The sequence below is a fragment of the Allobosea sp. Root483D1 genome (assembly GCF_001429505.1).
Taxonomy (GTDB): Bacteria; Pseudomonadota; Alphaproteobacteria; order Rhizobiales; family Beijerinckiaceae; genus Allobosea.
In genome coordinates, this window is record NZ_LMJW01000020.1 from 259,644 (window position 1) to 315,574 (window position 55,931).

Genomic DNA, 55,931 nt, shown 5'->3' on the forward strand with positions numbered 1-55,931 from the left:
GGTCATGATCACCACCGAAGACCGAACCGCGCTGTCCTATCTTGTCAAACCCGTGATGGACCATGCCCACCGTGTTTTCCGCGAAAGATGACGGTGTCTGTAAAGCTTTGCGCGGTGGGCTCAACGGATCGCAGCAACACACTCGGCGAAGGTCTCTGCTGGGGTTCGATAGAGCAAGGTTTTTCTTGGCCGTTCGTTGAGCTGTCGGGCGATGGCACTGAGCTGGGCCTGGCTTTTCAGGGACAGGTCGGTCCCGTGAGGCAGGTACTGTCGCAGCAGCCGATTGGTGTTTTCGTTGGAACCGCGTCGCCAGGCGACCTGGGATCGCAGGAGTAGACCTCGACGTTCGAGGCGAGAGCCAGGCGCTTGCCATCGGCGAGCTGACCTTCAACGACCGCGACCACTGCAACTTGGGAGTCTGCCACAGGCACCTTTCAGGCCTCCGGGCCAGTTACCGAGATCGGATTCTCACGCAATTTGGTCGGTCCCTTCCGGCGCCTTGAGGGAGCCTCGCGCCGTGAGCGCCATTCCAGAATCTGCCGAAGACCAGACATGCGTGACGGAGGACTTTTTCAGCGTTCTTTGACCGCGTGTGCGTCGGCATTCATGCAGTGGGTCGGTCATGGCAGCTGGATTCGGGCGCTGGCTGGCGGACGGAGCTGGTTCCAACATAAGCAGCTCGCTTGGGCGAAGTTCAGCTGGAGGTGGCGCCAGCTTGAAGTCCTATTCTCTCCAGGGTCGGTGGCGGCGCGTCTGGATCGGCAACGCGAAGGCGAGCGCCGACTAGGCTGGCGGAGGGGATCCGAGAACAGCTCTCGTGAGCGAGGAGATGAGCGAGCCGGTCATTGGCAGGATTGTGCGAACCGGCCGTAGATCAGATCGATCAGCCTGCCGACGCCAGCCGCGGGGAAACACACGGTCATTGCGAGATGCCGCGTCCTCCCGATGGCGAAAAGCAGACCCTCGGCAATATCTACGACCTTGGCAGTAGACCGGCCTGTGCTAGCCTAGATTTAGAGCGGAATGAAAATCCGCCATCGGCTCCGCCGTTGAAACCTTCGGCGCGGCCGTCCACGCAGGGAGGTGAATGCAATGCGGAAGGCATTAATGGCCGCCGTCGCGGCGTGCGCTTTGATTGCGGCCGGAGGCACCGGCCAAGCTCAGGAAAAACTCAAGATCGGCGTATTGGCGACGCTCTCGGGCGCGCTGACCTCGGGTGGTGAGGACGGCGTACGCGGTGCTCAGGTCGCCCTGAAGCAGCGCGGCGGCAAGATCGCCGGCCGCGAGGTCGAGTTCATTATCGCAGCGACCGATGCCAGCCCGGACTCGGCGCTGCGGGCCGCGCGCAAGCTGGTCGAGCAGGACAAGGTCCAGCTCATCCTCGGGCCGCTCTCCGGTTCCGAGGGCATCGCGATGCGCGATTACTCGAAGACCGTGCCCAACGTCACCGTGGTCGATGCATCCTCGGGCGCGCTCGAGACGACCTATGTCAACCCATCGCCGAATTACTTCCGTTTCAACAGCAACGGCGCGATGTGGATGGCCGGCCTCGGCGAGTATGTCTTCAAGGACAAGGGCTACAAGAAGCTCGCTGTCATCGGCGAGGACTACTCCTTCCCCTATACGCAGGTCTTCGGCTTCGCGCTCGGCTACTGCAAGGCCGGCGGCCAGATCGTCCAGCGTCAATGGGTGCCGCTCGGCACCAAGGATTTCGGCTCGGTCATCGCCAATATCCCTGATGACGTCGACGCGGTCTTCCTGGCGCTCGGTGGCGGCGATTCCGTGAACTTCCTCAACCAGTACGGCCAGACCGGCGGCAAGGCCAAGTTCGTCGGCGGCTCGATCATGGTGGACCAGACCGTGCTGTCGTCGCGCGGCAACGCCAAGCGCCTGCTCGTCGGCACGCCCTCCTCGGGCGGCGTCGCCGATGCCTGGGACGATCCGAAATGGAAGGCCTGGGTCAAGGCCTATCAGGATGCGTTCCCGGCGGATAAGCGCTTCGCCAGCCCGTCGCTCTTCGCGACCAATTACCACAACGCTTTCAATGGATTGGCGACAGGTTTGGAAAAGGTCAACGCCGACCTCTCCGACGGCGGCGCCAAGCTCCGGGCTGAGCTCGCCAAGGTCGAACTCGATGCTCCGAACGGGCCGATCAAGCTCGACGACAACCGGCAGGCGATCGCGACGACCTTCATCACCGAGGTCGTCGAGGCGCCGAACGGCGACCTCACCAACAAGTTCGTCAAGACGGTGCCGAACGTCTCGCAGACGCTCGGCCTCTCCGCCGAGGCGTTCAAGGCCGTCGGGCTTCCGTCCCGGACCAATCCGGAATGCAAGCCCTAGTCGCTTCCACCGACTGACTCCCCGGAAAGGCCGCGACCCGATCGCGTCCTTTCCGGCCTGCCGTCCCGCTCTGGTCAACGACGTCGCGCGATCCATGTGCGCCGTCGGGCGAAGGCTCACCTGATGAGGCAGCCTTGAGCCCACCGGGCATTGCTACGCGAGGAGCCATGAGTCGCGCAGTCGCGGTCTGCCACGGTCCATTCGGACGGGTGTCGATCTACGATCTCGACCGCCCACTGGTGGTGCATGCCCACCGGGAAGCTCATCTGATCTTCTTCCTCGACGGCTCGCGCGGGCTCGTGACCGTCAACGATTGTACCGTTCGGGTCGATCCGTTCATGGGCGTTGCGATCAATCCCTGGGAACCACATAATTTCCAACCGGAGCAGCCGGGGGCCTTCGGGCTCTTCCTTGTCGTCTATCTCAAGCCGGAATGGCTGGCGGCGCAGGCCATGCCGTCGGCCGGCTCGCTGGTCTTCCCCTCCTGCGAACTGGTCGTGACCCGCGAACTCGCCGCCTGGCGCGATCAGGCCGTCGAAATGCTGCTGTCGCAGCATCGCGAGCTCAACCTTGCCCCGGTGCTGATGGCACTGGCGCAGGCGTCCAGCGAACCGATCGGGCCCGAGCTCGCCTCGTCACTGCTGCATCTTTCCGCTGAGGGCGCGATCGACCGGCGCGTGCTGCGCGCCTGCCGGCTGCTGGAGCAGCGTCCTTCCTGCGAAGGTGCGCTCGCCCGGGTTGCGCGCGAGGCCGGCCTGTCGCGCGCCCATTTCTTCAAGCTCTTCCGGGAACAGGTCGGGGTCACGCCGGCTGTCTTCTCCAATACGGTCCGGCTCGACGCGGCGCTTGACCGGATCGTTCTCTCGAGCGATCCGGTGACCAGCATCAGCCACCGCCTCGGCTTCTCCGGCCAGAGCGTGTTCACGCGCTTCTTTACCGCCCATATGGGCATGGCGCCCCGCGACTATCGCCGGGTGCTGCGCACCGTCGGCCTGCCGCAATCGCAGGCGAACCATGTCTGATTTCATCGGTCGCCGCCCGATCTGGTCGCTGGTGATCCTGATCGCGGTCGCTCTCCTCGCCTTTCTGATCTTCGCGGTCTGGACGCCGTGGATGGAGCTGACCTTCGGCCGGAAGCGCGTCTTCCTGAGCGCGCTCTTCAACGGCATCACGCTCGGCGGGCTGTATTTCCTCGTCGCCAGCGGCTTCACCCTGATCTTCGGCCTGATGCGCAACGTCAACCTGGCGCATGGCTCGCTCTATCTGTTCGGCGGCTATGTCGGCTACAGCATCGGCAACCTGACGGGCTCCTGGTTCGCCGCGCTGATCGGCGCCTTCGTGATCGTCGCCCTGGCCGGGATGCTGATGCAGGTGCTGCTCTTCCGCTGGATGGAGGGACAGGATCTGCGCCAGACGCTGGTCACGATCGGGCTCTCGATCATCGTCGCCGACCTGCTGCTCTGGGGTTATGGCGGCGACACCTTCCAGGTGACGACGCCGGACTGGCTGTCCGGGCCGATCCAGCTGCCTTTCGTCGTCGCGCTGCGCAGCAATGGCGAGGCGGTGATGATGATGTACCCGCTGGTCCGCATCGCCATCCTGGTCGGCGCTATCATCCTCGGCATCGCGATGTGGCTCGTGCTCAACCGCACGCGCATCGGCATGCTGGTGCGCGCCGGCGTCGACGACCGCGACATGCTCTCGGCCACCGGCGTGCGCGTGCAGCTCGTCTTCATCATGGTCTTCGCCTTCGGGGCCGGGCTCGCCGGCCTTGCCGGCGTCGTCGGCGGCACCTTCCAGTCGCTGCAGCCCGGCGAGGACACCAAGATCCTTTTGTCCTCGCTCGTCGTCGTCATCGTCGGCGGCATGGGCTCGATCCAGGGCGCGGCGATGGGCGCGCTCATCGTCGGCCTCGCCGAGCAGTTCGGCTCGGTCTACATGCCGACCTATGCGGTGATGCTGACCTTCGTCATCATGGTCGTGGTGCTGGCGATCCGGCCGCAGGGCCTGGCGGCGGTGAGGCGCTGAGATGGCGCTCGCAGAACCCCGCCTCGTCAGCGCGACGCCGCGCCCGCGCGAGGGGCTCAGTGAGGTGCTGGCGCGCCAGGGCGCCTCGTTCTGGATCGTCTCCGCGCTGCTGCTGGTGATGCCGCTGCTCGCGAGCCCCTTCTGGCTCGTCCAGATCCTCGCCTACGCGATGATCCTCGGCATGATTGCGCTCAGCCTGATGTTCCTCGCCGGCTATGGCGGCATCGTCAGCCTGGTGCAGATGACGGTCGCGGCCTTCGCCGCCTATCTCGTCGCCATCTTCGGCGACAGCGCCATCACCCAGATCAGCCTGAAATGGCCGTGGTGGACGGCGGTGCCGGTCGCGATCCTGCTGGCTACGCTGTTCGGGACGCTGAGCGGCATGCTTTCGGTCCGGACCGAGGGCATCTACACGATCATGATCACGCTCGCGATCGGGTCGGCCTTCTATTACCTGACCCTGCAGAACTACACGATCTTCAACGGATTCAGCGGTTTCAACGGAGTTCTTCCGCCGGTCTTCCTCGGGGTCGACTGGGGCAGCACGGTGCCGTTCTACTATCTCGTGCTCGGCTGCGCCGCCCTGGCCTATGCGGTGGTCGTCTATGTCTCGCGCGCGCCCTTCGGCCTCGCTTTGCAGGGCACGCGCGACAACCCCAGGCGCATGGCGGCACTCGGCTTCGACGTCGTCGCCCATCGCATCGCCGCCTACGCTTTCGCGGCGGTGATCGCCGCCTTCGCCGGGGTGTTGCTGGTCTGGTACCAGCGCCAGGTCTCGCCCGGGACGGGCGGGGTCGGGCCGGTGGTCGACATGCTGATCATCGCCGTGGTCGGCGGATTGAGCCGCCCGATCGGTCCCTTCATCGGCGCGCTGGTCTATGTGCTGCTGCGGACTTTCGCGCTCGATCTCCTCGACTGGGTCGGGTTCGAGGGCAAGCGCTATCAACTGCTGATCGGCCTCGGCTTCCTCGTCATCGTGCTGTTCTCGCCGGATGGGCTGGTCGGCATCTGGCAGCGCTTGCGCGACCGCTATCGTCGCAGCCGCGAGGCGCAGGCGGCGCAGATGCGGGCCGGTGGAGGCACGCCATGAGCGCCGTGCCGAGCCTGGAACGCCTGAGCACCGCCGGTTCGGCCAATGCGCTGGAGCTGCGCGGCGTCTCGCGCCTGTTTGGGGCACTGGCGGCGCTGTCCGACATCACCCTGTCGGTCCGTCCCGGCGAGCGACGCGCCGTACTGGGCTCGAACGGAGCGGGCAAGACCACGCTGTTCAACTGCGTCACCGGCGATTTTTCGCCGAGCTCCGGCGTCATCCGCTTCTTCGGCGAGGATGTGACGGCCTTCCCGCCGCATGAGCGCATCCGCCGCGGCCTCAGGCGCACCTATCAGATCTCGTCGCTCTTCGCCGGGCTGACGGTGATCGACAATGTCTACCTCGCCTGTCGCGGGGTCTCGCGGAACCGCTTCTCGCTGCGCCGGCCGGGCCGCGACGATACGCTGCAGCATGCGGCCGAGAGCCTGGTCGACGCCGTTCACCTGACGGCCGTCAAGGACAGGCTCGTCGGCGAGCTCGCCTATGGCCAGCAGCGCCAGCTCGAGATCGCGCTCGCCCTCTCGGGCGCACCGCGCTTCATCCTGTTCGATGAACCGGCGGCGGGCCTGTCGCCAGCCGAGCGGCAGGACCTCGTCCGGATCCTGACCTCGCTGCCGGCCCATATCGGCTACATCATCATCGAGCACGACATGGACGTGGCGCTGCGCGTCGTCGAGAGCGTGACGATGATGCACAACGGCCGCATCTTCAAAGAGGGACGGCCGGACGAGATCGAGTCCGATCCCGAGGTACAGGAACTCTATCTCGGGGGCGGTCATGGCTGAGCGCCTGAAAGCCCCGCCTGCCGCCGGCGTTCCGATCCTGCAGATCGCGGGGCTCAACGTCTTCTATGGCCGCTCGCACGCCGTCCAGGGCGTCGATCTCACGCTGCAGCACGGCGTGCTCTCGGTCATCGGTCGCAACGGCATGGGCAAGACGACCATGTGCAAGGCGATCATGGGGCTGGTGCCGATCAGCTCCGGCTCGATCCGCTTCTTCGGCGAGGAGATCGCCGGCCGTTCCCCGGCGGAGGTGGCGCGGCTCGGCATCGGCTATGTGCCGCAGGGCCGGAGACTCTGGCGCTCGCTGACGGTCGACGAGCATTTGCGGCTGATGCAGCGCGGCAAGCGCGGCGCCTGGACGCCGGAGCGCATCTACGAAGTCTTTCCGCGCCTGGCCGAGCGCCGCAATAATGGCGGCGGCCAGCTCTCCGGTGGCGAGCAGCAGATGCTGGCGATCAGCCGGGCGCTGCTGCTCAACCCGCGCCTCCTCATCATGGACGAGCCGACCGAGGGGCTCGCGCCGGTCATCGTCGCTCATGTCGAGGAGATGCTGGTCCGGCTGGCCGATCAGGGCGACGTCGCGATCCTGGTGATCGAACAGAACATCGGCGTCGCCACCCAGATGTCCGATCCGGTGGCGATCATGGTCAACGGCCGGATCAACCGCATCATCGCCTCGGCGACGCTGGCTGGCGACCGCGAATTGCAACAGCGCCTGCTCGGCGTCGGCCGCCATGGCCATGACGAGACCGATGCGGTGCCGGAGGCAGCACGTCCCGGCCCGGCCGGACAGGCCGCCTCCGCCACCTCAAGCGGGCCGATCCGCGTCTATGTCTCGAACCCGGTCATCCCGAACCGCTGGTCGCAAGCCGTGCCGGCCGCACGGATCGAGGCCCAGGCCCGCACCATTTCGCGCCCGATGCTGGCGACGCGCGATGGCCAGGCGGTCCGGCCGCTCGCGGCCGCGGCAATCAGCGAGCCTTATGTCGTCGTCGCCGGTACGCTCGACACCAAGGGCGAGGAGCTGCGCTTCATCCGCGACCTGATCCGGGCCGAGGGCTTGCGTACCCGCCTCGTCGACCTCTCGACCTCAGGCCGCAGCGCCGGCGGCGACGTCACCCCGCAGGAGGTCGCCCTCGCTCACCCGAAAGGTTCGGCCGGCATCGCCTCGGGCGATCGCGGCACCGCGGTCGCGGCGATGACCGAAGCGTTCAAGGCCTGGCTGCCGCGCCAGCAGGGCCTCCTCGGCATCATCTCGGCCGGCGGCTCGGGCGCGACCGCGATGGTGACGCCGGCGATGCAGGAACTGCCGGTCGGCCTGCCCAAGCTGATGATCTCGACCATGGCGTCCGGCGATGTCCGCGCCTATGTCGGAGCCGCCGACATCACGATGATGCACGCCGTCACCGATGTGCAAGGCGTCAACCGCGTCTCGCGGCTCGTGCTCGGCAATGGCGCGCATGCCATCGCCGCCATGGCCAAGGCCCGCCTCGCCGAGCTGAAGCCCGAGGCGCCGCGCCGCCGCGAGGCCGAGAAGCCGCTGGTCGGGCTCACCATGTTCGGTGTGACCACCCCTTGCGTGCAGCAGGTCTCCAGGCTTCTCGCCGATGAATGGGAGCCGCTGGTCTTCCATGCCACCGGCACCGGCGGGCGTGCCATGGAGAAGCTGGTCGATTCCGGCCTCGTCGGCGCGGTAATCGACGTCACGACCACCGAGATCTGCGACCTGCTGATGGGCGGCTTGCTGCCGGCGACGGAGGACCGTTTCGGCGCGGTCATCCGCACTCGCATTCCCTATGTCGGCTCTGTCGGCGCGCTCGACATGGTCAACTTCTTCGCGCCCGAGACGGTCCCGGAACGCTATCGCGGCCGGCTGCTATATCCGCACAACCCGCAGATCACGCTGATGCGGACCACGGCGGAAGATAATGCGCGCATGGGCCGCTGGATCGGCGAGCGGCTGAACCAGATGGAAGGGCCGGTCCGCTTCCTGCTCCCCGAGCTGGGCGTCTCCGCTTTGGATGCGCCCGGCCAGGCCTTCCACGACCCGGCAGCCGATGCGGCGCTGTTCCAGGCGCTGGAGCAGACGGTGCGCACCGGCCCCGGCCGGCAGCTGATCCGCCTGCCGCTCCACATCAACGACCCCGCTTTCGCCGCCGCTTTGGTGCAGCAGTTCCGCGCGCTGCACGCCGGCAGGCGCCGCGAGCGGGCCGGCGGAGGCAGGACATGACGAGCTTCGACAAGAAAACCCTGCTGAAGCGTTTCCGGGCGATGATCGCCAGGGGCGAGCCGATCGTCGGTGGCGGCGCCGGCACGGGCCTGTCGGCCAAATGCGAGGAAGCCGGCGGCATCGACCTGATCGTGATCTACAACTCCGGCCGCTACCGCATGGCCGGCCGCGGCTCGCTCTCCGGGCTGATGCCCTATGGCGACGCCAACGCCATCGTCATGGAGATGGCGGCCGAGGTGCTGCCGGTGGTCAGGAACACGCCGGTGATCGCCGGCGTCTGCGGCACCGATCCGTTTCGGCGCATGGACGTCTTCCTCGACGATATCAGGCGCCTCGGCTTTTCCGGCGTGCAGAACTTCCCGACCGTCGGGCTGATCGACGGCACCTTCCGCGCCAACCTCGAAGAGACCGGCATGGGCTTTGGCCTCGAGGTCGAGATGATCGCCCTTGCCAACGCCAAGGGTCTGCTGACCACGCCTTACGTCTTCTGCGAGGACGATGCCCGGGCGATGGCCAAGGCCGGGGCCGACATCATCGTCTGCCATCTCGGCCTCACCACCGGCGGCTCGATCGGCGCCGGGACAGCGCTCAAGCTCAAGGATTGCCCGGCGCTGGTCGAGCGCTGGGCCAAGGCTGCGCTCGCCGTGAAGAAGGATGCGATCATTCTCGTCCATGGCGGGCCTGTCGCCGAGCCGGCCGACGCCGACTTCATCATGAAGAACACGGTCAACTGCCACGGCTTCTACGGGGCATCCTCGATGGAGCGCCTGCCGGTCGAGGTTGCGATCCGCGATCAGACCCGCGCCTTCAAGCAGATCGGCCGCGACCTCAAAACCAGCAAGCCGGCACGCAAGCCCGGCAAGACGAAATGACCCGGACTCGGGCGGGAGGATGATGACATGACCGGGCAACTGATCGGATCGCTGATCCTCTGGCTGATCGTGGCGGTGATCGTCATCGCCATCGTGGTCTATCTGGTGAACTGGCTCTACCGCCGGTCCTCGAAGGAGGTCTCCTTCGTCCGCACCGGCCTGTTCGGCGAAAAGGTGGTGATCAATGGCGGCGCCTTCGTGCTGCCGATCATCCACGATGTCACGCCGGTCAACATGAACGTGCTGCAGCTGGCGGTGACGCGGGCGAGCAACGACGCGCTGATCACCCGCGACCGGATGCGCGTCGACATCGACGCCGAGTTCTATGTCAGGGTGAAGCCGGAGCGGCAGTCGGTCTCGGTCGCCGCCGCCACGCTCGGCCGGCGCACCCTGCAGCCGGACCAGCTCCATGCCCTCCTGTCGGGCAAGTTCATCTCCGCTCTCAGGACGGTCGCCTCCGAGATGACCATGGAGGAGATGCACGAGCAGCGCGGTGCCTACGTCCAGCGCGTCAAGGATGCCGCCGCCGAGGCGCTCGACCAGAACGGTCTCGTGCTGGAATCGGTCGCGCTGACCGACCTCGACCAGACCGACCTGCAATATTTCAACCCGTCGAACCGCTTCGACGCCGCCGGCCTGACGCGGATCATCGAGGAGATCGAGGACAAGCGGAAGCTGCGCAACGACATCGAGCAGGACTCGATGATTCGGATCCGCACTCGCAATCTGGAAGCCGAGCGCCAGGCGCTCGACATCGAGCGCGAGAGCGAGATGGCGCGTCTCGACCAGCAGCGCGAGATCGAGATCAAGCGCGCCATGCAGCGCACCGAGGTCGCCCGCGAGCGCGCCATCCGCGACACCGAGGCGGAGCAGGCCCAGATCACCTCGCGCGAAGAGATCGAGAAATCACGCATCGCCAATGAGCGCGGGATCAGCGAAGCGCGCATCGCTTCGGAGCGCGACATCCGCCAGCAGGAGATCGCCCGGACGCAAGCCGTCGAGGAGGCTGAGATCGCTGCGCACGAGCATGTCGAGAAGGCGCGCATTGCCAACGAGCAGGCGATCAATGTCGCTCGCATCGCCTCCGACCGCGACATCCGCCAGAAGGAGATCGAGCGTACCAAGGTGCTGGAAGCGGCCGAGATCGCCGCACGCGAGGCGACCGAGAAGGCCCGCATCGTCCAGGAGACGGCGATCAACGCCGAGCGCATCACCCGCGAGCAGGAGGTGCGCAATCGCGAGATCGAGCGCACCCGCGCGCTCGAGCAGGATGACATCGCCGCGCGTGAATCGGTCGAAACCGCCCGCATCTCCCAGGAGGAGCGCGTCCGCGCGCTCCAGATCGCGCGCAACCGGGCGCTCGACGAGGCCGAGATCGCCGCGCGCGAGGCGATCGAGAAAGCCCGCATCGCCCAGGAGAACGCGATCGCGGCCGACCGCATCGCGCTCGACCAGCGCACCCGCCTGCTCGAAATCGGGCGCACCGAAGCGATCGAGGCGGCGGAGATCGCCTCGCGCGAGGCGACCGAGAAGGCTCGCATCACGCAGGAGCAAACCATTTCGAGCGCGCGTATCCGCCGCGACGAGGATGTGCGCAGCCTCGAAATCGCCCGCAACCAGGCGATCGACACCGCCGAGATCGCGGCGCGCGAGGCGACCGAGGCCGCCAGGATCGCGCAGGAGCGGGTTAACGCGGCCGAGCGCATCGCGGCGGAGCTCGCGACGAAGGAGCTGGAGATCAAGCGTGCGGCCGAACTCGACGGTGCGGAGCTCAAGCGCCGCGACACGGTCGAGCGGCAGCGCATTACGACCGAGCTGAAACTCGACCAGGAGCGCATCACCTCGACCAGGACACGCGAGATCGCGCAGATCGCCCAGAAGGAGGCGATCGAGGTCGCCGAAGAGCAGCGTGCCATCGTGCTCGCTGCCAAGAAGGTCGAGCGGGCCGACGCCGACAAGACGTTGCGCCAGGCCGAGATCACCGCGCGCCAGCAGGTCGAGACCGTCGACATCGCCCGCGAGCAGGCGCTGGAAGCGGTGCGGATCGAGCGCCGCCGCGCGCTGGAGCAACTGGAAATCGCGCGGAATCAGGCGCTGCAGGAGGCGCAGATCGTCTCGAACGAGGAGGTCGAGCGGGCCCGCATCTCGTCCGACCGCGGCCTCGACGAGGCCCGCATCGGCCGCCAGCGCGAACTGCGCAAGCTTGAGATCGGGCGCGAGCGCGAGGTCGAGGCGGCCGCCATGGACAAGGCGATCGCCATCTACGCCAAGTCGCTGGAGGAATCGGCGGCGCAGGTCAGTGCCGAGATCGCCCGCGCCAAGGCGGTCGAGGCCGAGGAGAAGGTCAAGACCGTCCGCGAGAGCGAGAGCGCACAGAGACGCAAGACCGTCGAGATCCTGCTCGCCGAGAAGGCCGCCGAAGAGTCCCGCATCGCGTCCGAGGCCGAGAAGGTGCGCCGCGCCGTCGATGCCGAAGCGCAGAAGCTGCTCTACGAGGCCGAGAACGTGCTCAGCGATGGCGCCCGCTACGGGCTGTTCCGCCGCCGCCTGCTCGACAAGATCGAGGGCATCGTCCGCGAGAGCGTCAAGCCGATGGAGAAGATCGAGGGCATCCGCATCCTTCATGTCGATGGGCTCGCCGGCGCGGCCAGCGGCGCCGGCGGCGCGGCACGCTCGCCCACCGACGAGGTCATGGAGTCGGCGCTGCGCTACCGGGTCCAGGCGCCGATGATCGACCAGGTTCTGAAGGAGATCGGCATCGAGGGCGGCAATCTCGCCAAGATGGGCGGGCTCATGCGCGAGGCCTCGGACATGCAGCGCGTCGCCAAGGAAGCGCAGCCGGCCAAGGAGCCGCAACCGGCCAAGCCGAAGGAGGCTGGCGAGCCCGGCCCAGCGGGCGGTGGCCGTTCCGGCCCCCGCAAGAAGTCGTGAGGCGCTGACCGATGGCCCGCGTCTACGTCTCCAGCGTCATCGCCGCTCCGGCCGCCAAGGTCTGGGCCCGGGTGCGCGATTTCAACGGCCTGCCGAACTGGCATCCTCGCATCGCCGAGAGCCGGATCGAGAATGGCGAGCCCGCCGACAAGGTCGGCTGCATCCGCGCCTTCTCGCTGCGCAGCGGCGACCGGCTGCGCGAGCAACTGCTCGGCCTCTCCGACTACGACATGTTCTGCACCTATTCGATCTTGGACTCGCCAATGCCGCTGACGAACTACGTCGCGACGCTCAGGCTTACGCCGATCACCGACCAGGAGCGGACCTTCATCGAATGGTCGGCCGATTTCGACTGCGCGCCGGAACGCGAGGCCGAACTCGTCGCCGGCATCGGCACCAATGTCTTCCAGGGCGGCTTCGACGCCCTCAAGCGCGCCTTCGGGGGATAGCGATGCCCCATGTCGTCCGCAGCACGATCATCGATACGCCGGCGGACCGGCTCTGGTCGGTCCTGCGCGACTTCAACGGGCACGACAAGTGGCACCCGATCGTGGCGCGGAGCGAGATCGAACGCGCCTACCCGTCCGATCGGGTCGGCTGCATCAGACGCTTTGTCCTGCGCGACGGCAGCGAATTGCGCGAGCAGCTGCTGACGCTCTCCGATCTCGAAATGACCTTCAGCTACTGCCTGCTCGATACGCCGATCCCGCTGTTCAACTACGTCGCCCATGTCCGGCTGCTGCCGGTGACCGACGGCAATCGCAGCTTCTGGCACTGGGAAAGCCGCTTCACCACGCCACCCGGACGGGAGGCGGAACTCGCCAGGCTCGTCGGCGACGAGGTCTACACCAACGGCATCGAGGCGGTCCGCCGTCTGCCTGTGATCGTCGGCGAGGAGGTCTGACATGCTCGATCTGAGAACCTGCGTGAGCCTGTCGGAAGCCGCCGGCATCCTCTCCGGCGATCGACAGGCGCTGCTGATCGGCGGCGGCACCTTGGTGATGCGCGAGGTCAATGAGGGCCGGTTGACCGAGGGCACGCTGGTACGCGTCACCGATCCGGCCCTGCGCCAGATGAGCACGAGCGGCGCTCGCGTCGAGCTCGGCGCCGGCGTGACCATGGCGATGGTGCTGGCCAATCGCGACCTCGCTTATCTCCATGCACCGGCGCGCGGCATCGGCGGGCCCGCGGTCCGGACGATGGCGACGATCGGTGGCAATCTTTTCGCCGCTACGCCCTATGGCGACTTCACCGTCGCGCTGCTCGCCCTCGATGCGCAGGTCGTGCTGCAATCCGGCTATGGCTCGGGCCGGGCGGTGCCGTTGGAGGATTTCCTGAGCGCGCGCGAGCGCGGCGGCCAGGGGCTTGTCACGGCGGTACAATTCGCCCGGCCGCAGAACCCGGCCGAACTCCATTTCCGCAAGATCAGCCGGGTCAAGCCGAAGGGCATCTCGGTGCTCTCGATCGCGGCCCATCTGCCGCTCTCGGGCGGCCGCGTCACGCAGGCGCGGGTGGCCTATGGTGCAATGGCGCCGACGCCGATCCGCGCCCGCGGCGTCGAGCGGGCGCTCGACGGCAAGCCGCTCGACCAGGCGGCGATCCAGGTGGCGAAGCAGGCAGCGCTCGAAGGCTGCCGCCCGGCGACCGACGCGATCGCCAGCGAGTGGTACCGGCGCGAGATCCTCCCCGTCCATCTCGGCCGGCTCCTGGCCGGCGAGCCGCGCTGAGGAGGCGCGCCATGGCCAAGCTCCCGGTCCAGTTCCGCCTCAACGGCAGCGATCGCGCCACCTTCGTCGATCCGGCGAGCAATCTGCTCGATACGCTTCGGCGCGGGCTCGGCGATTTCGGCCCGAAATATGGCTGCGGCCAAGGCACCTGCGGCGTCTGCACCGTGCTGGTCGACGGCGAACCGCAGCTCGCCTGCCTGACGCTCGCTGTCTCCTGCGAGGGTCGCCAGATCGAGACCACCTCCGGCATGGCTGATGGGCCTGATCTGCATCCGCTGCAGGCCGCCTTCATGGACCATTTCGCCGCGCAGTGCGGCTTCTGCACGCCGGGCATGCTGACCGCCGCGCGGGTGCTGCTGGCGAAGAACCCCCAGCCGAGCCGCGACGAGGTCGTTGAGGCGATCAGCGGCAACATCTGCCGCTGCACCGGCTACGAACCGATCATCGCCGCCATCCTCGCCGCAGCGGGCGCGCCCGGCGCGCGCCGGGCCTGAAGAAGGAGCCTGCCATGTTCGAGATGCGCAAGGACCTGTTCGCCGACGAGCGCGACGACAATCTCAACGTCGTCGGCAAGGGCATGCAACGCCAGGACATGCCGGGCCATGTCACGGCCCGCACTCGCTTCTTCGACGACCACGCCTTCGACGGCATGCTGCATCTCAAGGTGGTGCGCAGCCCGCATCATCATGCCCGCATCCGCGCGATCGATACCTCGGCCGCCGAGCGCGCGCCCGGCGTCAAGCGCGTGCTGCGCGGCGCCGACGTCCCCGTGAACAAGAACACGCTGCTCAGCCTGATCAATTTCGGCAAGGACGACGAGCCGTCTCTCGCGGTGAGCAAGGCCAGCTACAAGGGCGAGCCGGTCGTCGCGATCCTCGCCGACAGCGAGGCGCAGGCGCAGGCGGCCCTCAAGCTGGTCCGGATCGACTATGATCCCCTGCCGGCGGTGTTCGACGTCGAGGAGACGCTGAAGGCCGGCGCGCCGGTGGTCAACGAGACCTATCCCGGCAACTACTTCGAATATCACGAGCGCTTCGACCATCAGAAGCTGCGCTTCGGCGATGTCGAGCGCGGTTTTTCCGGCGCCGACATCGTGATGGAGCATCGCTACCAGATGTCGCCGATCGAGCATGCGCCGACCGAGACCAACGGCTCGATCGCTGCGCCCGAGCAGAATGGCCGCTTCGTCGTGCACTCCTGCGCCCAGGGCCTGTTCTTCGCGCTCGGCACCACCGCCAAGATCGTCAATGTCGAGTCGAACCAGCTGCATTTCATCGGCGGCACGGTCGGCGGCGGTTTCGGCGGCAAGGTCGACTCGCTGACCGAGCCGCTCGCCGTACTCGGCGCGATGCTGACCGGCAGGCCGGTGCGCTTCGTGCTCGATCGCGAGGAGGAGATGCTCTACGGCTCGCCGCGCGGCGCCGAGCGCATCTACATCAAGGACGGGCTGATGCGCGACGGGCGGATCGTCGCCCGCCACATCCGCAGCTATTTCGACGCCGGCGCCTATACGCGGCTGTCGAGCTATGCCGCGATCAAGTGCACGGCGCATGTGCCGGGGCCGTACTGGATCCCCAACGTCGCCTCCGACATCTACGTCGCCTACACCAATCGCTGCCCGTCCACCGCCATGCGCGGCTTCGGCGTCACCGCGGTCGACTTCGCGCTCGAAGTCCAGATGGACCGCCTCGCCGAAGCGGCGAACATGGACCCGATGGAGCTGCGTATCCTCAACGCCTATCGCGATGGCGACATGAAACCGCATCGGCGCGCCGCAAAGAACACGGCGCTGGTCGAATGCGTGCAGGTCGCAGCCGAGAAGGCGAACTGGCCGCTATCCGAGCAGGCGAAGCGGGCGTCCTCGCTGATCGGCGGCGGCGCCGGCGAGCGCGCGCAGATCCCGGCGACCCAGCTCGACGCCCGCGGCCAGATCGGCCGGCCCGATACGCGCAGCGGGCCGGTGACGCAGGTGCTGCCGGCCGGCACGACAAGGATCGCGCCGAGCAAGCAGCCAGTGATGGAAGGCGCCCGCGACGGGCACGCCGCGCCGACGCAGGTACCACGCTACGAGCCGCCACGGCCCACCGCCCCTCCGGCTCCACCGCCCTACCAGCCGACCCCTTCCCCTTACCAGCCGGCCGGCTCGCATCCGGCGCCGCCCGCCTACCAGCTACCACCCGCTCCGCCTGCCCCGCCGCCGGCGGCGCCAGCGCAGACCCAGCACGGCGCGGTGCGGTTCTCGTCGGTTTTCGGCACGAGGAGGCGCTGAGATGGCCCGTCACGAAGGCCGCGGCATGGCCTCGGTCAACTATCCGATCGGCATGAATCTCGGCGGCGATCCAAGCCAGGCGCTGATCCATTCCAACCCCGACGGCAAGTTCACCGTCGCGCTCTCGGCGATCGATCTCGGCCAGGGCATGAAGCAGGTCTCGCGCCAGATCGCGGCCGAGACGCTCGGCGTGCCTGTCGAGGACGTCTATGTCGACACCGCCGACAGCGACACCGGCCCGCACGACATGGGCTCCTTCGCCTCGCGCGGCACGCACCGGATGGGCAACGCCATCATCGTCGCCGCCCGCGAGGCCCGCGGCGTCCTGCTCGAAGCGGCGGCCGAGGAGCTCGAGGTCAACGCCGCCGACCTCGTCACCGATGGGCGCGGCAACATCCATGTCCGCGGCGCACCCTCGCGCAGCATCACGGTCAAGGCGACGGCGCAGGCGGCGCAGTTCAAGCAGGGCAAGACCATCGCCGGGCGGGGCATCTTCCTGATCCCGCTCTCGGCTGTCGATGCCGAGACCGGCGAGATGAACCCGAACACCGCCTTCGCCCATGCCTGCCTCGTCGCCGATGTCAGCGTCGACGACGAGACTGGCGAGGTCGAGGTGCTCAGGATGACCAGCGCCTATGAGCTCGGCCGCGTCATCAATCCGCGCATGGTCGAGCAGCAACTCGTCGGCGGCGCCTGGATGGGCATCAGCCACGCGCTCTATGAAACGCCAGAGCCGTACTACCCCAGCCCCGAGCACGGCCCGCGCGACTTCAACGAATACCTGATGCCGGGACCGGGCGACATCGCGCCCTATCACGTGACGGTGCTGGAGCGGCCGGCACCGGACGGCCCGTTCGGCGGCAAGGGCCCGGGCGAGATGTGCGCCAACCCGGTGCTGCCGGCGGTCGCCAACGCCGTCTACAACGCCATCGGCGTGCGGGTCGACGAATTGCCGATCACGCCGGAGAAGATCCTGCGCGGCATCAAGGCCAATGGCGGCGTCAAACCGGGCCCACGGCGTGGCGGCCCGGTGAACTGGCGGTGACGCGATGGCGCTGAGGACGACCGTCGCCGGCATCTCCAGCCCCGAGGACCTTGCCGAGGCCCTCCAGGCGGCGATGTATCTCGCCGATGACGGCATCGCGACGGCCGGCTACCTCTCGCTTGCGCTCGGCAAGCCGCTGCTGCTCGAAGGCGCGCCCGGCGTCGGCAAGACCGAGGCCGCCAAGGCGCTCGCCGGCATTCTCGGGCGCCAGCTCATCCGCCTGCAGTGCTTTGAAGGCATCGACGCGGCGGCCGCACTCTACGAGTGGAACTATCCGCGCCAGATGCTCGCCATCCGCCAGGCGAAGGAGGGCGAGCAGCTCGACATCTACCGCGACGACTTCCTGATCGAACGACCGATGCTGACGACGCTGCGGCGGCCGGAATCGACCGTGCTGCTGATCGACGAAATCGACCGCTCCGACCATGAATTCGAGGCCTTCCTGCTCGAATTCCTCTCGGATTTCTCGATCTCGATCCCCGAGCGCGGCACGCTGCGCGCGGCCGAGCGGCCGGTCGTGATCCTGACCTCGAACCGCACGCGCGAACTGCATGAGGCGCTGCGCCGCCGCTGCGTCTACCACTACATCGCCTATCCCGAGCCCGAGCGCGAGGCGCAGATCATCATGCTGCGCTCCTCGGCCGTTGCCGAGAGCACGGCCCGTGCCGTCGTCCAGGCCGTCGGGCTGCTGCGGCAGGAGCCGCTGGCCAAGCCGCCGGGCGTCGCCGAGGCGGTCGACTGGGCCGAAGCCGCGACGGCTCTGGCGCAGACCGGCGCGACCTGGCCGGAAGCCTTCCGCCGCTCGCTCGGCGCCGCGATCAAGGACGAGGAGGACCTCGCGCACTTACGGCCGCGCCTGCCGCTCTTCATTCCGGGGCTGGCGGCATGATCGCGCCGCTCCCCGCCGCTGTCCGCCTCTTCGTCGCCTTTCCGGCGCTGCTGCGCGAGCACGGCATCGCGGTCGCGCCCGAGCAGACGACCAGCTTCCTGATGGCGGTCGAATTGCTCGGCCCGCTCAGTATCGAGCATATCCGTAAGGCCGCCGTCGCGACGCTCGCGCCCCATCCCGAGCAGCGCGAGCTTTTCGATGCGCTGTTCGACATGCATTTCCTCGGCGGCGCCCTCGCTGAGCCCGGCGACGACGATTTCGCGCCTGACGAGGATATCTCGGTCCAGGAGGACACCGGCTCGCGCGAGGTGCTGATCGGCGACGAGGCCAACGAAACCGGCCAGGCCGCGACCGGCGCCGAGGCTTTGTCGGTACGCCAGCTCAAGACCCTGGGCGAGAGCGAGACTCTGCGCCGCTTCGGCCGGGCGCTGCCGGCCGCTTTGCCCCGCCGCCGCGGTTACCGTCACAGGGCGGCGCGGCGCGGCCCGATCGTCGATCTCGCCCGCAGCCTCAGGGACGCAATCCGCCATGATGGCGAGGTGATGAGCCTGAAGCGGCTCCGCCGCGTGACGCGGCCGCGGCCGATCCTGCTGATGATCGACGTCTCCGGCTCGATGAAGCAACGCAGCGACGCCAACCTCGCTTTGGCCCATACGATCGTCCACGCGACCCGGCAGGTCGAGGTCTTCACCTTCGGCACGAGGCTGACCCGCGTGACGCGGGCGCTCAGGCGCAAGCGGCGCGAGCAGGCGCTGGCGGAGGCCTCCGGCCTCGTCGCCGACTGGGATGGGGGCACCCGCATTGGCGACGCGCTGCAGGCCTTCCTCGCCGTGCCCCGCTTCGCGTCCTACGCCCGCGGTGCCATCGTCATCGTGCTCTCGGACGGTCTCGAACGCGGCGATCCATCGGCGCTGGTCGGCGCGGTCGCTCGGCTCGCCCAGCGCGCCCATCGCATCGACTGGCTGACACCGCTGGCGGCCGATCCCGGATACCGGCCCGAAACCGAGGCGCTCAGGCTGATCGCGCCGCGTCTTGCGAGCCTCTCGGACGGCGGCAGCACGGCGCGGATCTGCCGGCACATCCTTTCGCTCGGAGGCACGCAAGCGGCATGACCGGAATCGTCGACGCCCATTTCCACATCTGGCGGCAGGCCGACCTGCCCTGGCTGCTCGGGCCGATGCAGCCGCGCATCTTCGGGCCCTATGAGCCGATCCGGCGCGACTACCCGGTCACGGAATATCTCGGCGATTGCCAACCGGCGGGCGTGACCGAGGCCGTCTACGTCCAGGCCAACTGGGCAACCGACCGCTATCTCGACGAAGTCGCCTACGTCTCGCAGGCATCGGAGGAATCAGGCTTCCCGATCGCCATCGTCGCCTATGCCGACATGCTCGCCGGGGATGTCCGCCCGCAGCTCGACCAGCTTGCGCGCAATAACCGGGTGCGCGGCGTCCGCATGCAACTGCACTGGCACGAGAACACGCTCTACCGCTTCGCCAGCGGACCCGACCACGCACGCGATCCGCGATTGGTCACCAATGTCGGGCGGCTCGCCGATTACGGCTTCAGCTTCGACCTCCAGGTCTTCGCCAGCCAGATGGCAGGCGCCGCCGAGCTCGCCGCCGCCTGCCCGGACGTGACTTTCGTGCTCCAGCACGCCGGCATGCTGGAGGACCTCTCGCCGGAAGGCATCGCCGCCTGGCGCGAGGGCATGAGGCTGCTGGCAGCCCAGCCCAACATCGCCAGCAAGCTCTCGGGCCTCGGCACTTTCCTGCGCCGCAACGTTCCCGAGACCATCGCCTTCATCGCCAGCGAGACGCTTGCCCTGTTCGGTGCCGGGCGCTGCCTGTTCGGCTCCAATTTCCCGATCGAGAAGCTATGGACGACTTACGCCGAGCTGATCGAGGCGCATCGCGCCGCCGTGCCCGAAGCGGCGCAGGCCGCCGTGTTCAACGAGACTGCAAGGCGGGTCTACCGCCTCAGCCAATAAGTCAGGGGAGGCATGTCCATGGCGCTCGAAATCAAGATTCTCGACTATGGCGACATCGAGCTGGAATCGAGCTTCCTCGTGCTCGGCCGCGATTGCGGCCGTACAAGGCGCGTGCCGACCTATGGCTTCCTGATCCTCGGCGGTCCCTGGCCGGTCGTTGTCGATACCGGCTACCGCCACAACCAGATCATGGAAAGCCTCGGCATGCGCGGCCTCCAGTTCCACGAGAACATGATCGAGAACCAGCTCGCCAAACACGGCGTGCGGATGGGCGACGTGCGCTATGTCATGCACACCCATCTCCATATCGACCATGCCGGCAAGGACGAGCTCTTCCCGATGAACACCACGGTGCTCGTCAACCGGCGCGAGCTCGAATACTCCGTCTCCGGGCTGATGCACCCGCAATATCCGGCGCCCGACATCAAGCACCTGATCGACCGGCTCCATACGCGCGACGCGCTGCGCTTCGAGGATCTCGAACTCTCGGGGATGATCGAGCTCTTCCCCGGCTGCTATCTCGAAGCCGCTGGCGCCCATACTGAAGGCTCGATGAACGTCCATGTCGACACCAATGAGGGCCGCGCCATCATCTGTGGCGACGTGATCTACGACTTCAACGACCAGATCGTCACGCCCTTCCACGAGCTCCACGCCAACGAGCCCCGCACCACCGGCAATCACGGCGTCTCCAAGCGCGAGGAGAAGGCAGCGATCAAGAAGCTGCTCTCAGCCGGGGCGTTCCTGCTGCCGGTGCACGACAAGCCCGCCAAGATCGCCCATGGCCAGGTCGTCGGCCGCATGGACATGGCGGTGCCCGGCCCGGTGGTGCAGTCGCTGCCGGCCCGCAACTGGTTCGCGGCCTGACGGGCGCCGGCATCATGACCACGCATGTCGCCATCCAGCCCAGCTTCGCCGATCTGATCGACCTCTGGGCGTCGGTGCGCCAGCTCGGCACCGGCTTCGAGTTCTGCGAGGGACCGATCTGGCATCCCGCCGAGCAGCATCTGCTGTTCTCGGACATGCCGGGCGATGTGCGCCGCCGCTGGGACCGGAACGGCGTTCGCGAGGTCATGCGCCCGGCCAACAAATGCAACGGCATGACCTACGATGCCGGGCTCGACCTGATCGTCTGCGAGCACAGCACGTCGAGTCTCGTCCGCGAGCGGCCGGACGGGCAGCATGAGACCATCGCCTCGCATTTCGAGGGCATGGAGCTCAACAGCCCCAACGACGTGGTCGTGAAGTCTGACGGGGCGATCTACTTCTCCGACCCCTGGTATGGCCGCATGCCGGTCTTCGGCGTCGAGCGGCCGCGCCAGCTTGGCTTCCAGGGTGTCTACCGCATTCCGCCCGGCGGCGGAGCACCGCAACTCCTGGTCGACCGCTATCTCTTCGACCAGCCGAACGGACTCTGCTTCTGCCCGAGCGAGGATCGCCTCTTCGTCAACGACACCGTCCAGCACACTATCCGCGTCTTCGACGTCAAGCCGGACGGCCGGCTCGGCTCCGGCCGGATCTTCGCCTCCGGCATCGTCGGCCCCGAACCCGGCGTACCCGACGGCATGAAATGTGATGCGCAGGGCAATATCTGGGTCACCGGCCCCGGCGGCGTCTGGGTCTATTCGATCAAGGGCGAATTGATCGGCAAGCTGCGGGTGCCGGAGCTCGTCGGCAATCTCACCTGGGGCGGGCCGGACTGGCGCACGCTCTTCCTCACCGCGAGCCATTCGCTCTACGCGGTCGAGACCAAGGTCGGGCCGCGCCGCGAGCCCTACATGAAGGCTGCCGCCCAGCAGCCCGGCCGCAGCGCCGCGGCGGAGCGGCCGCTCGCTGACGCCAGCCCCGCTGCCTCCGTCTCGGCCAACGGCACGAAGAAGGCCGCTTCCGGCTACCGGCTCGATCCGTCGCGCTGCGCCCTGATCATCCAGGACATGCAGAACGACGTCGTCATGGAGGGCGGCGCCTTCGCCAGCTCGGGCTCGCCGGAGCATTGCCGGCAGCAGAACGCGATCGCCAATGGCGCGCGCCTGGCGCAGGCGGCGCGGGCGCGCGGCATCCCGGTGATCCATGTCTGGTTCGTCGTCGAGGCCGGCACGCCCGGCGTCACCATGAATGCGCCGCTGTTCGAGGGCCTGGCCGACGCCAAGGCGCTGGTGCGCGGCACCTGGGGCGCAGCGCCGGTGCCCGGCCTCGAAGCGCAGAGCGGCGACCATATCGTCGAGAAGCAGCGCATGAGCGCCTGGGAGGGCACGCGGCTGGAAACCGTGCTCAAGGCGCTCGGGCGCGACATCGTCATCGTCACCGGCGCCTGGACCAACATGTCGATCGAGCACACCGCCCGCACCGGCGCCGACAAGGGCTATTTCATGGTGGTGCCGGAAGACGCCTGCTCGACGATGAACGCCGAATGGCACACGGCCTCGGTCAACTATGCGCTGCAGAATGTCTGCGTGGTGACAGATGTCGAGGCTGTGATCGCCGCAACGGACAGCCGCGCCTAGCGAGCTGGCCTGCTCCCTGAAAAGTGGCCCTCCCTGAGGTCAGCTTTTGAGCCTTGGAGGATGCCCGTTATGCCGCAGAAGAAGCACAAGCCCGAAGAGATCGTCGCGAAGCTGCGGCAGGTCGAGCTGCGGCAGGTCAACGTGCTGTTGTCCCTGGGCGCCCGGTCGCGGAGGCGATCCGGGCCATCAGCGTGACGGCGTTCCCCTATTACCGCTGGCGCAAGGAGTTTGGCGGGCTGAAATCCGATCAGGTGAAGCGACTGAAGGATCTGGAGAAGGAGAACGAGCGGCTGCGCAAAGCCATCTCGGATCTGACGGTGGAGAAGCTGATCCTCAAAGAGGCCGCCTCGGGAAACGACTGAGCCCCGCCCGTCGTCGCCGCTGCATCGACCACGCCATGATGACGTTCGGCGTGTCGGAGCGGTTGGCGCGCTGGGTGCTGGGGCGGCATCGATCGACGCAACGCAGGGTTCCGAAGGGCCGCACTGACGATGCGGCGCTGACCGCCGACATTTTCGAGCTCGCCACCCAGTATGGCCGTTACGGCTACCGCCGGATCGCGGCCATGCTGGAGACAGCCGGTTGGGCAGTGAACGTCAAACGTGTCGAGCGGATTTGGCGGCGATCGAGACGCTCGACCGGACGATCAAGGCCGGTGAACCCTTCGGCGCAGAATCGAAGAGCGCCCTGCGCAATCTGATCGCGACGGTTACCGTGCAGCCGGCGCCAGCGGGCGCGAATCCAGAGATATCGATCGAAGGCCAGCTGACGAAGCTGATCGGCGGCGACCACTTTCCGACCAAAAAAACTTGGGGGGTAAGATGGTAGCGGGAGAGGGACTCGAACCCCCGACACGCGGATTATGATTCCGCTGCTCTAACCAGCTGAGCTACCCCGCCCCGATGGCGACGCGCCGAAGGACGGCGGTCAATCGCGACGGCGCGGATATAGGGGGCGGCAGGCATCGGCGTCAAGCCTTGATGGCGCCGATCAGCTCAGCTTCCGCAGCCTGACCACCTTGAAATAGCCCTGGCCGACATGGACGGTCTCGTAGCGGCCGGTGGCGGCGGCCCAGTCGGTCAGGCGCGAGACCTTGAAATCGCTGCTCCAGCCGATCGCCCTGGCCAGCGGCGCGACCAGCTTCCAGAGCGGCGCGGCGAAGCCGCCATCGTCGACGAGGCGGCTGGAAATCACGATCTCGCCGCCCGGCCGCAGCACCCGGTCCATCTCGGCGAGCGCCTGCTCGGGATTGGGCACGAGCGTGATGACGAACTGAGCGGTGACCGCGTCGAAGGAACCATCGGCGAAGCCGAGCCTGCAGGCGTCCATCACCATCAGGCCGCGGACATGGGCCAGGCCCTGGCTCAGCACCTTGGCCCGGGCGACGCGCAGCATGTCGAGCGAGAGGTCGGCGCCGACGACCTGCCGGTCGCGCTCAAAATAGGGCAGGGTCAGGCCGGTGCCGACGCCGATCTCGAGGATGTCGCGGCCGCTGGCGCAGGCTGCCGCCACCGCCTCGCGCTGGGCGCGGGCGAGCAGGCCCTGATAGATCCGGTCGTAGAATTTCGCCCAGACCGCATAGACGCGCTTCTGCGCGTCGAGACCGTTCGTCGTCGTCATGAAGTCGCCAGGGCAGGCTCGGGCTGCGGCGCCGGGCGCGGAACCCGGTTCGCCATGATGACGCCGCCGCCGAGCACGCGGGCTCCGCTGTCGGCATGGTCGTAGATCACGCAGGCCTGGCCGGGCGAGACACCCTCCTCGCCCTGCGCCAGCAGGACATGGACGCCCTTGTCGTCGGCGAGCAGGCGCGCGGGGCGCGGGGCGCGGGTCGAGCGGACGCGGACCGCGACCTCGATGCCCTCGGGTGGCAGCTCGGCGAGTGCGGTGTCGCCGATCCAGTTGAGGTCGCGCAGGTCGACGCGGCTGACGCTGAGCGCCTCGCGCGGGCCGACGATGACGCGGGCATTCTCGGCATCGAGCGCGACGACATAGAGCGGCTCGGCGCCGCTGATGCCGAGGCCCTTACGCTGGCCGACGGTGTAGCGCAGCACGCCCTCATGCTCGCCGAGCACGCGGCCATCGAGATGGACGATGGCGCCGGGGCGGGCGGCGCCGGGCTTCAATCGCTCGATCACCTCGGCATAGCGGCCGTTCGGCACGAAGCAGATGTCCTGGCTGTCGGGCTTGTCGGCGATAGCGAGCCCGAATTCCGCGGCAAGCGCCCGGGTCTGGGTCTTGTCGAGGCCGCCGAGCGGGAAGCGCAGCAAATCGAGCTGCTCCTGCGTCGTCGCATAGAGGAAATAGCTCTGGTCGCGGCTTTCGTCGGCGGCGCGGAACAGGCCGCGATGACCGGTGCCGAGATCTCGGCTGGCGACATAATGGCCGGTGGCGAGCGCGTCCGCCCCGAGCTCGCGAGCGAGGCCGAGCAGGTCGCGGAATTTCACCGTGCGATTGCACTCGACGCAGGGTATCGGCGTCTCGCCGGCGAGATAGCTCTCGGCAAAGCGCTCGATCACCGCGTCGCGGAAGCGGCTCTCATAGTCGAGCACGTAATGCGGGATGCCGATCGCCTCGGCGACGCGGCGGGCATCGTGGATGTCCTGGCCGGCGCAGCAGGCGCCGGCGCGGTGCACGGCCTCGCCATGGTCGTAGAGCTGCAAGGTGACGCCGACGACGTCGTAGCCCTGGCGCTTCAGCAGCGCCGCCACCACCGAGGAATCGACACCGCCCGACATGGCCGCGACGACGCGCGTCGCCGATGGCGGCTTGGCGATGTCGAGCGAATTGAGGGAAACGGTCATCAGGGTTCCGGGCGGGTTCGGGCGTGAGGCGTCCGAGGATTTGGGCGCTCTATAGCGGTTTTGACAGGTGCGGGCCAGCATCCGGCCGGCAATTCCTGCCGGGTCCACCAAGTCGGGCAAGCGATTCCTGCCGGGTCAGACGTGAGCTGGATTTCGCCAGGACGCTGAATCAAAACGGTTTTCTGGTTGGCTTGGCTCTTGCTCGGCGAGCTGCGGCCACATCGTCACGGTTCTGTTCCGGAGAGTATCCCATGTCCGCCGCGCCGGTCTCGCGTTCGTCCGCGCTGCCCGAGATCCCGCTTCCGAGCCGCCGCAGCCCCGAGCGGAACGAGCCGGAGCAGGTTTTCACTTTGCCGCAGGAGCCGGCGGAGCGGCCACGTCCGCGTCTCGAAGACGATCGCAGCGCGTCGCGCGAGAGCGCGGAAACCCGCGACGAGCCCAAATCGGATGACGGCGCGCGCCGGACGGCGGCGGCCGACGCCAAGTCTCCCGGCCGCCCCGATGAGCCTGGCAAGGACCGGCAGGCGGCAGGCGCCAACGAGCCGTCCGACAAGGCGAAGACGGACCCTGCGACCGACGCGGCAGCGACGAAGGACACCGTGGCTGCCGATGGCAAGACGGCCGAGGCGGCCGCTGGCGGCAAGCCGGCGAAGGGCAAGACGGCGGAGGAGAGCAAGGCTGCACTGGCCGCTGCGCTCGACGGAGCACCCGTGATCGCCGAGGCCAAGCCGGAGGCTCAGGCCGTTCCGGTCGCTACGCCACAACCCGTGCCGGTTCCCGGCATCGCGGCCGAGTTCCTGGCACTGGCGGCGCTGACGGTTCAGGTCAGCGAGCCCGCAAAGCCGGACGGTGCTTCCACGTCAGAGGGCAAGCCTGAAGGCCAGGTGACTGCGGCGAGCACTGTCACGAACACTGTCGCGCAGACGGCGGCGAACGGCCTCGCGGTTCCCGCTCCGACGGCGCCGGTCAAGGCCGATGGACAGGCCAGCGCGGCTGGCGAGGTCGCCGCGGCCGGCATCAAGGCCGGAACGACGCCGCAGCTCGCTGCGGCTCCCGGCAAGGCGAAGGTCGAGGCGACATCCGGCGAAGCCCAGCAGGGCGAGGCCAAGGCGGCCGATGGCCAGGCGATTTCGAAGGATGCGGGCGAAACCGGCAAGGCGACGCCGGTTGCGACCGGCAGCGAGATCAAGGCGACCGAGGCGGCAACCGCAGGCCAGCCTGCGCAGGCGGGCGCCGCTGACGACAAGGCTGCGCCCGCCACCGCTGCGCAGCCGACAAGCGCGCCCTCGATCCCGCAAGCCATTCTCGCAGTTGCCCCCCAGAGCCTGACAACGCCGCAGGCACCCGTAACCGAGCTCGACGCCGCCGCCCAGGCGACGGCCCATGCCCAGGCGGAAGCCGCGCACAAGATGCTCACGGGCGAGACCGGCCGGGCGACGCCGCTGCATGTCGTGCCGGTCGAGATCGGCGCCAGGGCGCTCGCCGGCAACAAGCGCTTCGACATCAGGCTGGATCCGGCCGAGCTCGGGCGGATCGACGTCAGCCTGGAGATTTCCGACAAGGGCGAGGTCAGCGCCAAGCTGATCGTCGACCGGGTCGAGACGCTGCATATGCTGCAGCGCGATGCGCGCACGCTCGAGCGTGCTTTCGAGCAGGCAGGCCTGAAGCCATCGGAAGGTGGAATCGACATGAGCCTGCGCGATTCCAATGACCAGCAGGCGGGTGCGCGCCAGCAGCGTCAGGACGAAGAGACGCCGCGCGGGCGCCGCGCCTGGGTCCAGGCCTCCGACGACAGCGCGCTCGTCGCCGAAGCGGCGAGCCTGCCACGCAATGCCAGCCGCCTCGGCGGCGTCGACCTCAGCATCTGAAGGAGGGACGGACGATGGCCGTTTCCAACACCGGCACCTGGAGCCCCCAGCAGATCGCGGCGGCCCAGAACAACACCGCGACCGGCAGCGGCACCTCGATCGCCAATAATTTCGACCAGTTCCTGAGCTTGCTGACGACGCAGCTCAAGAACCAGAACCCGCTCGACCCGCTCGACACCAACCAGTTCACCCAGCAGCTGGTACAGTTCGCCGGTGTCGAGCAGCAGCTCAAGCAGAACGAGACGCTGACCGCGCTGCTCGGCCTCAGCAAGGCGACGACGGGCGCGAGCGCGATCGGCTTCGTCGGCCAGACGGTCACGGCGGATGGAGCGGCGACGCCGCTCAAGGACGGCAAGGCCGAGTGGAAGCTCAACGCCTCCAAGGGCGGCACCGGCACGATCACGATCAAGGATTCGAGCGGCAAGGTCGTCTACAGCGGCACGAAGACGCTGACGGCCGGCGACCAGACCTATGCCTGGGACGGCAAGACCTCGACTGGCTCCACAGCGCCCGATGGCGAATACGTCATCACGGTGGATGGCGCCGACGTCTCCGGCGCGGCGATCACGGTCAAGACCGAGATCACCGGCAAGGTCGATGGCATCGACTTCTCGACCGCGGTGCCGACGCTGCTGATCGGCGCGATCAAGGTTCCGCTCGACAGGGTCAAATCGGTGAAGGCCACCAGCTGAAGAATCGGGTCATGCCTCATGCCGAAAGCCTGCGTGGTTGCTTTAGGCAAAATTTAAGCCCGACGGGGGTAGGCTCTCCGGCAGTAGGTCTGTTGAGTTGTGTGAGAGTACCATGACCGAGCCGCTGCGACCGCGCGTCAAATATGTCATCGGGCCCGATGGGAGCCCGCTGACCATTGCCGACCTGCCGCCGATGAATACACGTCGCTGGGTGATCCGGCGCAAGGCCGAGGTCGTCGCCGCCGTGCGCGGCGGTCTGCTCAGCCTGGAGGAGGCCTGCCAGCGTTATACGCTGACGGTCGACGAATTCCTGAGCTGGCAGTCTTCGATCGATCAGCACGGCCTCGCCGGCCTGCGCACCACCCGAATCCAGCATTATCGCCAATAAGCCATTCTGGGATTTGATAAAATTCATTAGGCGCCGGCCGAATGGCCGGCGCCTTCCGCGTTTGCGCTACGGATTGTCCTCATCGAACTGTGCCGTTTCCTAACCGCCGTTAACCGGGCGCTAACCATGCACTGGGAAAAACTTGCCTAGTGGTGTGTCTGCGCGTTGGTCTCGCAGGCACCGGGCGACGGAAAAACGGCGTGAACGGGCTACTGGATCAGTTCCGGAGATTCGGCGCGGCGCGGCTGGCGGCGATGCTGGCCGTGACGCTGGCGCTGATCGGCTTCTTCGCCTTCGTCATGCTGCGCATGTCGCAGCCGGCGATGGGCGTGCTCTTCGCCGACCTGTCGAGCCAGGACATCAGCGCCATCACCAAGGATCTCGATACGCGCGGCGTGAAATACGAGCTGCGTGGCGACGGGCAGACCATCCTGGCGCCGCGCGCCGACGTGCCGAAGCTCAGGCTAGAGCTCGCCGGCAAGGGCATCCCGTCCGGCGGCGGCGTCGGCTACGAGATCTTCGACAAGGGCGACGCCTTCTCCTCGACCAGCTTCGTCCAGAACATCAACCATCTGCGGGCGCTCGAAGGGGAGCTCTCGCGCACCATCCGCTCGATCAGCCGCGTCCAGGCGGCGCGGGTTCATCTTGTCATTCCCGAGCGGCGCCTGTTCGAGCGCGATCGCGAGCCGCCGCGCGCCTCGATCGCGCTCAAGCTCGCCGGTGATCTCGACAACGCCCAGGTCAGGGCGATCCGCCACCTCGTCTCCTCGGCCGTCGACGGCCTGAAGCCGGACCGGGTCTCGATCGTCGACGAGCGCGGCCGGCTCCTCGCCGATGGCGCCCAGGGCGAGCAGGGCATGGTCGGCGTGGCGCTGGACGAGCGCCAGGGCGCGATCGAGCGGCGGATCAAGGCGCAGGTCGACGACATCGTCGCCAGCATCGTCGGCCCGGGCCGCGCCCGCGTGCAGGTTTCGGCCCTGATCGATTCGAACCGGATCGAGAGCCGCTCCGAGACCTTCGATCCCGAGAGCAAGGTGATCCGCTCCAGCCAGAACCGCACGGAAGCCTCCGCCTCCAACGAGCAGCGCGAGGGCGTCACGGTCGGCAACGAATTGCCGGGCGCGCAGCAGAACCAGGGCCAGCAGCAGGGCCAGCAGCGCGACACCAACTCGAAGAACGAGGAGGTCGTCAACTACGAAATCTCGCGCACGACCCGTACCGAGGTGCAGGATGGCGGGCGGGTCCGCAAGCTCTCCGTCGCCGTGCTGGTCGATGGCGTCTACAGCCGGCAGGGCAACGAGACGAATTACCAGCCGCGGTCGCCGGAGGAACTGGAGCGGATCGGCCAGCTGGTGCGGACTGCGGTCGGCTTCGACCGCCAGCGCGGCGACCAGGTCGAGGTCGTCAACTTGCGCTTCGCCGAGGCGCCTCAGGCGCCGACCGATCTGACCGAGCAGACGCTGATGCAGCAGCTTACCTCCTTCACCAGGGAGGACGTCGTCCGCTTCGCCGAGATGGCCGTGATCGCGTTGCTCATCCTGATCGTGCTGATGGTGGTGGTGCGGCCGCTGCTCAAGCAAGTGCTGGCGCCCGATCGCGAGCTCCGGGCCATCCCGAGCTTCATGCGCAACGGCGTGGTCGTCGTCGACCAGGGCACGGGCGATCCCTCGACCTTCTCCTCCGCGTCAGGCAGCGCGGGCGCGGGCAGCGAGCCCGGACAGATCGACGTCGATGCGCCGTCGGAGCGCATGCTCGCGATCGCGCAGGTCAAGGGCCAGCTCAAGGCGCAGTCGGTCGAGAAGATCGGCGCCATGGTCGCGCAGAATCCGGCGGATTCCGTCGCGGTGCTGCGCGGCTGGATCCACGAGAAAGCACCAGCGTGACGGGAGCCTGAACCATGGCCGCGACACGTTCCATCGCAACCCGCAGCGGAAGCGCCAGCTCCGACGAGTCGTCGAGCTATTCGGACGGCCCGACGACGCTCGAGAGCATGACCGGGCCGCAGCGCGCCGCCGTCATCCTGCTCATCCTCGGCGAAGAGCACGGCCGGGTGATCTGGCAGGAATTCGACGACGAGGAGATCCGCATCATCACCCGCGCCATGGCGGAGCTCGGCACGGTCGATTCCGACCAGGTCGAGAAGCTGATGCTCGACTTCGTCGGCCGGCTCTCCAGCGCCGGCGCGATCACCGGCTCGTTCGACCGCACGATCTCGCTGCTGGAAAAGATTCTGCCGGGCGATCAGGTCGCGCTGATCATGGAGGAGATCCGCGGTCCAGCCGGCCGCAACATGTGGCAGAAGCTCGGCAATATCGACGCGGTCGTGCTCGCCAACTTCCTCAAGAACGAGTACCCGCAGACGATCGCCGTCATCCTGTCGCGCATCCGGCCGGATCATTCGGCCAGTGTTCTGCGCAACCTGCCGAACGAGCTTTCGATCGAGGTGGTCGGCCGGATGCTGCGGATGGAATCGGTGCAGAAGGAAGCGCTCGACCATATCGAGAACACGCTGCGCACCGAGTTCGTCTCGACCCTGACGCAGACGCGCCGGCGCGATCCGCACGAGATGATGGCCGAGATCTTCAACGGCTTCGACCGCCAGACCGAGATGCGCTTCCTCGCCGCGCTCGACGAGTCCAACCAGGAATCGGCCGAGCGCATCCGCGCCCTGATGTTCACCTTCGAGGATCTCGGCAAGCTCGATTCCGCCGGGCTGCAGACGATGATGCGCCAGGTCGACAAGGATGTGCTGGCGCGAGCCCTCAAGGGCGCCAATGAGGAGATGCGTGCCTTCTTCCTCGGGGCGATGTCGCAACGCGCGGCCAAGAACCTGCAGGACGACATGCAGAGCCTCGGCCCGATGCGGTTGAAGGACGTCGACGAGGCGCAGATGAAGATGGTGACCTTGGTCAAGGACCTCGCCGAGAAGGGCGAGATCGTCATCGCCAAGGGCAACGCCGAAGACGAGCTGGTGTACTGAGATGGCAGCAGCCAAGAAATTCATGTTCGACACCGACTTCCGCGGCAATGGCAGCAAGGCGGTCGACGAGGCGGCGCTCGAGGCCGCCAAGGCCGACGCTTTCCACCGCGGCCTCGACCAAGCCAGGCGGGACGGCGACCAGCAATTGGGCGCGCTGCTCTCGCAACTGGTGCGCCATGGCGAGCGGCTGCTGGCCCAGCAGGACGAGCGGCTGGCGCAGATCGAGGCCCAGGCGGCGCAGCTCGCGGTCGCGACCGCGCGCAGCCTCGCCGGTGCGGCCCTGGCGGACAAGCCGCTGGCGCAATTGCTCGCCGCGGCGCGCGAGTGCCTGGCCCATGCCCGGCATGCGCCGCATCTGGCGATCCGGGTGCATGAGAGTCTGGTCGAGACCGTCGAGGGCAAGCTCTCCGGGCTGGCGCGCGAGACCGGCTTTGCCGGCCGCATCGTCGTGCTCGGCGAACCGGACATCGCCATCGGCGACGGCCGGTTGGAATGGGCCGATGGCGGCATCGCGATCGAAAGCGCAGCGCTCGACGAGGCGGTCGACAAGGCAGTCAGGGCCGTCTTCGGCCCGGCAGCGGGGTAAGACAGATGGCAAGCGAAAACGACCTCAACCTGCCGCCGCTCAACCCGGCCGATCTCTCCTTCGACCACAATGCCGGGGGCGACTCGGTCGCGCGCTCCGGACCGGTTCCGGTCAAGACGGCGGAGGATCTCGAACAGGTCTTCGACGTACCGGTCACGGTGTCCGCGGTGCTCGGCTCGTCGCGGATCGCGGTCGGCGATCTCCTGCGCGTCACGCCCGGCACGGTGCTGGAGCTCGACCGGCGCGTCGGCGAGGCGATCGACATCTTCGTCAACGAGCGCCTGGTGGCGCGCGGCGAGGTCGTGGTGGTCGAGGAACGCCTCGGCGTGACCATGACGGAAATCATCAAGACCGACCGGTGACGAACCGGCCGGAGCGACTGCATTTTTCAAGGAAGGCCTAAGCCATGCGCCTCATCATCGTCGGCAGCCTCAAGGGCCAGCTCATCACCGCCGCCAAGATCGCGGTGTCGCAGGGCGCGGCCGTCACCCATGCCGAGAACGTCGAGCAGGCGCTGGCGGTGCTGCGCGCCAAGGGCGGCGACCTCCTGATGGTCGATGTCGAGCAGCCGATCGCCAGGCTGGTCGCGGCGCTCGAGGCCGAGCGCATCCGCACCCCGCTGGTCGCCTGCGGCACCTCGACCGATGCCCGCGCCGCCGTCGCGGCGATCCAGGCCGGGGCGCGCGAATACGTGCCGCTGCCGCCCGATCCCGAGCTGATCGCCGCCGTGCTCGCCGCCGTCGCCGGCGACAAGGCCAGCCTGATCTGGCGCGACCCTGCCATGGAGCGCGTCGTCCAGCTCGCCAACCAGATCGCGCGCTCGGATGCGCCTGTCCTGGTCACCGGCGAGAGCGGCACCGGCAAGGAGATGATCGCGCAGCATCTGCACCAGAAGTCGCTGCGCAAGGACAAGCCGTTCGTCGCGGTGAACTGCGCCGCGATCCCCGACAACCTGCTGGAGTCGGAGCTGTTCGGTCATGAGAAGGGCGCTTTCACCGGCGCGATCGCGCGGCGGATCGGCAAGTTCGAGGAGGCGAATGGCGGCACGCTGCTGCTCGACGAAGTCTCCGAGATGGACGTGCGGCTGCAGGCCAAGCTGCTACGGGCGCTGCAGGAGCGGACGATCGACCGGGTCGGCGGCGCGCAGCCGGTCAAGGTCGACCTGCGTATCATCGCGACCTCGAACCGCAATCTCGGCGATGCGGTGCGCGAGGGCTCCTTCCGCGAGGACCTGTTCTACCGGCTGAACGTCGTGCACCTGCGCCTGCCGGCGCTGCGCGAGCGGCCGGGCGACATCCTGGCGCTGGCCGACCACTTCGCCAAGAAATATGCCGAGCTGAACGGCATGCCGCTGCGGCCGATCGCTGCCGAGGCGCGCAAGCTCCTGCTCGGCAACAGCTGGCGCGGCAACGTCCGTGAGCTGGAGAACACCGTGCATCGCGCCGTGCTGCTGGCGCAGGGCGTCGAGATCGGCACCGAGGCGATGCTGACGCCGGAAGGAGAGACGCTCGGACCGGCCAGCGGTCGCGACGTGGCTTCGCGGGCGGCGCAGACGGCGGAGGCGGTGACGCGCGGCCTGGTCGGGCGAACCGTCGCCGATGTCGAGCGCGACCTTATCCTCGACACGCTCGACCATTGCCTCGGCAACCGGACCCATGCCGCCAAGATCCTGGGCATCTCGATCCGGACCTTGCGCAACAAGCTCAGCGAATATCTCGCCGCCGGCGTCCCGGTGGCGGAGCCGGGACAGGCGCGGACGAACTCGCTCTGACCGTCGGCAGCAAGCGCCGAAAAAGAAGCGGGCCGGAGCGAAAGCTCCGGCCCGTCAGAGGCCGCTCAGTAATAGCGACGACGATAATAATAGCGCCGAGGGCGGTAGTAATAACGCGGCCTGGCATAATAGCGTGGCCGGGCATAATAACGTGGTCGAGCGTAATAACGCGGTCTACGATAATAGTAATACTGGCTGAATTCTGCGTTTGTCTCGTCGAGACCGTCCTTGATCTCGGCGGACAGCTCCTCCGGTTTATTGGCCGGATCCGGTGTCGGAACCGGCATGAGCTTGGGTTGCGCTGCCTCTGCAGCGGCGATGCCGCCGACGCTGGCAGCGGCAAGGCCGCCGAACAGCGCCATCACGAATGAACGTCGATCCATGTCATGCCTCCAGTTGGTTCGATCCAGGCGCCGCGTTCCCACGAGGCCATTCTATTCCCCTTTCCGACCGTTCGTCACGCTCGCGACGTGACGATGGTTGACGAAAGGGCCGACGGCGCGGGAGACCGGCCGTTAGCTTGTTGTGACGGTTTGAGGTGCAATCGCCCAGTCGATGTCCTCCTCATTCTCAGACAGCCCCCAGCGGCTTGCTGATGTCCTCGAGCGAGCGGCGCTCTGCCTTGACCGCAAAGCGCCAGGCGATCAGGCCGGCGGCGATCATCAGCACCGCGCCGAACAGGTAGCCGCCGAACACGCTCATGCGCGAGCCGGTGTCGATCAGCGCGCCGAACAGCCAGGGACCGGCGATGCCGCCGAGGCCGGTGCCGAGCGAATAGAACACCGCGATCGCCAGCGCCCTGATCTCCAGCGGGTAGGTCTCGCTCACGGTCAGATACGCTGAACTGGCTGCCGCGGATGCGAAGAAGAAGACGATGCTCCAGCAGATGGTGAGCTGGTTGGCCGAGACCATCTCGCGCGCGAACAGGAAGCCGGTCCCGGCGAGCAGGACACCGGAGAGGATATAGGTTCCCGCGATCATCGGACGCCGGCCGAGCGTATCGAAGAGCCGGCCGATCAGGAGCGGTCCGAGGAAGTTGCCGGCAGCGAAGGGCAGGATGAACCAGCCGATCATGCTGGAGGGAACGGCGTAGAAGTCGGTCAGGACCAAGGCGTAGGTGAAGAAGATCGCGTTGTAGAAGAAGGCCTGCGACGTCATCAGCGCCAGCGCCACCAGCGTGCGCGGCCGGTAGGTGACGAAGAGCGTGTGGGCGACCTCGCTCATCGGGGTGCGCGAGCGCGGGCGCAAAGTGAGCGTCGGCAATGTCGCGGCCAGCTGCGGCGGCGAGAAGGATTCGATGTGCGCGACGATCGCCTGCGCCTCGGCGACCCGGCCATGGCTCATCAGCCAGCGTGGGCTTTCCGGAATCCACCGGCGCAGGATCATGATGATCAGCCCGAGCACGGCGCCGATGAAGAAGGCAAGGCGCCAGCCCAGATCCTGAGTCACGATGGCCGGATCGAGCAGGACGATGGCGGCGATGCCGCCGATTGCGGCGCCGACCCAGAAGGAGCCGTTGATGACGAGGTCGGTCCAGCCGCGCACGCGCGCCGGCACCAGTTCCTGGATGGTCGAGTTGATCGCGGTGTATTCGCCGCCGATGCCCATGCCGGTCAGGAAGCGGAAGAGCAGGAAGCTCCAGAGATTCCAGGAGAAGGCGGTGGCGGCGGTCGCGCTCAGATAGACCAGGACGGTGATGGTGAAGAGCTTCTTGCGACCGAGCCGGTCGGTGAGCCAGCCGAAGAAGACGGCACCGATGACGGCACCGGCGATATAGGCGGCGCCGGCGAGGCCGATATCGGTGTTGGTGAACCGTAAGGTCGGGCTTTCCTTGAGGGCCCCGGAAACGGCGCCGGCGAGCGTCACCTCGAGCCCGTCGAGAATCCAGGTCACGCCGAGCGCGACGACGACGAGTGTATGAAAACGCGACCAGGGCAGGCGATCGAGCCTCGCCGGGATATCGGTGACGATTTCGCCTGAGTTCTGGCGTCCTTCGTTCACAAGGCATTTTCCTTCGACAGACGGTCTTGGCGCCGCTTCAAAGGCGACGGGCGGCAGAGGGCCGCCCGTCGATGGGTTCACGTTCTCAGCGGTAGATCACGCGGCGGCGCACCACGACCGGGCGGCGGTAAGCCACGGGCCGACGCACGACCGTGGTGCGCCGGACGACGACCGGGCGGCGATAGGCCGGACGGACGACAGTGGTGCGGCGGACGACGACGGGCCGGCGGTAGGCCGGCCGGACGACGGTCGTCCGGCGGACTACGGTCTGGCTGAATTCGGCATCGGCCTTGTCGAGGCCAGCCTTCAACTCCGGAGCGAGCTCGTCCGAGGCCGCGGCGGGAACAGCGGTCGCGGCCTGGGCGATGCCAAGGCCGCCGACGCTGGCGGCGGCAAGGCCTCCGAAAAGACTCAGCATGAACGAACGTCTATCCAAGATTTTCCTCCAAAGGCTCCGGTGTCGAAACCGATCTCGTCGACCCCGTGCGAGTTGGCTGGCCGAATGCGGCCACAACGCGGCCATTCGATAACAGCCTGTTCAGGGAAAGGTTCCAGGTGGGATTTTTTCAGGCTTCTTAACCACTCGTTCACCATGCGCTCGGCAAGAATTGCCGGGTACGGCTCGCGCCCTGTGATGGGCGCCGCGTGGGAGTTTCCGGTCGATGAGCGATGTGACGGCGGGCGGCAGCGGGGGCATGCAAATGCCGACGCGCGGCCAGATGGGCGCGCTGCTCAACCGGCCGGACCTGTTCCTCGCCATCGGCGTGATGGGCATCCTCGTGGTGCTGATCTTCCCGCTGCCGGCGATGCTGCTCGACATGCTGCTGGCGCTCTCGATCATCCTGTCGGTGCTCGTCCTGATGACGGCGCTGTTCATCGAGGAGCCGCTCGAATTCTCGGCCTTCCCGACCGTGCTGCTGATCGTGACGATGCTGCGGCTGGCGCTGAACCTCGCCTCGACACGCCTGATCCTCGCCCATGGCCATGAAGGCACGGCTGCCGCCGGCCACGTCATCGAGGCCTTCGGCAATTTCGTGATGAGCGGCAATTTCGTGATCGGGGTGATCGTCTTCACCATCCTGATCATCGTGAACTTCGTCGTCATCACCAAGGGTTCGGGCCGTATCGCCGAGGTCGCGGCACGCTTTGCCCTCGATGCCTTGCCGGGCAAGCAGATGGCGATCGATGCCGACCTCTCGGCAGGCTTGATCGACCAGGACGTCGCCAAGGCCCGCCGCAAGGCGCTGGAGGACGAGGCCAACTTCTTCGGCTCGATGGACGGCGCCTCCAAGTTCGTGCGCGGCGACGCGATCGCCGGCCTGCTGATCACCTTCATCAATGTCATCGGCGGCATCATCATCGGCGTCGCGCAGCAGGGCATGAGCTTCGGCGCCGCGGCGCACAGCTATACGCTGCTCACGGTCGGCGACGGCCTCGTCAGCCAGATCCCGGCGCTGATCGTCTCGACCGCGGCGGGCCTGCTCGTCTCGAAATCGGGCGTGCGCGGCGCCGCCGACAAGGCGCTCGGCAAGCAGCTCTCGGGCTACCCCAAGGCGCTCGGCATGTCGGCAGCGGTGATGCTGCTGATCGCGGTCCTGCCGGGCATCCCGATGCTGCCCTTCCTCGTTCTCGCCGCCGGCTCGGGCTGGCTGGCGCGGCATTTCGGCAAGCTCGCCAAGGCGCGGGAGTCGGAAGCCGCCGTGCAAGCGCAGGCGGCCTCGCCGCTGGCGCCCGACGGCACGCCGAAGGAAGAGACGCTCAACGACCTGCTCAAGCTCGACGAGCTCAAGATCGAGATCGGCTATGGCCTCTTGCCACTGGTGAATGCGCCCGGTGGGGCGGACCGGCTGACCGACCAGGTCAGGGCGCTTCGGCGCCAGCTTGCCGCCGAGCTCGGCTTCGTCATGCCGGCGGTGCGCATCGTCGACAACGTCCAGCTCGAGGCCAACCACTACTTCATCAAGATCAAGGAGATCGATGCCGGGCACGGCATGGTCTATTCCGGCCAGTACATGGCGATGGACCCGATGGGCGGCAGCGTGACGCTGCCCGGCCACAACGTGCTGGAGCCAACCTTCGGCCTGCCCGCGACCTGGATCGATGGGGCGCTGCAGGACGAGGCGCAACTGCGCGGCTACACCGTCGTCGACGCTGCCACGGTGATCTCGACCCACCTCACCGAGGTGCTGAAGTCGCACATGCCGGAGCTGCTCTCGCATGGCGAGGTGCAGAAGCTGCTGCGCGAGCTGCCGAAGGACCATGCCGACCTGGTCAAGGAGATCGTGCCGCAGCAGATCTCGACCACCGGCATCCAGCGCGTGCTGCAATTGCTGCTCTCCGAGCGCATCTCGATCCGCGATCTCGGCACCATCATCGAGGGCATCGCCGAGGTCGCCGGCAGCGTCCGGAACCCGCGCGACATCGCCGAGCATGTCCGTGTCCGGCTCGCCCGCCAGATCTGCGCGCAGTTCTCCAACCAGCATGGGCAATTGCCGATCATCACCCTGTCGCCTGCCTGGGAGAGCGTCTTCGCCGAATCGATCGTCGGCCAGGGCGAGGATCGGCATCTCGCCATGCAACCCTCGCGGCTGCAGGACTTCGTCCATCAGGTGCGCGACAAGTTCGAGGAGGCGGCCCGGCTCGGCGAGATGCCGGCGCTGGTCACCTCCGGCATGGCGCGCCCCTTCGTGCGCCAGATCATCGAGCGCTTCCGCCGCGAGACGCCGGTGCTCTCGCAGAGCGAGATCCACCCGCGCGCCAAGCTCAGGACGGTGGGAAGCGTCTGACGAGCGTCAGCGCCTGCTCACCACCACCAGGTAGCGCGCCGGCTCGGGGCCGGGATTGCTGAAGCGGCAATCGCTGGGTGGGCCGAGCTCCATGCAGTCGCCGACCTCAAGCCGCGTGACGATGCCGCCCTCGTCGAAGTCGAGAACGCCCGACTGCATCCAGATTTGCTGGCGGATGAAGGCGTAGGAGCTCGCGGGATAGGCGATCGCCGCGCCGGGCGGCAATTCGCCGGCGACGAGTTCGAGATCGCCATTGCCGGCCGGTGAGATGGCGCGGCGGACGAAGCCGGTGTCGGGGTCGCGCCAGAGCGGTTGATCCGTGGCGCGGCGGACGCGTTCGCCGGCATTCTCGATGCGCGCCAGCAGGTTCGACAGGGTCAGGCCGAAAGCACCCGAGAGCCGGCCGAGCAGCACGGCCGTCGGGCTCGCCTCGCCGCGCTCGATCCGGCTGATCATGGCGCGCGAGACGCCGGAGCGCTCGGCGAGGTCGTTCAGGCTCCAGCCGCGCATTTCGCGCTCGCTGCGCAGGCGTTCCGCCAATCTTGACGCGAGATCGTCCATCATCATACCCTTGATTCTCTTATAATAGAGCGCGGCAAGGACGTTGGCCAGATAGGCGGGGCAGGCGCCCTCACATCGACGCCATGGCGGCATGCCGGGTCGGCATTGGTCCTTTCTTCGCAGCATCGCTAAGCGCAGCCCATGTCCCGCAATGCCGCCCTCTTCGCGCTGATGTGCCTCGTCTGGGGCCTGACCTGGCTGCCGATCAAGGTCGGCTCGCAGCATGTGCCACCGGTCTTCCTCGCGGCGTCGCGCTTCGTCATCGCCGGGGCGCTGATGCTGGCCTGGGCCGGCAAGGATGGCTTGCGGGTGCCGGCTGAGGCCTGGCCGCGCGTGATCATGACCGCGCTCCTGCTGAATACGGGCAATTACACCCTGCTGTTCTGGGGTACGGCCCAGGCGCCGACCGGCCTCGCAGCGATCGTCAACTTCGCGACCATCCCGATCTTCACCATCATCGCCAGCCGCCTGATCGAAGGGCACGCGATCGGCGGGCGCAAGCTTGCGGCGATCGGCCTCGGGGCGGTCGGCCTCGGCTTCCTGTTCTCGACGCGGGCGCTGGGCGGGCTCGCCGCGGCCAAGGGCGGGCCGCTCGAGCTCTGGGGGCTGTCGGCGGTCGCCACCGGCACGCTGCTCTATTGCTTCGGCGCAGTCTGGTCGCGCCCGGTGATGGGCCGCATCCCGACATTGACGCTGGCGGGCTGGCAGACGCTGATCGGCGGCTTCGGGCTCTGCCTGATGTCGGCGCTGCTGGAGACCATCACCCCGGCCCATTTTGGCGCATTGGTGTCGTGGCCGGTCCTGCCGGCCCTGGCCGTGCTGGTCATCGGCGGCTCGCTGATCGGTTTCACCATCTATCTCAGGCTGGTCCGCGACTGGGGCGCCTTCCGGGCCGGGCTCTACGCCTTCATCAGTCCGGCGGTCGCGGTCGGGGCCGGCGTCTTCGCGCTGGGCGAGCCGTTCGGCCCGGCCGAGGCGATCGGCAGCCTGCTGATGTTCGGGGCGGCGGCGATTGCGCTGAAGCGCTAGAGCCCGCTACTCCGGCTGGTCGATGTGCAGGGCCGCGGCCTTGGCGGCCGCCTGCTCCTGCGCCTTAACCTGCGTCTCATGCGCCAAGGCCTTGCGCAGTTGCGCGCGCTCGAAGGCGAGCACGATCGGCAGCGACACGACGAGCGGAATGATCAGGTAGAACATCCGCCAGACCAGCAATGCTGCAAAGACGGCCGGGGCCGGCACGCCGGGCATCACCGCCAGGAACACCGCCTCCATCACCCCGACACCGCCCGGCACCTGGCTGAGCAAACCGGCTGAGAAGGAGATCAGGAAGGCCCCGAGCACGATGAAGAAGCCGGGATTGCCCTGGTCCGGCAGTGCAAAATAGATGATGCCGGCAGCGCCCATCAGCTCCAGCGGGGCGGCGAGATATTGCCGGGCGACGATCGGCAGGCGCGGATAGACCAGCTCGAACGAGCCGATCTTGAGCGGCTTGAAGCGCAGCCAGGAGCCGATCGTGTAGAGCAGGCAGAAGGCGAGCAGACCGAAGCCGATCAGGCGCGCCTGCTTGTCGCCGATGCCGAACCAGTCGGAAAGCCGGTGCAGCGGCCGCAGGATCTGCGGCTCGCCGACGAGCACAAGCCCCATCAGCAGGAGGGTGCCGAAGGCGAAGGTGAAGGAACAGAGCGCGACCAGCACGGCGATCTCGGCCGCGCTCAGGCCCTTCGCGTGATAGGCGCGGTAGCGTACCATGCCGCCGGAGAAGACCGAGGCGCCGATATTATGCGAGAGGGCGTAGGTGACGAAGGAGCAGAGCGAGATATAGGCCCAGGAAATGCCTTTCTCGCGGTGCAGGTGCAACAGCGCGATCCGGTCGTACCAGGCGAGGGCGGCATAGGCGACGAGCGTCGCGAGCCCGGCATGGAAGAAGGCGGCGGGCGGAATGACCGCGATCTTCTGGCCGATGCCGGTGGCGACGATCCTGACCGAATCCCAGAGGCCGGCCTGTTCAAGCTGGGCCGCGATGGCCTCATTGGTCAGGGCCTCGGTCTTGAGCTTGTCCCAGAGCAGGTCGACCGACCAGACGACGGCGACGAGGCCGATCAACGGCCAGAGATAGTCGAGGTACTTTTTCATCGAACCCGCGAGCAGCCGGAGGCGAGATCAGAGCCCATCTATGATCCACGGCTTGTGCATGCAGGGTGTGCTTGGACGCAAGTCGTGCCGTCTCTCTGCCAAAGCCGGCCCTGCAGGGCAAGCGGCAGGCGCGAAGCCCGCCCCGGATCGCGACGAATCCGGAGCGGTGTGGCCAAGATTACTTGCCTTGCTTCTTCAGCCAGTCGCGCAGGAAGGCGATCTCCTTCTCCTGCTCGGTGATCACGCCCTCGGCGAGCTTGCGCAGCTCGGGATCCTTGCCATGGGCGAGCACGACCTTGGCCATGTCGACCGCGCCCTGATGATGCGGGATCATGCCGCGGGCGAAATCGACATCGGCGTCGCCGCTGAAGGCGATGCCCATCTCCTTGTGCATCTTGTCGTTGGCGGCCTTGTAGGCCTGCGTTGCGGCCGTATCGGAGGCGGCAGGGGCCGCGCCGTGGCTGCCATGGCCCTGATGGCCCTGCGCCAGGGCAAAGCCCGCGAGGCCGAGCGTGGCGAGCAGGGCGGCGCCCGCGAACAGGCTGCGGGTGGTCGTCATTCTGAAGTCCTTTCGGGAAGCCGGTTGCGGCGTGCCCGAAGCCTCCGCGCCGATCATGTCATCAGCGCGGCGAAGCCATGTCTCAGGCGGCTCCCGCCTGCGCCGAGCGCGCCCGGGCGAGCGTCTCCAGCTCGGTGACCAGGCCTTCCGGCGTCGGGCAGGGGATCACTCCGAGCTTGGCCAGATCGTCGGTGACGTCGACCGGGAGGCCGGAATTCGAATCCTCGGGGATCTGGTTGAGACGACCGCCGATGCAGACCGGCAGGCTGGCGCCGGCGCGTTCGAGCGCGGCCAGCACCTCGGTCGCGAAGCGCAGGGCGATGCCGTTATAGGTGCTGATCGCGATCACATCGCAGCCATTCGCCAGGGCGATGGCGACGAGGTCGTCCGGATCGGCCGAGGTGCCGCCGTCGACCGCCTCGGCGTCGAGTCGGGTCAGCAGATGCTCGATCAGGCTCTTGCCGTGCTCGTGCACGTCGCTGCTGGCGACGCAAACCTTCAGGCGAGCCTGGCCGATGCCGGCGCGGACCGGCGCTGCGACCTTGTCGAGCCAGGCCTCGGTCTCGTGCCGGAGCTCCTCGACCCATTCGGCCTCGACCAGCGCGCGGCGACCCCCCCAGGCGGTACGATCGGGCACGCCGGAGCCATAGAGCGCTTCGAGCCGCCGCGGGCCGATGCGGCGCAGCGCCAGCATGATCGCCGCGGCGTCGGCGATGTCGACGCCGAGATCGGCGAGGCCGGCGAGAACCCTGCAGCGGAATCGGTGTGCGCCCGAGACCAGAGCCTCCGCCATCGCATCGACGGGGCCGAGGTCGATCAGGCCGAGGCTGCCGGAGGCGTGCTCGACCAGCTTTCCGGCGAAGGTCTGCGCGTCGATGATCTCGTCGGTGTCGGGAATGCGCTCGTTCTCGGTGACCGGCACCGGGTTGATCGCGTGGCCGCTATGGCGCCGGCGCAGCGACCAGATGTCGGCCTGCAGATAGCTGGCGAGGCTGGCGAAATTGCCGGCCGGGGTCGATTTGTAGCTGACGGTATTGCCGAAGATCATGCTGCCGGGTGTATCGGTCACCTGCATCAGCGCATGATGGAAGGCGAGCCGCACCAGCGGGGCGGTGAAATGGTGCCCGTAGCAATGCGAGGCGCGGGCGCCGATCAGTTCCTCGACGATGTATTTCTCGATCAGCACCATGCCGAGTGCCGAGCTCATGTCGGAGAACAGGCCAGCGAAGCCGTCGTCGAGATTGGAATGGACGAGCACCTCGACCGGCTGGGCCGCGATCAGCCCGAGCGCCGTCACCGTCGCCTGCGTGGTGGCGACGTCGTCGTCCCAGTCGGGCAGGCGGAAGGTGAAGTACTGGCCGAGATTGCCGACGGTGGTGACACCCGCTGCCAGCGCCGCACGGGTGTTCTCGACCGCGCCGGGCAGGCCTAGCATGAAGTCGCCGAAATGTGCCGCGGCCGGGACGACGCCTGTGATGCGGGCGAAGTCCTCCGGCCCCGAGAGCACGATGCCGGTGCCGCGCGGGCGCTTGTCGCGCTCAGCCAGCGGATAACCCATCGACCAGTCGAGCGTGATGCCGAAACGGTCGACGCTGACGCCGAGCCTGGCGCAACTCTCATGCACGGTCCGGATTGCCTCCAGCGTGCGCTCGACGCTGCGGAAGCCGATATGGGCGTGCTGCATGATGCGCCCTTCGCCCGCCATGCGCCGCTTGTAATCGGCTTCGCAGGCGACTCCCGCCGTATCGAGGAAGAGGTTGCGGCCGACCTGCCAGTCGCGGGCCATGGCGGCGCCATCGGCGAGCAGTTCGGCGCCCGGCCGCAGGGTCGGCGGGACGAGGTCGGCGAGCTTGGGCAGCACAAGCGCGGTCATCGGCGTCCCCTCCTAGACCGCGATGCGATCGAATTGCCGGCGGATCGTGGCCGTGAGGCTCGCCGCCGTCAGGGCCGAAGTCTTCGGGTTGGCCGGCGAGGGCAGGTTGACGAAGCTCAGTCGTGCCGTGCCGAGCGCGCTCATCGCCTCGATCTCGTGCTTGTTTCCGGCGGCTTCCGGATCGGAGACGATGCGGACCGAGAGACGATCATGCCCCACCGCCAGCGCGATGGTCAGCCCGACATTGAGGTTCTTCGGGTAGAGCTGCGCCGCCTCGCGCGCCGTGCCCTCATAGAGCAGGATCTCGGCCTGCGCGGCCTTCTCGGTCAGGCCAGCGGCTGCGAGCTCGGGGCCCCAGGCCGCCGGCGGCTTGCGCGAGGTGTAGCGGATGCTGGCATCCGCCGTTTCGCGCAGCGCGGCGAGATAGTCGAGGCCGCCGACTGCGCCGGAGGGCACGATCAGCCGCGTTCGACCCTGCTCGGCGGCTTCGGTGAGGCGGGAGAGGAGATCATCGTCGGCGAGCGCGCCGGTCGAGGCCGGCAGAGCCGGGATGCCGGCGGCGAGGATCGCGGGCAGGAGCTGCAACACCGCTGCATGCCCAGCCGCCTCGACGACGAGGGCAGGGCGCCAGGCCAGGAGTTCGTCGACGGAGGCGAGCAGCGTGACGCCATCGGGCATGCCGGCGCGGCTCGGCGAGTCCGGCCGCAGCAGACAGGCGAAGGCAAAGCCGTCGTCGCCGAGCCGGGCCTGGATGTCCCGGGCGATCGTGCCGAAGCCGATCAGGCCGATGCGCCGCTCGCTCGCCATCGCCGGCTCCATCAGGGTTGCCGCTGGTCTTTGGGCTGGCTCGCGAAGACGGTCTGGCGCTCGATCTCGAGCACGTTCTCGGGTCGCGGGAAGTTCTCGGGCGCCGGCTCGCCGGCGCTGCGCGGGCGGCCGATCAGGCGGAAGAAGTCCTCAAGCCCGTTCGGCACGATCAGCCAGACCCAGTGCAGGTCCTCGGTGCCGTCATTGATGAACATGTGGCGGCGGCTCTTGCCGATGAAGATCGCGGTGCCGGGCACGGCCGGGACGTCCTTGCCGTCGAGCACCGCGCGACCCTTGCCGCTGAGGAAGTAGATCACTTCCTCATGGCGGTCATGGCTGTGCTCGCGGACATGGCCGCCGGGCGGCACGGTCTGGGTGCCGAAGGCGAGCGGATTGTCCATCTTCACCTTGGACGGGTCGAGCGCGACCTCGATATGGCCGTTGGCCGGCACGGGCTGCCAGAAGCTCGTCGCGGCGCCGGGCTGGACGACGAAGGTCTCGCCGGGCTCGTGGATGTCGCTCATCGGGTGAGGCTCCGTCAGTTCGCCCTTCCCGGCACGGCGGAAAGCAGCTTCTGGGTGTAGGGATGCTGGGGCGCGGCGAAGATGTCTGCGGTCACGCCATGCTCGACGACCTCGCCGCGCTGCATGATCGCGATCCGGTCGCAGATCTGCGCGGCGACGCGCAGGTCATGGGTGATGAAGATCATCGAGAGCGAGAGCTTGTCGCGCAGTTCGACCAGGAGCTTGAGCACCTGCGCCTGGACGGAGACGTCGAGTGCCGAGACGGCCTCGTCCGCGACCAGCACCTTGGGTTCGAGCGCGAGCGCCCGGGCAAGGCCGATGCGCTGGCGCTGGCCGCCGGAGAATTCATGCGGCAGGCGATCGGTGGCGGCGGGGTCGAGCCCGACCAGGGCGAAAAGCTCCTTGGCGCGGGCCATCGCGTCGGCGCGCCTGGTGCCGCGCGCGATCAGCCCTTGCGTGACGAGATCGCCGACGCTGCGTCGCGGGTTGAGCGAGGCGTACGGGTCCTGGAACACCATCTGGACGAGATGGCGCTGGCGCCGCAGCGTCTCGCCGGCGAGCTTGCCAAAATCGACACCGCCAAGCTCGATCGCGCCGCTGTCGGGATCGAGCAGGCGCACGATGCAGCGCGCCAGGGTCGATTTGCCCGAGCCGCTCTCGCCGACGATGCCGAGCGTCGCCTGGCTCGGCAGGGAGATGCTCGCCGACTTCACCGCATAGGTGACACGCTGCTTGCGGCCGAACCAGCCGCCGCCTGTGCGATAGGTCTTCGAGAGGTCGCGCACCGTCGCGATGGTGTGGTCGGGCAATGTGCGCGGCGGCGGCGGGGTCAGGCTCGGCACCGCCGCGATCAGCGCCTTGGTGTAGGGGTGCTGCGGGTTCTGCAGCACGGCTTCGGCACTGCCGGCCTCCACGACCTTGCCGTGCTGCATCACCATGACCCGGTCGGCGATCTCGGCGACGACGCCGAAATCATGGGTGATGAACAGCACCGCCATGCCGGTGCGGCGCTGGATGTCGCGGATCAGCTCGAGGATCTGCGCCTGGATGGTGACGTCGAGCGCGGTGGTCGGCTCGTCGGCGATCAGGATCTTCGGCTCGAGCGCAAGCGCCATCGCGATCATCACGCGCTGGCGCTGGCCGCCGGAAAGTTCGTGTGGATAGGCGCGATAGGCGGAGGCCGGCTCGGGGATGCCGACCTCGTCAAGCAATTTCAGCGCCCGCGCCTCGATCTCCTTCCTGGGCAGGTCGGTATGGGCGCGGAACATCTCGGCGATCTGGTCGCCGGCGGTGCGCAGCGGGTTCAGCGCGGTCATCGGCTCCTGGAAGATCATGCCGATCTCGGGACCGCGGATCGCACGCAACTCGTCCTCGGAGAGGCGGACGATGTCGCGCTCGCCGAGCATGATCCTGCCGCTGCGGATCGGCAGCGAGGGCGGCAGCAGCCCCATCAGCGCCGAGGCGGTCATCGACTTGCCGGAGCCGCTCTCGCCGACGACGCAGACGATCTCGCCGGCGTTCAGCGTCAGCGACAGGTTCTCGACGGCGAAGGGCCGGTCGGCGCCCTTGGGCAGGGCGACCGAGAGGTCCTCGATGCGGACGAGCGGGGTCATCGTGGGAGCGCTCATCGGTTGCGCAGCCTTGGATTGAGCGCGTCGTTCAGCCCCTGGCCGACCAGCGAGACCGAGAGGATGGTCAGGAGGATGGCGACGCCGGGGATGGCCGAGACATACCATTCGCTGCGCAGCACCTTGCGGCCCTGGCCGATCAGGTTGCCCCAGGACGCGATGTTCGGATCGGAGAGATCGAGGAAGGCGAGCGCGCTTTCCAGAAGGATCGCGGTCGCCATCACGACGCTGCCATAGACGATGATCGGGGCGAGCGCGTTGGGCAGGACCTCGCGGAAGATGATCCAGCGATTGGTCAGGCCGAGGGTGCGGCAGGCCTGGACGAATTCGCGGTTGCGCAGGGTCAGGAACTCGGCGCGCGTCAACCTTGCCACCGCCGGCCAGGAGACGACGCCGATCGCGATCGTCACCGCCGTCATGTTCGAGCCGACGACGACGACCAGCACCAGCAGCAGGATGAAGTTCGGCAGGGTCTGGAAGGCCTCGGTGAGGCGCATCAGCACATCGTCGGTCAGCCCGCCATAGAAGCCTGCGACCGCGCCGATGACGATGCCGATCGCGATTGCGATCAGGGTCGAGACGATGCCCATCAGGAGCGTGGTGCGGGCGCCATGGGCGATCTGGGCGGCGATGTCGCGCCCCGATGCGTCGGTGCCGAGCAGGAAGCGGCCGCCGGGATTGGGCCATTGCAGCGGCCGGCCGGCGAGGCCGAGCGGATCGCGCGGGTAGAGCAGGTCGGCGAAGACGGCGAGGCCGACGATGACGACGAGCAGGACGAGGCCGAGCACGGCGGCGGGGCTGGTCAGGAAATGCTTGAGCGCCTTCATGCTCAGGCTCCCGCGCTGATGCGGGGGTCGAGCCGGGCATAGATCAGGTCGACGATGAAGTTCACGCAGATGACCATGATGGCGGAGACGAAGACGATGCCGAGCAGGGTGTTGAGGTCGCGCTGGATCACGGATTCGTAGGCGAGGCGGCCGATGCCGGGCAGCGAGAACACGCTCTCGATCACCACCGAGCCGCCGAGCATGGTGCCGGCCTGCAGGCCGATCAGCGTCACCATCGGCAGCAGCGCGTTGCGCAGCACGTGCTTGCGGACGATCTCGCCGCGGGTCAGCCCCTTGGCGCGGGCGGTGCGGACGAAGTCGAGCGTCGAGACCTCCAGCATCGAGGCGCGCATGATGCGCAGGTAGATGGCGAGGAAGATCAGCGAGAGCGTGATCGTCGGCTGGATCAGGTGGCGGGCGATATCGAGCACCAGCCAGATCCCGGTCGCGCCCGAGCCGATCTCGTAAAGACCGCCCGGCGGCAGCCAGGCCAGCCAGATCGAAAAGACGACGATGCTCATCAGGCCGAGCCAGAAGGACGGCGTCGCGTAGAAGATGAGGCCAAGCAGTGAGATCAGCGTGTCGGACCAGCCGTTGACCCGCTGCGCCGAGACGATGCCGAGCAGCATGCCGGCGAAAAAGGCGAAGCTCAGCGCCGAGAGCATCAGCATCAGCGTCGCCGGAAGCCGCTCGAGGATCACGGTCGCGACCGGCTTGTTGTAGATGGCGGAGAAGCCGAGATCGAGCCGGACCAGCCGCCAGAGATAGTCGAGCAGGCGCACGGCCGCGCTGCCTTCGAGCCCGTAGAAGCGCCGCAGTTCCGCCGCCTGCGCCGGGTCGCCGCCGCCCATCTGCGCCATCAGCGCATCGACGGTGTCGCCGGGGGCGAACTGCAGGAGGACGAACAATCCGGCGAGCAAGATGAGCAGCGTCGGGATGCTGCTCAGCAGGCGTCGTCCGGCCAGTTTCAGAATGTGCATGAGCCGTGGTCTTCAAGCGCCGGGCGCGCGGATGGCGGGCATCCGAGAGCGTCGAGCGGTCCTTGTCAAAGGCGGTGGTCAGCCGGGAAGCGGCCGCCCGTCGAGGGGCGGCCGCTCCGGCTCGGCCGGATCAGGGCTCGAACCACAGATCCGCCCAGTGGCTCGACGGCCAGCGCGGATTATTGTGGTGGTTCTTCAGCTTCTTGCTGGTGACCGAGATGAATTGGCGCTCCGTCGCCATCCACAGCGGCACCTCGGTGTTGAGCAGGTTGACGAGCTCCGGATAGGCGGCCTTGCGCTTGGCCGGATCGATCTCGAAGGCGGCGTCGTCCATCATCTTGTCGGCCTTGGGGTCGACCCAGCCCCACTGGTTGGTGAAGGCCGTGCCCTTCGGGCTGCCCGAGCGGTACCAGACCATGGTGCTGATCGCCGGGTCGGCGCGGTAGATGTGCCAGCCGGTCGAGAGGTCGTAGTCCCAGTCGCGATAGACCGCGGTCAGATAGGTCGCGGCGTCAGGACGCTGGAGCTCGACCTTGATGCCGACCTGCTGCAGCGACTGCTGGATGAAGGTCGACCAGAGCGGGATGTCCTCGCCGAAGGGCGGGCTCAGCATCTTCACCGAGAAGCGCACGCCCCCGGCGCCGCGCTTGAAGCCGGCCTCGTCGAGCAGCGCATTCGCCTTCTTGACGTCGAAGGCATAGTCCGGCGCGCCGGCCTTGTAGAAGTTGGTCGAGACCGACGGGATCGGCCCATGGGCGCGCTTACCGTTGCCGTACAGGAAGTTCTCGATGAAGAAGTCGGTGTCGACCGCGTGGATGATGGCGCGGCGCACGCGCACATCCGAGAGCTCCTTGCGGCGCAGGTTGAACTCGATGGTGTTCTGGAAGGGCTGGCGCTCATTGCCGCGCGAGGAGACCTCGAAGCGGGCATCCTTGCCGAGCCGGTCGATGTCGGCCAGCGGCAGCGAGGAATAGTTGCTCATATGGACCTGGCCGGCCTCGATCGCCGCGGTCGCGGCGGCCTTGTCGGTGATGAAGCGCCAGACGATTTTGTCGAGATAGGGGAAGCCCTTGCGCCAGTAGTCCGGGTTGCGCTCGGCGATGACGTACTGCCCGCGCTCATACTGGGCGAACTTGAACGGGCCGGTGCCGATCGGGGCGACGTTGGCCGGGTTGTCGAGGATGTTGGTGCCCTCGTAGACGTGCTTGGGCGCGATGTAGCCGAGGTCCGGCGCCGCGCCCATGAACAGGTCCATCGGCATCGGGCGGCCGTAGCGGAAGATCGCGGTGTGGGCGTCGGGCGTATCGACCGCCTCCAGCGCCGAATGCAGCGCGGTGCCGTAGTTCAGGTGCTTCTTCCACAGCTCCATCGCCGTGTACTGGACGTCGGCCGAGGTGAAGGGCTTGCCGTCATGCCACTTCACGCCCTCGCGCAGCTTGATGGTGATGGTCTTGCCGTCGGCCGAGCCTTCCCAGCTCGTCGCCAGCATCGGCTCGAGCTCGCCCTTCTCGTTGAGGTCGACCAGGGGCTCCATGATCTTGGAGGCGATGACGTAGACGCCGGTCGAGGCCCGCAGGGCCGGGTTCAGGATGCGCTGCTCCTGCGGCATATGCACGGTGATGGTGCCGCCGCGACGCGGCTCCTGGGCGAAGGTCGTGGCCGGCAGTGCGGCGGCCAGCGCGAGCGCGCCGGCGCTGGTGAGCAGGCGGCGCCGTGTCGGATGTGCTGTGGTCATGGTCCCCTCCATTGTCATGATTGCTTGTGAATTTCGGTGGCGAGCGGTCATTCCCGCTTGGCGGACGCCTCCCAGCCGATCAGCGCGCCATCGACGCCTGCGCAGAGCAGGGCGTTCGGGCCGGTCCATTCGGCAAAGGGCGCGGCCGCCTTGATGTCCGCGATCGACAGGACGATGCCGCAGCGTGGCAGCTCATCGTCGGCGTGGCGCCCCCAGCGGGCTGCGAAGCTCGTCTTGTCGACGAAGACCAGATCGGCGCCGCGCGGGCGCATGCCGACGATATGGGCGCCGGCATTCGTGCCGACCGGCAGGTCGAGCAGCTTGCCACAGAGCTCGGCCTCGGCGCGCGGGTCGGCGGCGACGATCTCGATCCGCTTCAACGCCCGGGCGTCGTTGCGATGCGCGGTCAGGCTCGGCAGCCAGACGGTGTCGCGGGTGAGATGCTGACAGGCGAACAGGCGTACATCCGCCGGCGCCGGCTCCAGCGGCCATTGGAAGATGCGAAAGCCCGCTTCGCCCATGCGCCCGCCATCCAGCTCGACGGGGCGGCGGAATTCGAACGGGCCGGTGCTGCCGGAAAAGCCGTCGCGCTTCAGCGCGGCAAGGCCGGCAGCGGCGTCGTCGGTGCGCATGGCCAGGCGTTCGAGCCCGGCGCCATCAGCGAGGAAGCTGCGCGTCGGCGCGTTGAACTCGGTGGCGGTGAGCACGCCGAGGAGTTCGACATAGTCGTCCTCCAACATGATCGTGTGGTTGCCGGTGCCGAGATAATCGCTGTGCAGGCCGCGCGGCGAGACCGCGAAGCCGAGGGCCCGCCAGCGCTCGGCCGATGCCGAAAGCTCGCTCACGGCGATGACGATGTGGTCGAGCCCAAGGACGTGGTCGCGCATCCGTCAGAGGTTCCATGCACAGCGGGATTTCCCCGATGGAGCGAACCGTGTCATAAGTGCATGCAGTTGTACAGGCACTTTTGGACATCATGTGCGCAGCCCCTGCCCAAATCGCAGATTCTTGCTGATGAAAGCGCCTGTCGTGGCACGCGACTCGGCGGTCCGGGAGGGGGGCGTGCAGAGGAAAAACGTTTCGAATTCAAGGCTCAAGCGGGGTCATATGACCCCGACAGCGATGATCGAGCCGGCAAGCGCGGGTTCGACGCGTGACAGCCGGCTCTGCGGTGCGGAAGCGGGCTTCCTGCTATTTCCGCGTGGCTCGCGACCGGCGGCGCGGCGGCGCGGCCTCGTCCGGCAGATAGCTCTTGAGGAGCGCTTCCTTGAGGGCGGCGCGGGCTTCGGCGAAGGTCAGCGAGATATGGCGGCGCAGGATGTCGACGCCGCGCTCCCGGTCGCGCTCGACCAGGGCCTCGAGGATGCGCGCATGGTCGTCGACCAGGCTCCAGTGTTGCGGCGCGTTCTCGATCTGGGCGCGGCGCACGAAGCGGATGCGCGCGTTCATGCCTGTCAGCTGGTGCACGATCTCGGGGTTGTTGGCGAGCTCGGCGAGGTGGACGTGGAAGGCCTCGTCCAGTTCGAGAATCTCGTCCGGATCACGCTTCTCATAGCGCGGATGCGCCTCCGCCCAGAAGGCCTGGAGCCGGGCGATGCCGGCCTGGTCGGCGCGCTCGCAGGCCAGCGCGAAGGCGCCGGTCTCGATGATCGAGCGCATTTCGAACAGGTCGAGCAGGTCGTCGATGTCGAGTCCGCGGAAGCAGAAGCCGCGATTGGGCGTGAATACCAGGAAGCCTTCGGAGGCGAGCCGGTTCAGCGCCTCGCGCACCGGGGTGCGCGAGAGGTCGAGCATCTGGGCGAGATGGACCTCGTTGATTCGCTCGGCCGGGCGCATCTTGAACTCGACGAGCTGCTGCCGAATGGCCTTGTAGGCGCGCTCGGCGCTGTCGGCGGCGCGGCGCGGCGCGGTCCTGTCGGCGTTCCCGACGGCTTTTTCTGCAGTCGTGGCCTTGGCGGTCTTCGGCATTCAGCCTCACTGTCCGGCCGGTCTGCGGTCGCGTCCGGCCTCTCGACGCTTCATGCTTGAAATCGCCTCGCACGCAAAAATCAACCACCGATCGCCATTGCTGCAAGCAGTGTGCGCACTCATGGATGCATCATGACACGAATCGGCTTCCTCGGCGTCGGCCATCTCGCGGAAGAGATGATCACCGGGCTCCTGCGCAGCGGGCTGCCGGCCGGCGAGATGATCCTGTCGCGACGCGGGCATGGCCCGGAGCTGGCTGAGCGCCACGGCATCGCGCTCGCCACCGACAATGGCGCACTCGTCGCGGCGGCAGAGATCGTGCTGCTGGCGACGCGGCCGGCGGACGCTGTTGCCGCGGTGACAGGACTGGGCTGGCGAACGGGCCAGATCCTGGTCTCGGCCTGTGCCGGCGTGTCTCTGACGGAACTGCGCGCGGCAGTCAGGCCGGCGGGGGTAGCGCGGATCATGCCGCTGACCGCGGCCTCGATCGGCGCGAGCCCGACGACGGTCTATCCCGACCTGCCAGCCTTGCGGCCGTTGCTGGCGCGGCTCGGTGCGGTCATCCCGCTTGCCGACGAAACCGGGTTCGAGACCGCGACGGTCAGCGCCGCGATCTATGGCTGGGCCCAGGTGCTGATCGGGCTCGGCCGCGACTGGTCGCTCGCCCATGGCCTGGCGCCTGAGACGGCGCGGCAATTGGCGGCCGAGACCTTCGTCGCCGCCGGCCGGATGATCGCCGAGCGGCCGGAGCCGGTCGAGACGTTGCTTCAGAGCCTGGCGACGCCGGGTGGCATCACCGAATGCGGCCTGCAAGTGCTCGAAGCCCGCAATGTCGAGGCGAGCTGGACCGCCGCCTGCGAGGCGGTGCTGGAGAAGCTGACGGGCGCTGCGCCAGCCGCCCGCAGCGCCTGAGCCGCGACCGGCTTCAGCCCTCCACCGATTTGAAGACGTGGCCGCCGACTGCCTGGTCGGTCGGCGATATCTCGATCTCGGTGACGTCGACATGCTGCGGCAGAGAGAGCACCGCGGCGATGGTCGCGGCGATGTCCTGCGGCTGCAAAGCGCGGACATGGCCGTACATGGTCTCGTTGAGGCGCTCGCGATCGCCGCCGAAGGCGCGCAGGTAGATCTCGGTCTCGACGCGGCCCGGCGCCAGATCGGTGACGCGGACATTGCTGCCGGCGAGATCGTAGCGCAGCGAGCGGCAGGCATGCGCCAAGCCGGCCTTGGCGCCGCCATAGGCCGAGGTCCCGGCGAGCACGCCGCGCGCCGCCGTCGTGGTGATGTTGACGACATGGCCGCGCCGGCGCGCGACCATGCCTGATAGCAGCGCCCGCATCAGCAGCATCGGCGCGGTCAGATTGACCGCAATCGTCTCGGCGATCTCCTGCGCGCTCTGCTCGTAAAGCGGCTTCACCGTCGCGACCATGCCGGCATTGTTGATGAGCACGTCGATCTCGGCCTCGGCGAGCCCGGCCAGGATGGCATCGGTATCGCGGACATCGGCGACGACAGGCACGACACCGAACTCGTCGACGACATCGGCGAGCGCCTCGCGGCTGCGGGCGACGCCGTAGACGGTGAGGCCCATCCCGGTCAGGCGGCTGCAGATCGCAGCGCCGATGCCGCGCGAGGCGCCAGTGACGAGGGCGGTGCGGTAGGGGAAAGCCATGGCCATGGAAAGCTCCCGTTTCGATCGTCAGAGGGCGGCGCGCTGCGTCATCACGCGCAGCAGATCGACCAGACCGGCATCGCGCTGGTCGCGCAATTCGCTGTCGCTGCGATCGCCGATGGCTTCGCGAACCTCTTTGGAGACGCGCGCGATCGTCGGCTGGTCGAGCCGGGCGTCGCCGAGGTCGTCCCAGATGTCCTGATAGGTCTTGCCGTATTTGGTCAGGAAGGACTCGATGCCCTCGGCATTGAGATGGTTCGAGATGAACGAGCCCTGCAGCGTCCATTTCGGACCGGGGCCGTAGCAGAAGGCGCGGTCGACGTCCTCGGCGCTGGCGACGCCGCTCTCGACCAGCGCGATCGCCTCGCGCCACATCGCGCCCATCAGCCGGAGCGCCAGGTGCCCGGTGACCTCCTTGCGCAGCACGGCCGGCTTCTTGCCGAGCGCCTCGTAGAAGGCGCGGGTCTGCTCGACCACCTCGGGGGACGTGTCGCGGCCGCCGACGATCTCGACCAGCGGCATCAGGTGGACCGGGTTGAAGGGATGGGCGAGCACGATGCGCTGTGGTCGGGCGCAGTTCGCCTGCATCTCCGAGACTAACAACGCCGAAGAGGAGGAGGCGATCACCACCTCGTCGCCGACGTGCCGCTCGATTGCCGCGAGCAGCTCCTGCTTGAGATCGAGGCGCTCGGGCCCCGATTCCTGGACGAAGGCGACGCCGGCGAGCGCCTTGCCGAGATCGGCCGAAAAGCGGACGGGGCCGCGCGCCGTGCGGGCCGGCGCCAGCCGTTCGAGATCGTTGATCAGTGCCGGATGAAGCGCCTGGAAGGCCTGCCAGCGCGCCGGATCGGGATCGTAGCAGGAAACCTCGTAGCCATGATGGGCAAAGGTCGCCGCCCAGCGCTGGCCGATCGTGCCGAGACCGACCACGCCGATCGGCCCGCGCATCGCGTTCACTTCCATGGTCATGTCCTCGTCTCGGCAGCGGAAGACCCGCCGCGCAGAAAATCCAGCACCGCGTCGCGATAGAGGTCGGACTCGGCCCGCATGGCGTAGTGGCCGCCGCGCGGCAGCACCTTGAGCTCCGCCTGCGGGATCGCATCAGTGAGGCGCTGCGACAGATAGGCGGGGGTGACGATGTCGTCGGCCGCGACCACGACCCGGACCGGGCAGGAGATCTGGGCCAACTCGCCTTCGGCATCATGGCCGAGCACGGCGAGCATGCGCTCGCGCACCACCGCCGCGTCCGCCGGCTTCGAGCGGGTCGCTGCCGCCTCAAGCTCCGCCTCAAGCTCCGCCTCGACGACGGCATCGTTGGCGGCGAGCCAGTAGGGCGCGTTGAGGAGCGTCACCGCGTGGCGGCGATAGGCGTCGATCCCGAGCCGGTCGAGCAAGTCGATCCGCCCGGCGAAGAGCCGGCGCATATAGCCGCAGGGGCGAGCGAAGGTCGCCGACAGCACCAGCCGCGAGACGCGTTCCGGCTGGGCGAGCGCCAGGTTCTGCGCGATGGCCCCGCCGGTGGAATGGCCGAGGACGGCGGCGCTGGCGATGCCGAGGTGGTCGAGCAGGCCGGTGAGATCCTGGCGCATCGCGGCGATGCTGGTCGGCCCGTCCAGCGCCGAGGAGCCGCCGACGCCGCGATGGTCGTAGGTGACGACCTGGAAATGCGACGCGCAGACCTCGGCGAAGGCGTTCCAGAACGAAGCGAGGCCGCCGAGGCCGGAGATCAGCACGAGCGGCGGCCCTTCGCCGCGGATCGTGTAGGCGAGGGTTCCGCCGTCTGCGAGGGGAGCAAGCTCGGTCTTCATGCGCTCGCCCCGGCGGCTTCGTCGATCGCGGAGCGGGCGGCCGCGTTGACCGCCGACCACGGGATGCGCAGGTCGAGCCAGGCCGCCAGTCGGCCGGCGCAGAGGATGGCTTCGTCGACCAAAGCGGCGAGCGGGATGTCGTCACGGCCGAAGGCGGTTTCCAGCGCGAAGATCCCTGCCGCGCTTTCGCCAAGATGGCAGAAATCGCGCAGCCGGGTCGCGGCCTTGTTGCAGGCGACAGCCGCGATGCGGCGGGAGATGCGGGCCTCTTCCGTCGCAAGGCCGC

Annotated in this window: 52 protein-coding genes, 1 tRNA gene and 2 pseudogenes (1 of these 55 only partly in view); 32 read left to right on the top strand and 23 right to left on the bottom strand. The window is 67.8% G+C overall.

Annotated elements, in window-relative coordinates; genetic code table 11:
* Positions 1–120: 120 nt before the first annotated feature.
* A pseudogene (locus ASE66_RS33320) lies at positions 121–338 on the bottom strand (transposase); the annotation flags it as partial.
* 754 nt (positions 339–1,092) lie between these two features.
* Between ASE66_RS33320 and ASE66_RS19815 the strand changes: the two are divergent.
* The 21 genes and pseudogenes from ASE66_RS19815 (at position 1,093) to ASE66_RS32535 (ending at position 23,528) form a co-directional block, all read left to right on the top strand.
* Positions 1,093–2,343: an ABC transporter substrate-binding protein gene (locus ASE66_RS19815; protein WP_057191431.1), complete on the top strand. Its 1,251-nt coding sequence runs from the start codon at positions 1,093–1,095 to the stop codon at positions 2,341–2,343.
* Between the two features lie 167 nt (positions 2,344–2,510).
* Positions 2,511–3,365 carry a helix-turn-helix transcriptional regulator gene (locus ASE66_RS19820; protein WP_057191432.1) on the top strand — a complete coding sequence of 285 codons (855 nt, stop codon included), beginning with the start codon at positions 2,511–2,513 and terminating at the stop codon, positions 3,363–3,365.
* Entirely contained in the window at positions 3,358–4,371 is a 1,014-nt protein-coding gene (locus ASE66_RS19825; RefSeq protein ID WP_057191433.1) for a branched-chain amino acid ABC transporter permease, read from the top strand. The genes ASE66_RS19820 and ASE66_RS19825 overlap by 8 nt, the downstream gene beginning before the upstream one ends.
* A 1-nt stretch (position 4,372) precedes the next feature.
* Positions 4,373–5,461: a branched-chain amino acid ABC transporter permease gene (locus tag ASE66_RS19830; RefSeq protein WP_057191434.1), complete on the top strand. Its 1,089-nt coding sequence runs from the start codon at positions 4,373–4,375 to the stop codon at positions 5,459–5,461.
* Positions 5,458–6,246 (top strand): ABC transporter ATP-binding protein, encoded by a 789-nt coding sequence (locus ASE66_RS19835; protein ID WP_057191435.1) that lies wholly within the window; start codon positions 5,458–5,460, stop codon positions 6,244–6,246. Before ASE66_RS19830 ends, ASE66_RS19835 begins: the two co-directional genes overlap by 4 nt.
* Positions 6,239–8,473, top strand: coding sequence for an ABC transporter permease (locus tag ASE66_RS19840; protein WP_057191436.1), 2,235 nt, complete (start codon positions 6,239–6,241; stop codon positions 8,471–8,473). Before ASE66_RS19835 ends, ASE66_RS19840 begins: the two co-directional genes overlap by 8 nt.
* Positions 8,470–9,345, top strand: a complete 876-nt coding sequence (locus ASE66_RS19845) for a phosphoenolpyruvate hydrolase family protein (RefSeq protein ID WP_057191437.1) — start codon at positions 8,470–8,472, stop codon at positions 9,343–9,345. The genes ASE66_RS19840 and ASE66_RS19845 overlap by 4 nt, the downstream gene beginning before the upstream one ends.
* Positions 9,346–9,372: 27 nt before the next feature.
* Positions 9,373–12,276: a flotillin family protein gene (locus ASE66_RS19850; RefSeq protein WP_057191438.1), complete on the top strand. Its 2,904-nt coding sequence runs from the start codon at positions 9,373–9,375 to the stop codon at positions 12,274–12,276.
* Positions 12,277–12,287: 11 nt separating this feature from the next.
* Positions 12,288–12,725 (top strand): SRPBCC family protein, encoded by a 438-nt coding sequence (locus ASE66_RS19855; RefSeq protein ID WP_057191439.1) that lies wholly within the window; start codon positions 12,288–12,290, stop codon positions 12,723–12,725.
* Positions 12,726–12,727: 2 nt separating this feature from the next.
* Positions 12,728–13,180 (top strand): SRPBCC family protein, encoded by a 453-nt coding sequence (locus ASE66_RS19860; protein WP_057191440.1) that lies wholly within the window; start codon positions 12,728–12,730, stop codon positions 13,178–13,180.
* 1 nt (position 13,181) lies between these two features.
* Positions 13,182–14,003 (top strand): FAD binding domain-containing protein, encoded by an 822-nt coding sequence (locus ASE66_RS19865; RefSeq protein ID WP_057191441.1) that lies wholly within the window; start codon positions 13,182–13,184, stop codon positions 14,001–14,003.
* 11 nt (positions 14,004–14,014) lie between these two features.
* A complete protein-coding gene (locus tag ASE66_RS19870; RefSeq protein WP_057191442.1) occupies positions 14,015–14,497 on the top strand; it encodes a (2Fe-2S)-binding protein in 483 nt (160 codons plus the stop codon).
* Positions 14,498–14,511: 14 nt separating this feature from the next.
* Complete coding sequence (locus ASE66_RS19875) at positions 14,512–16,272, top strand: xanthine dehydrogenase family protein molybdopterin-binding subunit (RefSeq protein ID WP_057191443.1); 1,761 nt, start codon at positions 14,512–14,514, stop codon at positions 16,270–16,272.
* A 1-nt stretch (position 16,273) separates the two neighbouring features.
* Positions 16,274–17,317 (top strand): xanthine dehydrogenase family protein molybdopterin-binding subunit, encoded by a 1,044-nt coding sequence (locus ASE66_RS19880; RefSeq protein WP_057191444.1) that lies wholly within the window; start codon positions 16,274–16,276, stop codon positions 17,315–17,317.
* A gap of 4 nt (positions 17,318–17,321) precedes the next feature.
* The gene (locus ASE66_RS19885) at positions 17,322–18,206 is read left to right on the top strand and encodes an AAA family ATPase (protein ID WP_057191445.1); all 885 of its coding nucleotides are present in this window, start codon (positions 17,322–17,324) and stop codon (positions 18,204–18,206) included.
* Entirely contained in the window at positions 18,203–19,318 is a 1,116-nt protein-coding gene (locus ASE66_RS19890; RefSeq protein ID WP_057191446.1) for a vWA domain-containing protein, read from the top strand. Before ASE66_RS19885 ends, ASE66_RS19890 begins: the two co-directional genes overlap by 4 nt.
* Entirely contained in the window at positions 19,315–20,196 is an 882-nt protein-coding gene (locus tag ASE66_RS19895; RefSeq protein ID WP_057191447.1) for an amidohydrolase family protein, read from the top strand. The genes ASE66_RS19890 and ASE66_RS19895 overlap by 4 nt, the downstream gene beginning before the upstream one ends.
* An 18-nt stretch (positions 20,197–20,214) precedes the next feature.
* The gene (locus tag ASE66_RS19900; protein WP_057191448.1) at positions 20,215–21,063 is read left to right on the top strand and encodes an N-acyl homoserine lactonase family protein; all 849 of its coding nucleotides are present in this window, start codon (positions 20,215–20,217) and stop codon (positions 21,061–21,063) included.
* 14 nt (positions 21,064–21,077) lie between these two features.
* The gene (locus ASE66_RS19905; RefSeq protein WP_057191449.1) at positions 21,078–22,700 is read left to right on the top strand and encodes an isochorismatase family protein; all 1,623 of its coding nucleotides are present in this window, start codon (positions 21,078–21,080) and stop codon (positions 22,698–22,700) included.
* A 69-nt stretch (positions 22,701–22,769) separates the two neighbouring features.
* Positions 22,770–23,331: pseudogene (locus ASE66_RS31485) on the top strand (IS3 family transposase); the annotation flags it as partial.
* Positions 23,316–23,528 (top strand): hypothetical protein, encoded by a 213-nt coding sequence (locus ASE66_RS32535; RefSeq protein ID WP_162262511.1) that lies wholly within the window; start codon positions 23,316–23,318, stop codon positions 23,526–23,528. The pseudogene ASE66_RS31485 and the gene ASE66_RS32535, both read left to right, overlap by 16 nt.
* On the opposite strand, the gene ASE66_RS19920 is transcribed toward ASE66_RS32535, so the two are convergent.
* The 3 genes from ASE66_RS19920 to mnmA all read right to left on the bottom strand — a co-directional run bounded on the left by ASE66_RS19920 (position 23,523) and on the right by mnmA (position 25,501).
* A tRNA-Met gene (locus tag ASE66_RS19920) sits at positions 23,523–23,599 on the bottom strand. The two genes, ASE66_RS32535 and ASE66_RS19920, sit on opposite strands and share 6 nt — an antisense overlap.
* A gap of 91 nt (positions 23,600–23,690) precedes the next feature.
* Positions 23,691–24,320, bottom strand: a complete 630-nt coding sequence (locus ASE66_RS19925) for a class I SAM-dependent methyltransferase (RefSeq protein WP_057191451.1) — start codon at positions 24,318–24,320, stop codon at positions 23,691–23,693.
* Entirely contained in the window at positions 24,317–25,501 is a 1,185-nt protein-coding gene (mnmA, locus tag ASE66_RS19930; protein WP_057191452.1) for a tRNA 2-thiouridine(34) synthase MnmA, read from the bottom strand. The genes ASE66_RS19925 and mnmA overlap by 4 nt, the downstream gene beginning before the upstream one ends.
* A gap of 251 nt (positions 25,502–25,752) precedes the next feature.
* Between mnmA and ASE66_RS19935 the strand changes: the two genes are divergently transcribed.
* The 8 genes from ASE66_RS19935 (at position 25,753) to ASE66_RS19970 (ending at position 33,786) form a co-directional block, all read left to right on the top strand.
* The gene (locus tag ASE66_RS19935) at positions 25,753–27,369 is read left to right on the top strand and encodes a flagellar hook-length control protein FliK (protein WP_057191453.1); all 1,617 of its coding nucleotides are present in this window, start codon (positions 25,753–25,755) and stop codon (positions 27,367–27,369) included.
* Positions 27,370–27,383: 14 nt separating this feature from the next.
* Positions 27,384–28,061: a flagellar hook assembly protein FlgD gene (locus ASE66_RS19940; protein ID WP_057191454.1), complete on the top strand. Its 678-nt coding sequence runs from the start codon at positions 27,384–27,386 to the stop codon at positions 28,059–28,061.
* A 112-nt stretch (positions 28,062–28,173) separates the two neighbouring features.
* Positions 28,174–28,449, top strand: coding sequence for a DUF1153 domain-containing protein (locus ASE66_RS19945; RefSeq protein WP_057191455.1), 276 nt, complete (start codon positions 28,174–28,176; stop codon positions 28,447–28,449).
* Between the two features lie 200 nt (positions 28,450–28,649).
* Positions 28,650–30,332 carry a flagellar basal-body MS-ring/collar protein FliF gene (gene fliF, locus ASE66_RS19950; RefSeq protein ID WP_082613593.1) on the top strand — a complete coding sequence of 561 codons (1,683 nt, stop codon included), beginning with the start codon at positions 28,650–28,652 and terminating at the stop codon, positions 30,330–30,332.
* Between the two features lie 107 nt (positions 30,333–30,439).
* Positions 30,440–31,429, top strand: coding sequence for a flagellar motor switch protein FliG (gene fliG / locus ASE66_RS19955; protein ID WP_244495020.1), 990 nt, complete (start codon positions 30,440–30,442; stop codon positions 31,427–31,429).
* A gap of 1 nt (position 31,430) precedes the next feature.
* On the top strand, positions 31,431–32,015 hold the full coding sequence (locus ASE66_RS19960; RefSeq protein WP_057191457.1) for a FliH/SctL family protein: 585 nt from the start codon (positions 31,431–31,433) through the stop codon (positions 32,013–32,015).
* A gap of 5 nt (positions 32,016–32,020) precedes the next feature.
* Positions 32,021–32,377, top strand: a complete 357-nt coding sequence (fliN, locus tag ASE66_RS19965) for a flagellar motor switch protein FliN (RefSeq protein WP_057191458.1) — start codon at positions 32,021–32,023, stop codon at positions 32,375–32,377.
* A gap of 44 nt (positions 32,378–32,421) precedes the next feature.
* Positions 32,422–33,786 (top strand): sigma-54 dependent transcriptional regulator, encoded by a 1,365-nt coding sequence (locus tag ASE66_RS19970; RefSeq protein ID WP_057191459.1) that lies wholly within the window; start codon positions 32,422–32,424, stop codon positions 33,784–33,786.
* Positions 33,787–33,851: 65 nt separating this feature from the next.
* Here ASE66_RS19970 and ASE66_RS19975 read toward each other — a convergent pair whose 3' ends face one another.
* The 3 genes from ASE66_RS19975 to ASE66_RS19985 all read right to left on the bottom strand — a co-directional run bounded on the left by ASE66_RS19975 (position 33,852) and on the right by ASE66_RS19985 (position 36,205).
* Entirely contained in the window at positions 33,852–34,169 is a 318-nt protein-coding gene (locus ASE66_RS19975; RefSeq protein ID WP_057191460.1) for a hypothetical protein, read from the bottom strand.
* A 187-nt stretch (positions 34,170–34,356) separates the two neighbouring features.
* A complete protein-coding gene (locus ASE66_RS19980) occupies positions 34,357–35,787 on the bottom strand; it encodes an MFS transporter (protein WP_057191461.1) in 1,431 nt (476 codons plus the stop codon).
* 85 nt (positions 35,788–35,872) lie between these two features.
* Positions 35,873–36,205 carry a hypothetical protein gene (locus tag ASE66_RS19985; protein ID WP_057191462.1) on the bottom strand — a complete coding sequence of 111 codons (333 nt, stop codon included), beginning with the start codon at positions 36,203–36,205 and terminating at the stop codon, positions 35,873–35,875.
* Between the two features lie 244 nt (positions 36,206–36,449).
* Here ASE66_RS19985 and flhA point away from each other — a divergent pair, with 244 nt between their 5' ends.
* The gene (gene flhA, locus ASE66_RS19990; RefSeq protein WP_057191463.1) at positions 36,450–38,573 is read left to right on the top strand and encodes a flagellar biosynthesis protein FlhA; all 2,124 of its coding nucleotides are present in this window, start codon (positions 36,450–36,452) and stop codon (positions 38,571–38,573) included.
* 6 nt (positions 38,574–38,579) lie between these two features.
* On the opposite strand, the gene ASE66_RS19995 is transcribed toward flhA, so the two are convergent.
* Complete coding sequence (locus tag ASE66_RS19995; RefSeq protein WP_057191919.1) at positions 38,580–39,134, bottom strand: helix-turn-helix domain-containing protein; 555 nt, start codon at positions 39,132–39,134, stop codon at positions 38,580–38,582.
* Between the two features lie 141 nt (positions 39,135–39,275).
* Between ASE66_RS19995 and ASE66_RS20000 the strand changes: the two genes are divergently transcribed.
* A complete protein-coding gene (locus ASE66_RS20000) occupies positions 39,276–40,163 on the top strand; it encodes a DMT family transporter (RefSeq protein WP_156412252.1) in 888 nt (295 codons plus the stop codon).
* A gap of 6 nt (positions 40,164–40,169) precedes the next feature.
* Here the strand turns inward: ASE66_RS20000 and ASE66_RS20005 are convergent, their stop codons facing one another.
* The 11 genes from ASE66_RS20005 to ASE66_RS20055 all read right to left on the bottom strand — a co-directional run bounded on the left by ASE66_RS20005 (position 40,170) and on the right by ASE66_RS20055 (position 52,165).
* Positions 40,170–41,264, bottom strand: a complete 1,095-nt coding sequence (locus tag ASE66_RS20005) for a lysylphosphatidylglycerol synthase transmembrane domain-containing protein (RefSeq protein ID WP_057191464.1) — start codon at positions 41,262–41,264, stop codon at positions 40,170–40,172.
* A gap of 178 nt (positions 41,265–41,442) precedes the next feature.
* Positions 41,443–41,823, bottom strand: a complete 381-nt coding sequence (locus ASE66_RS20010; RefSeq protein WP_057191921.1) for a DUF305 domain-containing protein — start codon at positions 41,821–41,823, stop codon at positions 41,443–41,445.
* A gap of 82 nt (positions 41,824–41,905) precedes the next feature.
* Positions 41,906–43,696, bottom strand: coding sequence for a cobalamin-dependent protein (locus ASE66_RS20015; RefSeq protein WP_057191465.1), 1,791 nt, complete (start codon positions 43,694–43,696; stop codon positions 41,906–41,908).
* A 12-nt stretch (positions 43,697–43,708) separates the two neighbouring features.
* The gene (locus ASE66_RS20020; protein ID WP_057191922.1) at positions 43,709–44,503 is read right to left on the bottom strand and encodes an aspartate dehydrogenase; all 795 of its coding nucleotides are present in this window, start codon (positions 44,501–44,503) and stop codon (positions 43,709–43,711) included.
* A gap of 11 nt (positions 44,504–44,514) precedes the next feature.
* Positions 44,515–45,027 carry a cupin domain-containing protein gene (locus ASE66_RS20025; RefSeq protein ID WP_057191466.1) on the bottom strand — a complete coding sequence of 171 codons (513 nt, stop codon included), beginning with the start codon at positions 45,025–45,027 and terminating at the stop codon, positions 44,515–44,517.
* 14 nt (positions 45,028–45,041) lie between these two features.
* Positions 45,042–46,655, bottom strand: a complete 1,614-nt coding sequence (locus ASE66_RS20030) for an ABC transporter ATP-binding protein (RefSeq protein ID WP_057191467.1) — start codon at positions 46,653–46,655, stop codon at positions 45,042–45,044.
* The gene (locus tag ASE66_RS20035) at positions 46,652–47,482 is read right to left on the bottom strand and encodes an ABC transporter permease (RefSeq protein WP_057191468.1); all 831 of its coding nucleotides are present in this window, start codon (positions 47,480–47,482) and stop codon (positions 46,652–46,654) included. The genes ASE66_RS20030 and ASE66_RS20035 overlap by 4 nt, the downstream gene beginning before the upstream one ends.
* Positions 47,483–47,484: 2 nt before the next feature.
* A complete protein-coding gene (locus ASE66_RS20040) occupies positions 47,485–48,462 on the bottom strand; it encodes an ABC transporter permease (protein ID WP_057191469.1) in 978 nt (325 codons plus the stop codon).
* Positions 48,463–48,592: 130 nt separating this feature from the next.
* Positions 48,593–50,197: an ABC transporter substrate-binding protein gene (locus ASE66_RS20045; RefSeq protein WP_057191470.1), complete on the bottom strand. Its 1,605-nt coding sequence runs from the start codon at positions 50,195–50,197 to the stop codon at positions 48,593–48,595.
* Between the two features lie 47 nt (positions 50,198–50,244).
* The gene (locus tag ASE66_RS20050; RefSeq protein WP_057191471.1) at positions 50,245–51,084 is read right to left on the bottom strand and encodes a VOC family protein; all 840 of its coding nucleotides are present in this window, start codon (positions 51,082–51,084) and stop codon (positions 50,245–50,247) included.
* A gap of 304 nt (positions 51,085–51,388) precedes the next feature.
* Positions 51,389–52,165, bottom strand: coding sequence for a GntR family transcriptional regulator (locus tag ASE66_RS20055; RefSeq protein WP_057191472.1), 777 nt, complete (start codon positions 52,163–52,165; stop codon positions 51,389–51,391).
* A 132-nt stretch (positions 52,166–52,297) separates the two neighbouring features.
* Here ASE66_RS20055 and ASE66_RS20060 point away from each other — a divergent pair, with 132 nt between their 5' ends.
* Complete coding sequence (locus tag ASE66_RS20060; protein WP_057191473.1) at positions 52,298–53,077, top strand: pyrroline-5-carboxylate reductase family protein; 780 nt, start codon at positions 52,298–52,300, stop codon at positions 53,075–53,077.
* A gap of 13 nt (positions 53,078–53,090) precedes the next feature.
* On the opposite strand, the gene ASE66_RS20065 is transcribed toward ASE66_RS20060, so the two are convergent.
* The 4 genes in view from ASE66_RS20065 to ASE66_RS20080 are tightly spaced (at most 21 nt apart) and all read right to left on the bottom strand, a layout consistent with a single transcriptional unit that may run on beyond the window.
* On the bottom strand, positions 53,091–53,843 hold the full coding sequence (locus tag ASE66_RS20065; protein WP_057191474.1) for an SDR family oxidoreductase: 753 nt from the start codon (positions 53,841–53,843) through the stop codon (positions 53,091–53,093).
* Between the two features lie 21 nt (positions 53,844–53,864).
* A complete protein-coding gene (locus tag ASE66_RS20070) occupies positions 53,865–54,806 on the bottom strand; it encodes a 3-hydroxyacyl-CoA dehydrogenase NAD-binding domain-containing protein (protein ID WP_082613594.1) in 942 nt (313 codons plus the stop codon).
* Positions 54,803–55,645 (bottom strand): alpha/beta fold hydrolase, encoded by an 843-nt coding sequence (locus tag ASE66_RS20075; protein WP_057191476.1) that lies wholly within the window; start codon positions 55,643–55,645, stop codon positions 54,803–54,805. The genes ASE66_RS20070 and ASE66_RS20075 overlap by 4 nt, the downstream gene beginning before the upstream one ends.
* Positions 55,642–55,931, bottom strand: the 3' portion of a protein-coding gene (locus tag ASE66_RS20080) for a hypothetical protein (RefSeq protein ID WP_057191477.1). It continues 592 nt past the right edge of the window; the window shows 290 of its 882 coding nt (coding positions 593–882); its start codon lies beyond the right edge, outside the window; its stop codon occupies positions 55,642–55,644. The genes ASE66_RS20075 and ASE66_RS20080 overlap by 4 nt, the downstream gene beginning before the upstream one ends.

Excerpts from the sequence above, each read along its gene's own strand:
- ASE66_RS19815 (WP_057191431.1), top strand. The coding sequence starts at position 1,093 with ATGCGGAAGGCATTAATGGCCGCCGTCGCGGCGTGCGCTTTGATTGCG.
- ASE66_RS19820 (WP_057191432.1), top strand. The coding sequence starts at position 2,511 with ATGAGTCGCGCAGTCGCGGTCTGCCACGGTCCATTCGGACGGGTGTCG.
- ASE66_RS19825 (WP_057191433.1), top strand. The coding sequence starts at position 3,358 with ATGTCTGATTTCATCGGTCGCCGCCCGATCTGGTCGCTGGTGATCCTG.
- ASE66_RS19830 (WP_057191434.1), top strand. The coding sequence starts at position 4,373 with ATGGCGCTCGCAGAACCCCGCCTCGTCAGCGCGACGCCGCGCCCGCGC.
- ASE66_RS19835 (WP_057191435.1), top strand. The coding sequence starts at position 5,458 with ATGAGCGCCGTGCCGAGCCTGGAACGCCTGAGCACCGCCGGTTCGGCC.
- ASE66_RS19840 (WP_057191436.1), top strand. The coding sequence starts at position 6,239 with ATGGCTGAGCGCCTGAAAGCCCCGCCTGCCGCCGGCGTTCCGATCCTG.
- ASE66_RS19845 (WP_057191437.1), top strand. The coding sequence starts at position 8,470 with ATGACGAGCTTCGACAAGAAAACCCTGCTGAAGCGTTTCCGGGCGATG.
- ASE66_RS19850 (WP_057191438.1), top strand. The coding sequence starts at position 9,373 with ATGACCGGGCAACTGATCGGATCGCTGATCCTCTGGCTGATCGTGGCG.
- ASE66_RS19855 (WP_057191439.1), top strand. The coding sequence starts at position 12,288 with ATGGCCCGCGTCTACGTCTCCAGCGTCATCGCCGCTCCGGCCGCCAAG.
- ASE66_RS19860 (WP_057191440.1), top strand. The coding sequence starts at position 12,728 with ATGCCCCATGTCGTCCGCAGCACGATCATCGATACGCCGGCGGACCGG.
- ASE66_RS19865 (WP_057191441.1), top strand. The coding sequence starts at position 13,182 with ATGCTCGATCTGAGAACCTGCGTGAGCCTGTCGGAAGCCGCCGGCATC.
- ASE66_RS19870 (WP_057191442.1), top strand. The coding sequence starts at position 14,015 with ATGGCCAAGCTCCCGGTCCAGTTCCGCCTCAACGGCAGCGATCGCGCC.
- ASE66_RS19875 (WP_057191443.1), top strand. The coding sequence starts at position 14,512 with ATGTTCGAGATGCGCAAGGACCTGTTCGCCGACGAGCGCGACGACAAT.
- ASE66_RS19880 (WP_057191444.1), top strand. The coding sequence starts at position 16,274 with ATGGCCCGTCACGAAGGCCGCGGCATGGCCTCGGTCAACTATCCGATC.
- ASE66_RS19885 (WP_057191445.1), top strand. The coding sequence starts at position 17,322 with ATGGCGCTGAGGACGACCGTCGCCGGCATCTCCAGCCCCGAGGACCTT.
- ASE66_RS19890 (WP_057191446.1), top strand. The coding sequence starts at position 18,203 with ATGATCGCGCCGCTCCCCGCCGCTGTCCGCCTCTTCGTCGCCTTTCCG.
- ASE66_RS19895 (WP_057191447.1), top strand. The coding sequence starts at position 19,315 with ATGACCGGAATCGTCGACGCCCATTTCCACATCTGGCGGCAGGCCGAC.
- ASE66_RS19900 (WP_057191448.1), top strand. The coding sequence starts at position 20,215 with ATGGCGCTCGAAATCAAGATTCTCGACTATGGCGACATCGAGCTGGAA.
- ASE66_RS19905 (WP_057191449.1), top strand. The coding sequence starts at position 21,078 with ATGACCACGCATGTCGCCATCCAGCCCAGCTTCGCCGATCTGATCGAC.
- ASE66_RS19925 (WP_057191451.1), bottom strand. The coding sequence starts at position 24,320 with ATGACGACGACGAACGGTCTCGACGCGCAGAAGCGCGTCTATGCGGTC.
- mnmA (WP_057191452.1), bottom strand. The coding sequence starts at position 25,501 with ATGACCGTTTCCCTCAATTCGCTCGACATCGCCAAGCCGCCATCGGCG.
- ASE66_RS19935 (WP_057191453.1), top strand. The coding sequence starts at position 25,753 with ATGTCCGCCGCGCCGGTCTCGCGTTCGTCCGCGCTGCCCGAGATCCCG.
- ASE66_RS19940 (WP_057191454.1), top strand. The coding sequence starts at position 27,384 with ATGGCCGTTTCCAACACCGGCACCTGGAGCCCCCAGCAGATCGCGGCG.
- ASE66_RS19945 (WP_057191455.1), top strand. The coding sequence starts at position 28,174 with ATGACCGAGCCGCTGCGACCGCGCGTCAAATATGTCATCGGGCCCGAT.
- fliG (WP_244495020.1), top strand. The coding sequence starts at position 30,440 with ATGACCGGGCCGCAGCGCGCCGCCGTCATCCTGCTCATCCTCGGCGAA.
- ASE66_RS19960 (WP_057191457.1), top strand. The coding sequence starts at position 31,431 with ATGGCAGCAGCCAAGAAATTCATGTTCGACACCGACTTCCGCGGCAAT.
- fliN (WP_057191458.1), top strand. The coding sequence starts at position 32,021 with ATGGCAAGCGAAAACGACCTCAACCTGCCGCCGCTCAACCCGGCCGAT.
- ASE66_RS19970 (WP_057191459.1), top strand. The coding sequence starts at position 32,422 with ATGCGCCTCATCATCGTCGGCAGCCTCAAGGGCCAGCTCATCACCGCC.
- ASE66_RS19975 (WP_057191460.1), bottom strand. The coding sequence starts at position 34,169 with ATGGATCGACGTTCATTCGTGATGGCGCTGTTCGGCGGCCTTGCCGCT.
- ASE66_RS19985 (WP_057191462.1), bottom strand. The coding sequence starts at position 36,205 with ATGCTGAGTCTTTTCGGAGGCCTTGCCGCCGCCAGCGTCGGCGGCCTT.
- flhA (WP_057191463.1), top strand. The coding sequence starts at position 36,450 with ATGAGCGATGTGACGGCGGGCGGCAGCGGGGGCATGCAAATGCCGACG.
- ASE66_RS19995 (WP_057191919.1), bottom strand. The coding sequence starts at position 39,134 with ATGGACGATCTCGCGTCAAGATTGGCGGAACGCCTGCGCAGCGAGCGC.
- ASE66_RS20000 (WP_156412252.1), top strand. The coding sequence starts at position 39,276 with ATGTCCCGCAATGCCGCCCTCTTCGCGCTGATGTGCCTCGTCTGGGGC.
- ASE66_RS20005 (WP_057191464.1), bottom strand. The coding sequence starts at position 41,264 with ATGAAAAAGTACCTCGACTATCTCTGGCCGTTGATCGGCCTCGTCGCC.
- ASE66_RS20010 (WP_057191921.1), bottom strand. The coding sequence starts at position 41,823 with ATGACGACCACCCGCAGCCTGTTCGCGGGCGCCGCCCTGCTCGCCACG.
- ASE66_RS20015 (WP_057191465.1), bottom strand. The coding sequence starts at position 43,696 with ATGACCGCGCTTGTGCTGCCCAAGCTCGCCGACCTCGTCCCGCCGACC.
- ASE66_RS20020 (WP_057191922.1), bottom strand. The coding sequence starts at position 44,503 with ATGGCGAGCGAGCGGCGCATCGGCCTGATCGGCTTCGGCACGATCGCC.
- ASE66_RS20025 (WP_057191466.1), bottom strand. The coding sequence starts at position 45,027 with ATGAGCGACATCCACGAGCCCGGCGAGACCTTCGTCGTCCAGCCCGGC.
- ASE66_RS20030 (WP_057191467.1), bottom strand. The coding sequence starts at position 46,655 with ATGAGCGCTCCCACGATGACCCCGCTCGTCCGCATCGAGGACCTCTCG.
- ASE66_RS20035 (WP_057191468.1), bottom strand. The coding sequence starts at position 47,482 with ATGAAGGCGCTCAAGCATTTCCTGACCAGCCCCGCCGCCGTGCTCGGC.
- ASE66_RS20040 (WP_057191469.1), bottom strand. The coding sequence starts at position 48,462 with ATGCACATTCTGAAACTGGCCGGACGACGCCTGCTGAGCAGCATCCCG.
- ASE66_RS20045 (WP_057191470.1), bottom strand. The coding sequence starts at position 50,197 with ATGACCACAGCACATCCGACACGGCGCCGCCTGCTCACCAGCGCCGGC.
- ASE66_RS20050 (WP_057191471.1), bottom strand. The coding sequence starts at position 51,084 with ATGCGCGACCACGTCCTTGGGCTCGACCACATCGTCATCGCCGTGAGC.
- ASE66_RS20055 (WP_057191472.1), bottom strand. The coding sequence starts at position 52,165 with ATGCCGAAGACCGCCAAGGCCACGACTGCAGAAAAAGCCGTCGGGAAC.
- ASE66_RS20060 (WP_057191473.1), top strand. The coding sequence starts at position 52,298 with ATGACACGAATCGGCTTCCTCGGCGTCGGCCATCTCGCGGAAGAGATG.
- ASE66_RS20065 (WP_057191474.1), bottom strand. The coding sequence starts at position 53,843 with ATGGCCATGGCTTTCCCCTACCGCACCGCCCTCGTCACTGGCGCCTCG.
- ASE66_RS20070 (WP_082613594.1), bottom strand. The coding sequence starts at position 54,806 with ATGACCATGGAAGTGAACGCGATGCGCGGGCCGATCGGCGTGGTCGGT.
- ASE66_RS20075 (WP_057191476.1), bottom strand. The coding sequence starts at position 55,645 with ATGAAGACCGAGCTTGCTCCCCTCGCAGACGGCGGAACCCTCGCCTAC.